This window comes from Burkholderia sp. Bp9015 (assembly GCF_003853505.1).
GTDB lineage: Bacteria > Pseudomonadota > Gammaproteobacteria > Burkholderiales > Burkholderiaceae > Burkholderia.
In genome coordinates this window covers 111,954-167,069 of record NZ_QTPZ01000008.1, presented here as the reverse complement: position 1 = coordinate 167,069, position 55,116 = coordinate 111,954, and the positions used below count along the sequence as shown (strand labels likewise).

The following is a 55,116-nucleotide window of genomic DNA, read 5'->3' as shown; positions in this document are numbered from 1 at the left end:
ACTTTCCTTGCGCTGAAGACCGCCGCGCCGAAGGACGTCGACGTGTACGGCGCCGCCGAGGTGCGCGACGCACTGCAGCGCGGCACGGCCGCGCAGTCGATCGAGGTGTGGCCGGCGTGGATCCCGGCGCTCGACGATCCGAAGCAGTCGCGCGTGGTCGGGCAGATCGCGCTGCAGCCGCCGCCCGGGCAGACGGCCGGCCCGGCGCCGATGCTCGGCATCTGGCAGATGGGCATTCCGAAGGATGCGCCGCACGCGAAGCTCGCGCAGGATTTTCTGGCCTACCTGAGCTCGCGCGACACGCAAACGCGTCTCGCCGGGATCGGCATTCCGCCGACGCGCCGCAGCGTGTTCGCCGATCCGGCGCTGGTGCGCCAGTACCGCTGGTACCCCGATCAGCTGAAGGCGCTCGAGGCCGGCCGTGCGCGGCCGCGCGTGAAGGACTGGCAGCAGGTCGAGAGCATTCTCGGCGACCAGCTGCAGCTCGCGCTGACCGGGCAGGCCACTCCCGACGCCGCGCTGCGCCAGGCGCAGCAGAAGATCGCGCAGGCGATGGCCGCGGCCGGCAAGTGACGGCACGCCGCCACGCATCGTCCGGAATCCGCGCATGAAAGCCCTCGGCCGCAGCCTGCCGTTCGTCGCGCTGCTCGGGCCCGCGCTGCTGGTGCTGGCCGCGCTCGCGCTGTACCCCGTCGCGCAGGTGCTGATCGACTCGTTCTGCCAGGTCGACTACACGGCGGGCCGTCGCGCATTCGCGGGGCTCGCGAACTATCGCGCGGTGCTCGGCGACGACGCGTTCGCGGCCGGTTTCGGCAATACGCTGCGCTTCACGATCGCGGCGTCGCTCGTCGAGGTCGGGCTCGGCTTCGGTCTCGCGCTGCTGTTCGTGCGCGCGTTTCCGGGGCGGCGCATTGCGCTGCCGCTCGCGATCCTGCCGATGATGCTGTCGACGCTCGTGTGCTCGGCGATCTGGCGCAACTGGCTCAACTTCGACGGCTTCCTGAACGCGCTGCTCGCCGCGTTCGGCGTCGAAGGCGTGCGCTGGCTGTCCGATCCGCATCTTGCGTTGTGGTCGCTCGCGCTCGTCGACGTGTGGCAGTGGACGCCGATGGCGTTCCTGATCGTACTGGCCGGGCTGCAATCGATCCCGCAGGAACTGTACGAAGCCGCGCGCACCGATGGCGCGAGCGAATGGCAGTGCCTGCGCGACATCACGCTGCCGCTCGCGGCGCCGCAGATCGGCCTCGCGCTGCTGCTGCGATCGATCGACACGTTCAAGCTGTTCGACAAGGTCTACGCGCTGACGGGCGGCGGCCCCGGCAACGCGACGCAGACGCTGTCGACCTACATCTACGACACGGGCTTCCGCTTCTTCAACGTCGGGCCGGCGAGCGCCGCGTCGGTGCTGATGCTCGCGGCGTCCGCGCTGCTCGTTTCGGGGTACGTATGGCAGACGGTTCGCAAGCGGCGCGCATGACGGCGCGATCCGCGTACCTCGCGCACGCGCGAAAGGGTGCCGCGTTCGCGCATGCCGCGCCGTTGGCGCTGCGCATCATTGCGCTCGCGCTGTTGCTGCTGCCGTGCCTGTGGATGGCCGGCGCGGCGTTCATGCCGACGCTCGAACGCCTCGATCATCCGCTACGGATCTGGCCGGCTGCACCGACGTTCGAGCATTTCGCGTCGGTGTGGTCGAACGGTATCGGCGCGCCGCTCGCCAATTCGCTGCTGGTCGGGTTCGGCACGACGCTGCTCGCGCTGACGCTCGCGTTTCCGGCCGCATACGCGCTCGTGCGGCTGCGGTTTCCGGCGCGGCTGGATGTGCTGTTCCTGATGCTCGTGCTGGCCTTGAAGCTGATGCCGCCGATCACGATCGCGGTGCCGCTGTTCGCGCTCGCGAAGCGGTTGCATCTGCTCGATTCGACGCTCGGGCTGATGCTTGCTTACCAGATCTACGCGCTGCCGATGGCGATCTGGATGCTGCTCGCGTTCGTGCGCGACGTGCCCGTCGAATACGAGGAGGCCGCGTGCATCGACGGCGCGGGGCTCGCGCGGCGGCTCGTGCAGATCGTGTTGCCGCTGTGCGCGCCGGGGCTGATCGCGACCGCGATCTTCGTGTTCATCGCCGCATGGAACGAGTTCCTGATCGCGCTGCTGTTCGTGTCGACGCCGAGCCGCTTTACGCTGCCGCTCGCGATTGCCGGTTACGTGACGGAGAACGGCATCGACTGGGGCGACCTGATGAGCGCGGGGCTGCTGGCGTCGCTGCCGACCCTTGCGGTGGCCGGCTACGTGCAGCGCTACCTGCTGCGCGGCTTCGCCGGCGGACTGAAGTGACACGACGCGTTACGCGCAGCTATGCCGCGCCACGTGCGTAACCGGCACGACCCGCGTGCGCGACGCGCCGTCGAACGTCTGGATCCGGTCGGCGAGCAGGTCGACGGCCGCGTGCGCGAGGCCTTGCGTGTCCTGGCGCAGCGTCGAGAGCCGGTAGGCGTCGTATGCGGCGGCGGGGATGTCGTCGAAGCCGATCACGCGCAGGTCGTCGGGCACGCGCAAGCCGAAGGCGTCGCGCGCGGCGTCGATCATGCCGAGCGCGAGCAGGTCGGACGAGCAGAACACACCGTCCGGCCGCTCGCCCGTCGCGAACAGTTGCCGCGCGGCGTCGAGGCCGCATGCGTGCGTGTCGGAGTCCGTATCGATCACGCGGACGAGCGCCGCATCGTACGCGTCGCCGTGTTGCAGCGCCTGCGCGAACGCCTCCGCGCGCGCGCGTGCGCTGTAGCTCGCGGTACGCGGCCCGACGAACGCGAGCCGGCGCGCGCCGGCCCGCACGAGCCGTTGCGCCGCATGGACGGCGCCCGTCGCGTTGTCGCTGACGACGACGTCCGCGCCCGGCAGGTTCGCTTCGCGGTTGATCATCACGACGGGAATCCGGTGGTCGAGATACTGCTGCGCGACCGACAGCGGCGGCGAAGCGGACGTCATCACCAGGCCCGCGATCCGGTAGCTGAGCAGCCGCTCCAGCGATTGCCGGACCTGATGCGGATCGTCCGCATTGGTCACGAGCGGCGTGAACGCGCGCTGCCCGAGCGCGGCCATCAGGTCCGACAGCAGCCGTGCGCGGAACGGATTCTCGAAACCGGCCGTCACGACGCCGATCATGCTGCTGCGCTGCGTGATCATGTCGCGCGCGATCAGGTTGACCTGGTAGCCGAGCGCACGCGCGGCCGCCATCACGCGTTCGCGCGTCTCGGGCGCGATGCTCGCCGTCGGCGAGAACGCGCGCGACACCGCGGAGCGCGACACGCCGGCCCGCACGGCGACATCCGACGCGGTCACCCACGTCTTTCTTTCCTTGTCAGTCATCGATTCATGATCCCTTCGCGACACGAAGCCTCCACGCCGCTGGCCGACTGGATGTCGGCGCTCGACGACGCGCGGCCGCTGCATACGCTGACCCTACCGGGCAGCCATGACACCTGTGCGTATACGGTCGACGATCCGCTCGTACGCACGCAGCGCGCGCCGCTCGATGCGCAGCTCGCGCATGGCGTGCGGCTGCTCGACATTCGCTGCCGGCACCGGGGCGATACGTTCGACATCCATCACGGCGGCATCGCGCTCGGCCTGTCGTTCGACGACGTGCTCGCGGACTGCACGCGCTTTCTCGATGCGCATCCGCGCGAATGCATCGTGATGTCGGTGAAGGACGAATGGCCCGCGCATGCGTGCACGCGCAGTTTCGACGCGACGTTCGATGCGCATTGCGCGCGGCATCCGCGGCTGCGCTGGCATGCGGGCCGCGCGCTGCCGGCGCTCGGCGATGTGCGCGGCGCGATGGTGCTGTTGCGGCGGTTCCGCAGCAGCCGGCCGCTGGGCATCGACCTGACCGCGTGGCCCGACAATGCGACGTTTACGATCGATCATCCGGATGCGGCGTTCGTGATCCAGGATGAATACCGTGTGCCTGTCGCCGGGTCGATCCACTACAAGTGGCGTGTGATCGATGCGCTGCTGAGCCGCATGCCGTCGCCGGAGAGCGGGCGCTGGGCGATCAATTTCTGCAGCGGCACGGGGATGGGCGCGAATCCGTCGGTGGTCGCGCGCGGCGACGGCAGGGTAGTCGGGATTCAGGCGCGGCTCGCGGCGCGGTTGCGTGAAACGCGCGGTCCGTGTGGCGCGATGCTGCTCGATTTCTGCGACGACGATGACTGGGCGCTGGTGCGGGCGTTGGTCGAGTGTAATGAGGATGGGCCCGTGGTGGGTGGCAGGCGCAGGCTAATGGGTTGTTAGCGCATTCGCATTGAAGACCGCGAACTCGCCGACAGTCAGGACCCAACCTTCCCAACCATAGATCGGAATGCGATGACGCTCGCAATAGTCAATGCATTCGAGCGCGGCGTCGAGCGGAAGCACGATCTCGCGACGAGAAATCGACAGTGCGGCAAGTGCCGCGGGAATTTTCTCGAGTTGCGGCATTGCAGGTCTACGGAGAACGGGATGGTGTGCGATCGACGGACTACCGCGTCGCGATCGCCACCGCCGCACCCGCCATCGCGGTCGCGCTCGTGCGGTTCGCGACCCGCTTCGCGCGTGCCGACGTCAGAAATGCGCGCGCACGCACCGCGAGCAGCGACCAGAAGCAGTCGGCGAGGATCAGGATCGCCAGCATCGTGCCGACCAGCTCGGCCCACGCGAGCACACCGACATGCGTCAGATCGACGATCGTCGGCAGCAGCGCGAGATAGAACAGCATGATCTTCGGGTTGCCGAGCGTGACCAGCGTGCCCGCGACGAACATGCGCCACGGCGACTGCCCGCGCGGCAGGTCGCCGGCCTGCGTGTCGGTCGGCGCGGTCCACATCTTCCACGCGAGGAACAGCAGGTACGCGACGCCGAGCAGCTTCAGCACGAGCAGGCCCGTCTCGAACGTGCGTGCGAACGCCGACAGCCCGGCCACCGCCAGCGTGAGCCACAGCGCCTCGCCGATCCACATCGCGGCGAGGAACGGCAGCACGTCTCGCACGCCGTTCGTCAGCACGCGCGCGACGAGCGCGGCGACGCTCGGGCCGGGCGTGCCGGCGGTGACGAGCAGGGCGATGGCGAACACGGCGAGCGCGGACAGCGTCATGGCGAACCTCGTGGGCAAGGCGTTCGAAAGGTATGAAGTTTCGATTATAGTGACGGCCGTTCCTGCCTGCCTACCTCGTCGTGATGACAGTATCGATCCGGATTCGTCCCGCCACGCGGGAAGACGCGGCCGCGATGGCCGCCGTGGAAGTGGCCGCCGCCCAGCGCTTTCGCGACATCGGCATGTCCGACATCGCCGAAGGCGAGCCGACCGATGCGGCCGACGTGCTCGCACGCATCGACGACGGCCGCGCGTATGTGGCGACGGACGAAGCGGGGGGCTGCGTGGGTTTCGCGTTCTACCGGCTGCTCGATGCGCAGCGGCTTTATCTGGAGGAACTGGACGTCGCGCCGTCGCATGCGGGGCAGCGGATCGGCGCGCGCCTGATTGAACGGATCATGACACGCGCCGCGCAAGACGGCATCGCGCAGGTCGTGCTGTCGACGTTTCGCGACGCGCCGTGGAATGCGCCGTACTACGCGCGCCTGGGCTTCGACATCATCGACGACGCATCGCTCGACGACACGCTGCATGCGGTCCGCGCGCATCACGTCGCGCGTGGGCTCGACGAGACGCAGCGCGTGTTCATGCGCGCGGACGTGTGCGCATGAACGTGCCGCCGGCCGTCATGCCGCGTCGCTGAGCGCCGGGTAGTCGGTGTAACCCGTTTCGCCTTCGGCGTAGAACGTCTCCGGCACCGGCTTGTTCAGCGGTGCGCCGAGTTCGAGTCGACGCGGCAGGTCCGGATTCGCGATGAACAGCTTGCCCCACGCGATCGCGTCGGCGTGGCCGCTCGCGAGCGTGTCCTGCGCCGATTCGAGCGTGAACTGCTCGTTCGCGATCAGCGGGCCGCCGAACGCCTCCTTCAGACGCGGGCTCAGCTGGTCGCCCGAATACGATTCACGCGTGAAGATGAACGCGATCTTGCGGCGGCCGAGTTCGCGTGCGACGTAGCCGAACGTCGCGGCCGGATCGGAATCGCCCATCGTGTGCGCGTCGCCGCGCGGTGCGAGGTGCACGCCGACACGGCCCGCGCCCCACACGTCGATCGCCGCGTCGACCACTTCGAGCAGCAGGCGCGCGCGGTTCTCGATCGGGCCGCCGTACGCGTCGGTGCGCAGGTTGGTGCTGTCCTGCAGGAACTGATCGAGCAGGTAGCCGTTCGCGCCGTGGATCTCGACGCCGTCGAAGCCCGCCTTCTTCGCGTTTTCCGCGCCCCTGCGGTACGCGGCGACGATACCCGGAATTTCATCGATGTCGAGCGCGCGCGGCGTCACGTACGGACGCGGCGGCCGCACGAGGCTCACGTGACCGCCCGCGGCGATCGCGCTCGGCGCGACCGGCAGGTCGCCGTCCAGGAACACCGGATCGGAAATCCGGCCGACGTGCCAGAGCTGCAGCACGATGCGGCCGCCCGCCGCGTGCACGGCCTGCGTCACGCGCTTCCAGCCTTCCACCTGTTCGTCGGACCAGATGCCCGGCGTGTCCGCGTAGCCGACACCCTGCGGCGTGACCGAAGTCGCTTCGCTGATGATCAGGCCGGCCGATGCGCGCTCGGCGTAATAGCGGGCCATCAGGTCGTTGGGCACGCGCGCGCTGCCGGCGCGGGCACGGGTGAGCGGCGCCATCACGACGCGGTTCGGTAGAGTCAGGTCGCCGAGGGTAACGGGATCGAACAGGGTAGGCATGGAGGTAACCTCTTCACGAAAGGCGGGATGGCCGTCGCGTCGTGCGCGACGGGTGGCCCGCATGTCCTGGGTCAGAGTTCGCGACGCAGGGCGTCGAGAAATGCGTCGATGACGGCCTCGTTGCGCTGGAAGAACGCCCACTGGCCGATCCGCGTCGACGTCACGAGCCCCGCGCGCTGCAGCGTCGCGAGGTGCGCGGAAACCGTCGACTGCGACAGCCCGCAGCGCGCGTCGATCTGCCCGGCGCAGACGCCGTGGTCGTACGGCAGCGTCTGCTCCGGGAAATGCGCGCCCGGCGTTTTCAGCCAGACGAGGATTTCCCGGCGCACGGGGTTCGAGAGCGCTTTCAGGATCGCGTCGATGTCGAGTTCGGTCGGCATGGAAGGGCGTGGTGTTCTGGGCATACGGGTATCGTCGATGGGCGAATCATATATCGTAAAATAACGATACGTGTGAAGGCACTGATGGAAGTGGGGTTGTTGGTCGGTCGGACTTCAGCGCGTCACCCGTTCCCGTACTGCGCGAACAGCCACCGCCGCATCGCATCGAGCGCTTCCGAGTGCGCACTGGCCTGCGGAAAGACGACGTAAAACCCGAGCGACATTGGAAACGAAAAATCGAACACGCGCCGCAGTCGGCCATCCGCGATATCGCGTTCGACCAGCGGCTCGCTGGTCAGCGCGATGCCCTGGCCGGCGACCGCGGCGTCGATTGCGAGCAGCGATTGGCTGAACCGCGGCCCTTTCGTCGGATCGGCCCGGCCTTTGCCGCCGAGCTTGTCGATGAACTCGGGCCACAGATCGTGCGCGTCGTGCAACAGCACATGCTTTGCGAGGTCCGCGGGCGTCCGGATCGGCGAGCCGCTGTCGAGCAGTTTCGGGCTGGCGACGGCAAAGATGTCGAGCGGAAACAGCAACTCGGCGACCAGGCCGGCCGGGAACGGCGGCTTGCTCAGTCGAATCGCGATGTCGACGCCGTCGGCCCGGAACGACGCAAGCCTTTCGTCGGCGATCACGCGCACTTCGATGTCGGGATGCAGCCGGCCGAAGTCCGACAGGCGCGGAATCAGCCACTTCGACGCGAACGACGGCGTCGTGCTGACCGCCAGAACCGTCGGGCGCTGCCCGAGCGCGTCCGTGGCGTCGGAGATGATCTGCAGCGCACGCTGGACCGACGAAAAATACTCGAGCCCTTCGCGCGTCAGCGCCAGCCCCCTGGGCAGCCGCCGGAACAGCTGAACCTCCACGACGTCCTCCAGATGCCTGACCTGTTGCGCCACCGCGCCCTGGGTCACGCCGAGTTCGTCGGCGGCCAGCCGGAAATTGAGGTGTCGCGCGGCGGCCTCGAACGCGCGAAGCGCATTGAGCGGCGGGAACCGGCGGATACGCGATAGCGCCTTCATGCAGTAGAAATTCTACAGGGTGGGTGGAGAAATCATGGTTCGACAAGCCGATTATAGAGTCCTACAGTGCTGCCATGGACGATGATCGCGGCGCTGCGCCGACCCATTCAGGAGAACAGCATGACTGTAGAGAAAGTGGCTTTGGTGACGGCGGCGGGCAAGGGCATGGGCGCCGCGATTGCGCGGGATCTCGCGGGCAACGGTTATCGCGTCGCGCTGATGTCGCCGTCCGGCAGCGCGGTCGAACTGGCGAAGGAACTCGGCGGGTTCGGCGTGGCGGGGTCGGTCACCGAAGACGCCGACATCGCGCGCTTCGTGAACGAGACGCTCGCGAAGTACGGCCGTATCGATGCGGTCGTCAACAATACCGGGCATCCGCCGAAGGGCGACCTGCTCTCGATCGACGACGACAAATGGCACGAAGGGCTCGACCTGATCGTGCTCAACGTCGCGCGCGTGCTGCGCCGCGTGACACCGGTCTTCCTGAAGCAGGGCGGCGGCGCGGTGGTCAACATCTCGAGCTTCGCGGCCGACGCGCCCGAGCAGGCGATGCCGGTGTCGTCCGCGCTGCGCGCGGCGCTCAGCGCCTTCACGCGCCTGTACGCCGACCGGTACGCGAAGGACAACATCCGCATCAATTCGGTGCTGCCCGGCTTCATCGACAGCTGGCCGGAGACGCCCGAGATCGTGGCCCGCATTCCGGCCGGCCGTTTCGGCAAGACACAGGAGATCGCGCAGACCGTGACGTTCCTGCTTTCGGAAGGCGCCGGCTACATTACCGGGCAGAACATTCGCGTCGACGGCGGCATCGTCCGCGCGCTTTAAGCCGCTGCCGGGCAGGGCGGTGCGCGCGCGGACGTTGCGCCGGCTGCCTCAGTTGTGCCGTTCGCCGATCCGGTTCTCCTCCGGGCTCCAGACGCTGAGCCCTTCCGTCGGGTCCATCGGCTGATCCCACGGTCTCGCGGCGATCGCCTGCATCGTCGCGTCGAACCCGGCCTGCCGGCGCGCCGCGATGCCGTCCGGCGTGAAATCGATGTCCTTCCACTGATCGTCGCCGTCGAGCCGCGGCGCCGCGAGCTTGATCACGTGCATCGTCGTCTGGCAGCCCCACGCGGCGAGCGCCTGCACGTCGGCCGACGTGCGCTCCGCCTCCGGCAGCCGCATCACCAGTTCCTTGATCACGTGGCGCAGCCGGTGAATCTGCTGTTGCCGCGCGATGTTGCCGTCCGTGCGGCTCGCGTACTGGATGTCCTTCTGCCGCTCCGACACCTGCCAGATGCTTTGCGGCTCGGGCCCGACCGGATTCCACATCTGCACCGAGAAGATGATCGAGCTGCGGCGCGGCGCATCGTCGAGCACGACCTCGACCGGCGTATTCGAATAGATGCCGCCGTCCCAGTAGGGTGCGCCGTCGATCCGCACGGCCGGAAACGCGGGCGGCAGCGCGCCCGAGCTCATCACGTGGTCGAGGTCGAGCGGCCGGTCGCGCGAATCGAAATATCGCATCGTGCCGGTGCACGCGTTGACCGCGCCGACGGTCAGTCGCGGCCGGCACGCATTCAGCAGGTCGAGGTCGATCAGCGACGCGAGCGTGTCGCGCAGCGGCTCGACCACGTAGTACGACGCGTGCTCGACGCCGACCCGCGCGAGCGGCCCGAGCCACGCGGCGGGATTCGGCCGAAAGAATCCCGTGAGGCCCGCGCCGATCACCGCGAGTTCCGAGCCGATCTTGTCCCAGGTCGTCGGGAAGCCCGGCACGGTCACGGCGGGCCGTTCGGTGACGTGGCGCCAGAATTCGGCCATTCGCTGCGCGCGGTGCGCGGGCGCGTTGCCGGCGATCAGCGCCGCGTTGATCGCGCCGATCGACGTGCCGATCACCCAGTCGGGCTGGATGCCCGCCGCGTCCATCGCCTCGAATACGCCGAGCTGGTATGCGCCCAGTGCGCCGCCGCCCTGGAGCACGAGCACGACCTGCCCAGGTAGCTTCGGGTGTGCGGGTTGACTTGCCGTCATCGCTTGCCTCGTGGTCGGTGACGGCCGGCGGGGGCCGGCCGGTTGGAACCAGTGTAGGCGATCGGCGGGCGTCGCTCCGCGGTGCCGGACCTTCGCGCGCGTGGCGCGGCGCGCCGCGTCATTCCACGGTGATGGTCTCCTTCATGTACGGATGAATCCCGCAGAACACCTTGTAGACCCCCGGCTTGTCGAAGCGGAACGAGTAGGTCTCGTCCTGGTCGAGCGCATTCGAATGGAAGATGCCCGCGTCGTTGACGACGGTATGCGGTTCCGCGTCGAGGTTCTTCCACGTGACCGTCGTGCCGGCCTTGATCGTGGTCGACATCGGCGAAAACATGAAGTTGTGGATCGTCACGAGCGGGCCGGCCGGGGGTTGCGCGAATGCGGCGAGCGGCGTGCCGGCGGCGGCCGCGCACAGGGTCAGCGCCGCCAGCAGCGTCGAGGGCTTGAGGATGGTCATGTCGGTCTCCTTGCGTAGCGGAATCGGGCGAGGGATCAGGCCAGCGTCGTGTCGCGCAGCGACGCCGCCACGGGATGGCCGGCGAAGTCGACGGTCGTCACGCCGAGCATCGCGGGCAGCCGGTCGCGCGGCACGGTGAGCGGCACCGGGCCGGGGCCGTTGCCGGCGGTCGGCTGCGGGAACGCGGTGGAGCGCGCGGTGTGGAACGTCACGTTGCCTTCGACCTTCGACACGATCTGGTGAATGTGCCCGTTCAGCACGGTGACCGAGCCGAATCGGCGCAGCAGCGCCATCGTCTGCGGTGCGTCGCCGGTGCCCCAGCCCCACGGCTCGTAGATGGTCCACATCGGCATGTGCGAGAACACGACGATCGGCGTGCTCGACGATTGCCCCTTCAGATCCTGCGCGAGCCACGCGAGCTGCTCGTCGCCGAAGCTGCCGAGCCCGTTCGGCTTGAAGTGCATCACGTTGACGAGCGCGACGAAGTGCACGCCCGCGTGATCGAAGCTGTAGTAGCCGCGGTTGTCCGACGCCTTGCCGAAGCGGCTGAAATATTCGGCACCCGAGCCGTCGGTCACGTCGTGTTCGCCAGGCACCGTATGCAGCTCCGGCACGCGCAGCGCGGACAGCAGCTGCGACGCCTGGTCGAACTCCGCTGCCTTGGACAGGTGCGTGATGTCGCCGGTATGGATCGCGAGCGCGGGCGTGGCAGGCATCGCGTTGACGAGCTCGATGGTCTGCCGCAGCGTGGCCGCGACGTCGGGATTCGCGTCCTTGTTGAAGCCGATGTGCGTGTCGCTGATCTGCACGAACAGCGGCCGGCCCTTGTCCGCGGGGAGTGCGGCGCCGCTTTGCGCGAGCGCGAGGTCGAACGGCGTCAGGATGCCGCCCGACAGTGTAAACAGCGTGCCGAGGCCGCCGAACGCCATGCATTGCAGGGCCTTGCGACGCGACGGGCGGGTGGGATTCGATGAAGACATGTGAGCCTCGCATTCGTGTGACGGAACCGGACGGCCGGATCGTCCTGGAATAAGCCGGCGCCTTCGTATGCCATACCGCTGCGGCGGCGGATTTATTCCCGCGCGTTGCGAGGTTGCTCGCGGCTTGCGGCGCAATGACCGACCACCGGCGGATGACCTGTCAATGTCCTGTAAGTGACACGTCACGTTTGCGTCATGTCCGCCCGATAGCCTGCGACACCGAATCACTTCTCCGGAGCCCCTCATGCCGAATCTCGCGGCAACGGAAACCAGCGGTGCGGGCGGTCATCGCACGCGCACCATCGGCTTCGCGCCGTTCGTGCCGATCGTTGCCTGCGGCATCGTCTACGTCGGCGTTCACCTGAGCGTGGATCCCGGTCCGGTCAAGGAAGGTTCGGTCCTGCCGATTATGCTGCCCGCCGTCGCGCGGGTGCTGGTCTTGCCCGCGTCGATCGCGCGTTCGGCGGTCCTGTGCCGGGCCCGCCACAAGCCGTTCTGAGCCGCGCCGGCTAACGGCGCATCCGGCCGCGCGTCACGCGGCCGATCCCATCGATTTTCAATTCGACCAAGACGCTACCGATGGATATCAGTTTCTTCGATCCGAATCGCACCGCCAACGCGTCCGCGTGGCGCGTGCTCCCCAACCGCTGGGATGCGGTCGCGTTTCCGCTGATCATCGGCATACTCGCAATGGCGATCGTCGGCTTTCATCAGACGATGGCGCCGATCGCCGTGCTGCAGACGCAGAAGATCTCGCTCGATCCGTCGAACCTGCCCGAATACGCGTTGCGCACCACGCTGCGGATGCTCGCCGCGATGGTCGCGTCGCTCGCGTTCACGCTGGTGTACGGCACGCTCGCCGCGAAAAGCCGCCGTGCCGGCATGGTGCTGATCCCGATCCTCGACATCCTGCAGTCGGTGCCGGTGCTCGGCTATATCTCGTTTACGGTCACGTTCTTCCTCGCACTGTTCCCGGGCCGCGTGCTCGGCGCCGAGCTCGCGGCGATCTTCGCGATCTTCACGAGCCAGGCGTGGAACATGACGTTCAGCTTCTACCAGTCGCTGCGCACGGTGCCGCGCGACCTGAGCGAAGTGTCGCGCGGCTTCCACCTGACGCCGTGGCAGCGCTTCTGGAAGCTCGAGGTGCCGTTCTCGATGCCGGGGCTGATCTGGAACATGATGATGTCGATGTCGGGCGGCTGGTTCTTCGTCGTCGCGTCGGAGGCGATCACCGTCGGCAACCAGACGATCACGCTGCCGGGCATCGGCGCGTATCTCGCGCAGGCGATCGCCGACAAGAACCTCGGTGCGGTGGGCTGGGTGATCGTCGCAATGTCGGTCGTGATCCTCGCGTACGACCAGTTCCTGTTCCGCCCGCTCGTCGCGTGGGCCGACAAGTTCCGGATGGAAAACACCGCGTCGGGCGATGCGCCGCAGTCCTGGCTGCTCGACATGCTGCGCCGCACGCACCTGATCCACCAGCTGCTCGTGCCGGCCGGCTGGCTGCTGTCGCAGGCCGCGCGGATTCCGTTGCGCGTGCCGGCGCTCACGGGCAAGCGCTCGCGCGGCACGTCGGCGCGCGGTTCGTCGCGCGTCGGCGACGTCGTGTGGGGCGCGTTCGTGATCCTGCTGACGGTGTACGTCGGGTGGCGCGTCGTCAGCTTCGTGGCGACCGGCGTGACGATGGGCGAGGTCGGCCACGTGGTGGTGCTCGGGCTGATCACGTTGCTGCGCGTGCTGGTGCTGATCGCGATCGCGTCGGTGATCTGGGTGCCGCTCGGCGTGCTGATCGGGCTGCGCCCCGCGCTGGCCGAGAAGATCCAGCCGCTCGCGCAGTTCCTCGCCGCGTTCCCGGCGAACCTGCTGTTCCCGGTGTTCGTGATCGTGATCGTCCATTTCCATCTGAACGCGGACATCTGGCTGTCGCCGCTGATCGTGCTCGGCACGCAGTGGTACATCCTGTTCAACGTGATCGCCGGCGCGATGTCCTATCCGAACGACTACAAGGAAGCGACGAAGAACTTCCGCATTCGCGGCTGGCAGTGGTGGCGCCAGGCGATGCTGCCCGGCATTTTCCCGTACTACGTGACCGGTGCGATCACCGCATCGGGCGGCGCGTGGAACGCGAGCATCGTGTCCGAGTTCGTGCAGTGGGGCGACACCAGGGTCGTCGCGCATGGCCTCGGCTCGTACATCGCACAGATGACTGCCGCCGGCGATTTTCCGAAGATCATCCTGGGCATCGCCGTGATGTCCCTGTTCGTTACCCTGTTCAACCGTCTGCTGTGGCGTCCGATGTACGCCTATGCGGAATCCCGGCTCCGTCTCGATTGAGAGTAAGCGCGATGCAAAACCAGACCGTAATCAACGCCCCTGTCCAGACGTCCCAGCCGCTTCAGCCGCCGCGCCTCGGCGAGGAAATCCTGCGCGTCGAACACGTGAATCGCGGCTTCAACAAGTCGCAGGGCGAGTTGCTCGTGCTCGACGACGCGAACCTGTCGTTGCGCGAAGGCGAGATCGTCGGGCTGCTCGGCCGCTCCGGTTCGGGCAAGTCCACGCTGCTGCGGATCATCGCCGGGCTGATCGAGCCGACCGGCGGTGACGTGACCTATCTGGGCAAGCCGCTGCGCGGCCCGGCCGAAGGCGTCGCGATGGTGTTCCAGACCTTCGCGCTGTTTCCGTGGCTGACCGTGCTGCAGAACGTGGAAGCCGGCCTCGAAGCACTCGGCGTCGGCGCACGCGAGCGGCGCGAACGCGCGCTCGCCGCGATCGACCTGATCGGTCTCGACGGCTTCGAGAACGCGTATCCGCGCGAACTGTCGGGCGGCATGCGCCAGCGCGTGGGCTTCGCGCGCGCGCTCGTGGTCGATCCGACGATCCTGCTGATGGACGAGCCGTTTTCCGCACTCGACGTGCTGACCGCCGAGACGCTGCGTACCGACCTGCTCGACCTGTGGACGCAAGGCCGCATGCCGATCAAGTCGGTGCTGATCGTCACGCACAACATCGAGGAAGCGGTGTTCATGTGCGACCGCATTCTCGTGCTGTCGTCGAATCCGGGCCGCGTGATCGCCGAGATCAAGGTACCGTTCAAGCATCCGCGCAACCGGCTGGATCCGGATTTCCGCAAGCTGGTCGACGACATCTACGCGAAGATGACGGCCCGCCAGACCAACGAGGCGACGAAGAAGGGGCTCGAGCTCGGCAGCTGGATGCCGCGCGTGTCGACCAACCTGATGGCCGGCCTGATCGAGACGCTCGCGATGGCGCCGTATCACGGTCGTGCCGACATGCCGGAAATCGCGCGCACGCTGCATCTGGAAGTGGACGAACTGTTTCCGATCGCCGAAGTGCTGCAGTACCTCGGTTTCGCCGACGTGCGCGAAGGCGACGTGTTCCTGACGCCGCCCGCGCGCGTGTTCGCGGAATTCGGCACGCAGGAACGCAAGCTGATGTTCGCGGATCACCTGCTGAAGCACGTGCCGCTCGCCGCGCGGATCCGGAAGGTGCTGAACGAGCGCCCCGGCCATCGTGCGCCGCGCGTGCGTTTCGAGCAGGAGCTGGAGGATTTCCTGTCGGACGAGGCGGCCGAGGAAACGCTCGACGCGGTGATCGACTGGGGGCGTTACGGCGAAGTCTTTTCGTATAACGACAAGACGGAAGTGTTCAGTCTCGAGGACGTGGAGAGCTGACGTCCGCGCCCGAATGACGCGCGACCGTCATTCGGGCAAATCCCGCTGATTCGCGTCCTGCGCGCTGCCGCCCGTACTGAGCCGCTCGATCTTTTCCATCCTCTGCCGCGCCAGTTCGGGAAGCCGGTTCGTCACGCCGATCACCAGCGCTTCGGCGAGCGCCAGCGCCGGCACGTTGGTCTGCAGCATCGCGAACGGGCGCCCCTGGATCCGCAGCACGATCTCGGCGAACGCGCTGATCGGCGAGCGCCATTCGTCGGTGATCAGCAGCACGCGCACGCCGAGCTGGTGCGCGGCCTGCGCGAACCGGATGCTGTCCTTCTGATAGCGGCGAAAATCGAAAATGACCAGCACGTCGCCGGGCCCCATGTCGGTCAGCGACACCGACGCGAGATTCAGGTTCGGCTCGACGTACTGCACATGCGGGCGTGCATACGCGAGCGTGAACGAAAACAGCGACGCGAGCGGCGCGGTATAACGCCCGCCGCCGCAGAACACGCGGATTTCCGGATCGGCCAGCAGCGTCACCGCTTCGTCGAACGCCGCCGCGTCGAGTCCCTCGATCGTGGTGGCAAGCGATTGCGAGAGCCGCTGGAAGATCGCCGCATGGCTGTCGCGCATCCCCGATTCCGAGTGGAACGCATCCATCCGCGCGAGCGGCGAATTCATCGCGGTATCGATCTCGTCGTGCAGCGCCTGCTGGAACGACGAGTAGTTCGGGAAGCCGATTCGCACGACGAAGCGGAACACGGTCGGGTCGCTGACTTCGGCTTGCTTCGCGAAGCTCGCGATCGGCCCGAGCCCGAGGCTCGGATAGCGATCCAGCAGCGCGTGCGCGACCTTCTGTTCCGACGGCGTGAAGCTATCCATCTGGGATAGCAGCAACGCCCTGATGCTTGTCCCCATCGGGCACTCCGGCTTGTTTTTATCTGAATGAATGACAAACGGCAGGCATGCGTCTGCCGGCGACGCCGTGCATGTTAGCCGATCGCCGCGCCGCGGACCGTGTGAGGCCACAGATTAGAGGGGCGCATCATTCGGGTCGTCAATCGGCTGATTATGTAATGTATTAAACATTATCGATCGGAACGTTTCCATAAATTCATCGAGAATTCAGTAATTACCCTAGGTTTTGACATGAAAATGCCGATGCTATGATCGCGGCCTCGCCGGAATGTATGGTTTATTACATGCCGGATCAGCGGCGTCGTCCGGCCTTCCGAGTCGGTTGCGCATCCCGGTATGGCCCGGTCATTCGTCTGGAGGATTCCGTCATGAGGCGGCTCGTCGTACTTACTCTGTTGTCGGCCATCAGCGCAGGCGCGCTCGCCGCTTCGGAACCCGCGGTGGAAGCGAAGAACGGCATGGTCGTGTCGTCGCAGCACTTCGCGTCGCAGATCGGCGTCGACATCCTCAAGGAAGGCGGCAACGCGGTGGACGCCGCAGTGGCGGTCGGCTACGCGCAAGCGGTGACCAATCCGTGCTGCGGCAACATCGGCGGCGGCGGCTTCATGACCCTGCACCTGGCCGACGGCCGCGACCGCTTCATCAACTTCCGCGAGACCGCGCCGGCCGCGGCGTCGGCGAACATGTATCTCGATGCGAACGGCAACGTCATTCCGGACGACAGCCTGTACGGCTATCGCGCGGTCGGCGTGCCGGGCACGGTCGCGGGTCTCGACCTCGCGCAGCGCAAGTACGGCAAGCTGACGCGCAGGCAGGTGATGGAGCCGGCGATCCGGCTCGCGCGCGACGGCTTCGTGCTGACGCGCGGCGATACGGACATCCTCGACACGACGATCCAGCGCTTCAGGAAGGACCCGGAAGCCGCGCGCATCTTCCTGCGCCCGGACGGCACGCCGCTGCAGCCGGGCGACCGCCTGGTGCAGAAGGACCTGGCACGCACGCTCGAGCGCATCGCGGAGCAGGGCCCCGACGCGTTCTATCACGGCGAGATTCCGAAGATCGTCGAAGCCGCGGCGAAGCGCGGCGGCGGCGTGATCACGGCGGCCGATTTCGCGTCGTATCGTGCGCAGGACATGGCGCCGCTGACCTGCACGTATCGCGGCTACGAGTTCGTGTCGGCGCCGCCGCCGAGCTCGGGCGGCGTGACCATGTGCGAGACGCTGAACGTGCTCGAAGGGTATGACCTGCGCAAGTTCGGCTACCAGTCGGCGTCGGTGGTCCACTACATGACCGAGGCGATGCGCCACGCGTATGAGGATCGCAACACGCTGCTGGGCGACCCGAACTTCATCGACAATCCGGTCGCCAAGCTGACGAGCAAGCAGTATGCGGCCGAGATCCGCAAGCAGATCAGCGGCGACATGGCGACGGCATCGGTCGACGTGCAGCCGGGTGTCGGCGTGCACGAGAAGCCGGAGACGACCCACTACTCGATCATCGACCGCGACGGCAACGCGGTGTCGACCACGTACACCGTCAACGGCCGCTTCGGCGCCGTGGTGATCGCGCCGGGAACGGGCTTCTTCCTGAACGACGAGATGGACGACTTCACGGTCAAGGTCGGCGCGCAGAACCTGTTCGGCCTCGTGCAGGGCACGCGCAACTCGATCGCGCCGGGCAAGCGTCCGCTGTCGTCGATGGCGCCGACGATCGTGAAGAAGGACGGCAAGGTGTTCATGGTGGTCGGCTCGCCGGGCGGCTCGCGCATCATCACGATCACGCTGCAGACCGTGCTGAACGTGATCGACTACGGGATGACGCCGCAGGATGCGGTCGGTGCGCCGCGCATCCATCATCAATGGCTGCCGGATCAGGTCTATTACGAGACCCGCGGCCTGTCGCCCGACACGCTCGCGATCCTGCGCAACATGGGCTACAAGATGGTCGAGCAGACGCCGTGGGGCGCCGCCGAGCTGATCATGGTCGGCCTGCCCGGCACCGAGGCGGTGAGCCATCAGAGTTCCGGCAACGATTCGTCGGTGTCGGGCAACGTGCGCGTCGGCTACATCTACGGCGTCAACGATCCGCGCCGACCGGCCGGTTCGGCGATCGGCTACTGACCTGAGCTGATTTGATTTGATCTGATTGCACCAGGCTGAACGGTTGCCCCGGCGTTCGCCATCGCGCGAGCGCCGGGGCAGCGACAGCGCGTCCGTTCGCGGACGTCCGCAGTATCGGGCGGGGCGGGTGCCCGGAATGCCGGGCCCGACCGACCCGCAATGCGCGCCGTGGCACGGCACTGACGCGCGCATTTTTTTCATTCCTGCTCCGTGCATCGAGTTCCGTTATGAACAAACGAATGTCTGCGGCAGTCTGGATCCTGCTCGCGATGGCGGCCGGCATCTTCATCGGCTACATGATCTATACGCAGTTTCCGGACAAGCAGTCCGCGACCGAGATCGCCGGCTACATCTCCCTCGTGTCCGACGTGTTCCTGCGGTTGATCAAGATGGTGATCGGCCCGCTGGTGTTCTCGACGCTCGTCGTCGGCATCGCGCACATGGGCGACGCTTCGTCGGTGGGACGCGTGTTCGTGAAGGCGTTCGGCTGGTTCGTCACCGCGTCGCTGATCTCGCTGCTGCTCGGGCTGCTGATGGCGAACCTGCTGCGCCCGGGCGAGAACCTCGGCCTGCCGCTGCCGGACATCGGCGCATCCGCGCATCTCGCGACCTCCAAGTTCACGCTGAAGGATTTCGTCAGCCACATGGTGCCGAAGTCGATCGCCGAGGCGATGGCGAACAACGAGATCCTGCAGATCGTCGTGTTCTCGATGTTCTTCGGCGTCGCGCTGTCGGCGCTCGGCGAGCGCGGCAAGATCCTCGTCGCCGCGATCGACCAGCTGGCGCACGTGATGCTGAAGATCACCGGTTACGTGATGAAGCTCGCGCCGCTCGCGGTGCTGGCGGCGATGGCCGCGACCGTCGCGGTCAACGGGCTGTCGGTGTTGTTGAAGTTTGCGGTGTTCATGGGCGACTTCTACGTGAGCCTGTTCCTGCTGTGGAGCACGCTCGTGATCGCCGGCCTGCTGTTCCTCGGGCCGCGCGTATTCAAGCTGCTGGTGCTGATCAAGGAAGCGTTCATGCTGTCGTTCGCGACGGCGAGCTCCGAAGCCGCGTATCCGAAGATCCTCGACGCGCTCGACCGCTTCGGCGTGAAGCGCAAGATCTCGAGCTTCGTGATGCCGATGGGCTATTCGTTCAACCTCGACGGCTCGATGATGTACTGCACGTTCGCGTCGCTGTTCATCGCGCAGGCGTACAACATCCACCTGTCGCTCGGCACGCAGGTCACGATGCTGCTGGTCCTGATGCTGACGTCGAAGGGGATGGCCGGCGTGCCGCGCGCATCGCTCGTCGTGATCGCGGCGACACTGCACCAGTTCGACATCCCGGAAGCAGGACTGCTGCTGATTCTCGGCGTCGACACGTTCCTCGACATGGGGCGCTCGGCCACCAATGCGGTCGGCAATTCGATCGCCAGCGCGGTGGTCGCGAAGTGGGAGGGCGAGCTGATGTCGGAGTCCGAAGCGCAAGCACATGCCGCGCATCTCGACGCGGAACTGGAACGGCAGAACCGCGATCCGGCCTATGGTGCCGGTCAGGCGACGTCCGTTTAAGCGGCACACGCCTCGTCGATGCACGCCGCCAGCACCATCGCGGCGGCGTTGCCCGGCGCCGAGCCGAGCAGTTGCGGCGCGTAGACGCTGTCGCCGCGCGCGATCGGCCGCCCCGACAGCGCGCAGACGCCGCGCTTGCGCGTCGTGAACAACCGCCGCTTCTGGTAGCCGTAGTGGCCGGTGCACGCGTCGCACCACGAAATCATCACGGTGTCGGCCGTGGGCCGCTCGAGCACGCTGATCGACGGCTGGCTCGTCGCATCCCACGACGGCAGGCGATCGCGCGTGATGCTGCGCCGTCGCGGGGCGGCCCATGAAACGGACGGCATGTCGAAGCTGCCGATCGCGGCGACGGTCCTGAGCCAGGCAACTGCACTGTTGCTCATCTTTGCTTTCCTCGAAACGTTGGGCGACGCCGCGAAACGCGGCGTCACGACAGGCGGATGCGCGGTTGCACGCAGCCGTTGATCCGTTCGGCGAGCCACAGCAGCGTCGCCTTGGAGAATCCGTGCAGCGCCTGCTGGTGGCGCCGGTACAGCATCAGGTGGCTGAATTGCGCGAAACGCCCCTGGATGAAGCCGCCGCGGAAGAACCCGAATTGGCCGAGCGTGCCGAACGCGTCGTAGTCGCTGATCGACACGAGCGCGCCGAAATCGTGGAACGCGAACGGCGGCATCGGCTTGCCGTCGAGCCAGGCGGGCAGGTGTTTCGCGAGATGTTCGGCCTGCTGGGTCGCCACCTGCGCGGTGGGCGGCAGCGGCCGTTCGTGGCCGTCGGGCTGCAGGCTGGCGCAATCGCCGATCGCGAACACGTGCTCGTCGGCCGTGGCCTGCAGCGTGGGCCCGACCAGGATCTGGTTCGCGCGGTTCGTGTCGAGCCCGCCCAGTGCCTGCATGAAATCGGGCGCCTTCACACCCGCCGCCCACACCATCAGATCTGCTTCGGCGAACGAACCGTCGCCGTAGTGGAAGCCGTTCGCATCGGCCGCCGTCACGCGCGTGGACGTCAGCACGTGAAAGCCGATCTGCTCGAGCCGCCGCTGCGCCGACGCGGAAATCCGCGGCGGAAATGCGGCGAGAATGCGCGGGCCACTCTCGAGCAGCGTGAGCCGCAGCCGCTCGCGCACCGTCGCGTCGCCATACGCCTGCGCCACTTCCAGCAGCCGGCTCAGTTCCGCCGCCAGCTCCACGCCCGTCGCGCCCGCGCCGACGATCGCGACGCGAAACGGCTCGTCGCGCGCGATGCTGCGGAACACGCGCATCCGCAGCGCTTCATTGAAGGTTTCGGCCTGCCGCTGGCTGTCGATGAAGTAGCAGTGCTCGCGCACGCCCGGCACGCCGAAATCGTTGGCCTGGCTGCCGAGCGCGAGGATCAGCACGTCGTATTCGAGTTCGCGCGCGTCGACCACGCGTTCGCCGTCCTGCGAGCGAATCTCGCCGAGCTGCACGCGACGGCGCGCGCGATCGAGCCCCGTCAATTCGCCGGGCTGGTACGTGTAGCCATGATCGCGCGCATGGGCGAGAAAGATCACCTGCTGTTGCTGCACGTCGCGCGTACCGGCCGCGATCGTGTGCAGCATCGGCTTCCAGACATGGGTCGGGCTGCGGTCGACCACGGTGACCTGGGCACGCCCGGTGCGGCCGAGACGTTCGCCGAGGCGGGTTGCGAGCTGCAATCCGGCGATGCCGCCGCCGACGATCACGATGCGAGTAGGGGTTGTCATGAATAAATCATCACGTGATGAATAAGGTATGATCCTAGCGCTTCCCGGCTTCGCGTGTCAACGGAGCCGGGCAGGCGACCCGGTTCCGCGGACGCGAACCGGGGCCCGGACACGGGCATTCGATTCATTCAACGGGAGCAGGAAAACGTGGCTGAAGTCACTGAGCGCGCGCCGTCGAAGCGGCGTACGCGCGGGCGGCCGCTGGCGGAGGCGTCCGTCGGACCGGACGTGATATTGCGGGCCGCGCGCCGCACGTTCGCGAAGCGCGGCTATGACGCGACGAGCGTGCGCGAGGTCGCGCGCGAGCTGGGCATCGACGCGGCGCTGATCGCCCATCATTTCGGCGCGAAGGAGACGCTGTGGCTGGCTGTCGTCGGGCAGATCGTCGACCTGGCCGAGCCGCTGTTCGACGCGTTGCGCGCGCTGCGCACGTCGTCATTGCCGCATCGCGAGCGCGTGCGGCGCGCGATCGAGCTGTGCGTCGATCACGAGTTCGCGGAGCCGGACATCGGCATGTTCTTCTCGACGGCAGCGACCGAGGAGGGCGGGCGGCTCGACTGCCTGCAGCAGCGGATCGTGCGCCCGTATCACGACGCGATGTTTCCGCTGCTGGCCGACGCGGTCGAGGCCGGCGAGATCCGCCCGGTCGATCCGAACGTGCTGTTCTTCATGATCGCGAGCGCGGTCGGCACGACGGTGTCGTACAGCCACATGATGCTGGAGTTCACGTCGCTGCCCACGCGGCAGGAGGCGTTCCGGCAGGCCGTGCTCGACGTCGCGCTCGGCATCCTGAGCGTCTGAGCGCCGCGCGCGACGCGAAGCCGGCTGGCGCGCCGGCGCGATTGACCTTACGCCGGGCAGGGCCCGGACTGCCATTGCTGCCAACCGGCAACGTCTGCGCAGACTGGCGCCCTCACGGGCACGGCGATCGCGGTGAGCGGCGGGGCGGGCGGGTCGGGTGACGCGGGACGCCGGCGCGGCATCGTGCATCGCGCCGGCCGCCGCGCATGCGTCAGTCGAGATCGGGCGGCGTATCACCGAGCCAGCGCCGTGCGCCCGGCCCGTTGCGTCCCGCGCGGTCCTCGGGATTGGTCAGCTTGCAGCGCTTCAGCGACAGGCAGCCGCAACCGATGCATTCGTCGAGATTGATGTAGAGCCGCTGCAGTTCCTCGATCCGGTTCGCGACGCGCTGTTTCCAGCCGCGCGACAGCCGCTGCCAGTCCTTGTTGGTCGGCGCGGTGTCTTCCGGCAGGCTCACGAGCTGTTCGGCGATCTCGTCGAGCGAATAGCCGATCTTCTGCGCGAACACGATGAACGCGATCAGCCGCAGCACCGCGCGCGAATAGTGGCGATGGCTCGAGCCGTTGCGGTGCGACTTGATGAGCCCGCGCGTCTCGTAGAAACGCAGCGTCGATGCCGGCACGCCGCTGCGCGCGGCCACTTCGCGGATCGACATCAGCGGCCATTGCGGGATTTCGTCGATACCCATGACGCCCTCCGGGAAAGCTTGACTTGAAGTTAACTTCAACTTTTATGCTACGCGGCAGTTTAACCCGTCGCGAGGCATCATGCTCTCCTTATCCCTACGCAGGACCTCGCCTTTGGGCGCGGCCTGCGCACTGCTGCTGGCGTTGTCGGGCTGTCACGACGGCAAAGGCGAAACGGCGGCCCAGCCGCTTCCCGAAGTCGGCGTGACGACCGTCGCGCCGCGCACGATTCGCCTCGCGGACGAGTTCAACGGACGCGTCGAAGCAGTCGACGCGGTCGAGCTGCGGCCGCGCGTGAGCGGCTATCTGCAGCGCATCGCGTACAAGGAGGGCGACCTCGTCGCACAGGGCGCGGTGCTGTTCGAGATCGATCCGCGTCCGTACCGGATCGCGCTCGACCGCGCGAACGCACAGCAGCAGCGGGCGCGCGCGGCCGCGAGCCTCGCCGATGTGCAGCTCAAGCGCGTGCGGACACTGATCGATGCGCATGCAACTTCCGAGGAGGAACTCGACAACGCGCGCGCGACCGCCGAGCAGGCGCGCGCCGACCTGCGGGCGGCCGACGCGGCCGTCGCCGACGCGAAGCTCAATCTCGGTTTCACCGAGGTGCGTGCGCCGATCGCGGGGCGCGTCGGCCGCGCGATCGCGACCGCCGGCAACCTCGCGCGCGCCGACGACACGCTGCTCACGACCGTCGTGTCGCAAGACCCCGTCTACGTGTATTTCGACTGCGACGAGCAGAGCTACCTGCGCTACAACGCGCGGCGCGCCGACCCGAAGCATCGCGCGATCGGCGCCGATCCGGTGCGCGTGGGGCTCGCGAACGAGACGGGTTTCCCGCACGCGGGCACCGTCGATTTTCTCGACAACCGGCTCGATCCGCAAACCGGCACGATTCGTGCGCGCGTGCGGCTGCCGAACGCGGACCACACGTTCACGCCGGGCCTCTATGCGCGCGTCCAGCTCGTCAGCGGTCGCGACCAGGATGCGCTGCTCGTCGACGACAAGGCGGTGCTCACCGACCAGGACCGCAAGTACGTGTACGTGATCGGCGCCGGCGACAAGGCGCTGCGTCGCGACGTCACGATCGGCCGTGCGCTGGACGGCGAGCGGATCGTCGAGAAGGGGCTGGAGCCGGGCGATCGCGTGGTCGTCGACGGCGTGCAGCGGATCTACTATCCGGGCGCGCAGGTGAAGCCGAAGGTGCTGCCTGCACGCGCGGATGCGGACACCGGCACCGGCCCGGGCAGCGGCACGCAGGCCGCAGCGGTGGCGGTGGCCGACGCCGGCGCGCCGGCCGCGCGGTAACGGGAGGCCCGCAATGGATTTCTCCCGCTTCTTCATCGACCGGCCGATTTTCGCGGTCGTGTTGTCGATCGTCATCTTCGCGATCGGCCTGATCTCGATCCCGATGCTGCCGGCCGGCGAATATCCGGAAGTCGTGCCGCCGAGCGTCGTCGTGCGCGCGACGTACCCGGGCGCGAACCCGAAGGAAATCGCCGAATCGGTCGCCGAACCGCTGGAAGAGGCGATCAACGGCGTCGAAGGCATCATGTACATGAAGTCGGTCGCCGGTTCGGACGGCAGCCTGCAGGTCGTCGTCACGTTCCTGCAGGGCGTCGACCCCGACACGGCTGCCGTGCGCGTGCAGAACCGCGTGAGCCAGGCGTTGTCGCGCCTGCCGGACGAGGTGCGCCAGTACGGCGTGACCACGCAGAAGCAGTCGCCGACGCCGCTGATGTACGTGAGTCTCTATTCGCCGGACAACAGCCGCGATTCGCTGTATCTGCGCAACTACCTGACGCTGCACGTGAAGGACGAGCTGTCGCGCCTGACCGGCATCGGCGACGTCGGCGTGTACGGCTCCGGCGACTACGCGATGCGGCTCTGGCTCGACCCGAACCGGCTGGCGTCGCGCGGGCTGACCGCGAGCGACGTGATCGCCGCGGTGCGCGAGCAGAACGTGCAGGTGTCGGCCGGCCAGCTCGGCGCGGAGCCGACGCCGAAGAAAAACGACTTCCTCGTGTCGATCAACGTGCGCGGCCGGCTGCGCACCGCGCAGGAATTCGGCGACATCGTGCTGCGCAACGGCGACGACGGCCAGGTCGTGAAGCTGTCCGACGTCGCGCGCATCGAGCTCGGCGCGGGCGACTATACGCTGCGCTCGTACTTCAACGACAGGCACTCGGCCGTGGTCGGCATTTTCCTGTCGCCTGGCGCGAACGCGCTCGACGTCGCGAAGGCGGTGTATGCGAAGCTCGACGAACTGTCGAAACGTTTCCCGCCGGGCGTCGCCTATCGTCCCGTGTGGGACCCGACCGTGTTCGTGCGCGAATCGATCCGCGCGGTGCAGCACACGCTGATCGAGGCCGTCGTGCTGGTCGTGCTCGTCGTGATCCTGTTCCTGCAGACCTGGCGCGCGTCGATCATTCCGCTCGTCGCGGTGCCCGTGTCGGTGGTCGGCACGTTCGCGTGGCTCTACCTGCTCGGCTATTCGATCAACACGCTGACGCTGTTCGGGCTCGTGCTCGCGATCGGGATCGTCGTCGACGATGCGATCGTGGTGGTCGAGAACGTCGAGCGCAACATCGCACAGGGTTTGAGCCCGCGCGACGCCGCGCACCAGGCGATGCGCGAGGTGTCGGGGCCGATCGTCGCGATCGCGCTCGTGCTGTGCGCGGTGTTCGTGCCGATGGCGTTCATGTCGGGTGTGACGGGCCAGTTCTACAGGCAGTTCGCGGTGACGATCGCGATCTCGACGGTGATCTCCGCGGTGAACTCGCTGACGCTGTCACCCGCCCTCGCCGCGAAACTGCTGCGTCCGCACGGTGCGCCGAAGGATGCGTTGACCCGCGTGCTCGACCGCGCATTCGGCTGGCTGTTCCATCCGTTCAACCGCTTCTTCGAGCGCAGCTCCGATCGCTATCACGGCGTGGTCGCGCGCACGCTGAAGCGGCGCGGCGCGGTGTTCGCGGTCTATGCGACCTTGCTCGCCGCGACCGCGCTGCTGTTCAACGCGGTGCCGGGCGGCTTCATCCCCGTGCAGGACAAGCTGTACCTGTTCGCCGGCGCGAAGCTGCCGGAGGGCGCGTCGCTCGCCCGCACCAGCGCGGTCACCGAGCAGATGACGAAGATCGCGCTCGGCACCGACGGCGTCGAGATGGTGCCGGCGTTTGCCGGGCTGAACGCGCTGCAGGGCGTGAACACGCCGAACATCACGAACTCGTACGTGATCCTGAAGCCGTTCGACCAGCGTCACCGCAGCGCCGCGCAGATCAACGCGGACCTGAACGCACGCTTCGCGGCGATCGGCGGCGGCATCACCTATGCGCTGATGCCGCCGCCGATCCAGGGCCTCGGCAACGGTTCGGGCTACTCGCTGTACCTCGAGGATCGCGGCGGGCTCGGCTACGGTGAATTGCAGAAGGCACTGACGGCGTTCCAGGCCGCGGTCGCGAAGACGCCTGGGATGAGTTACCCCGTCAGCTCGTACCAGGCGAACATCCCGCAGCTCGAGGTGAAGGTCGACCGGCTGAAGGCGAAGGCGCAAGGCGTCGCGCTCACCGACCTGTTCAACACGCTGCAGGTCTATCTCGGCTCGATGTACGTGAACGACTTCAACGCGTTCGGCCGCGTGTACCGCGTGATGGCGCAGGCCGATGCCGGTCACCGGCAGACGGCCGCGGACATCGCGAACCTGCGCACGCGCAACGCGAAAGGCGAGATGGTGCCGATCGGCTCGATGGTGACGGTCGCGCCCGCGTATGGGCCGGACCCGGTCGTCCGCTACAACGGCTATCCGGCCGCGGACCTGATCGGCGACGCCGATCCGAAGGCGATGTCGTCGTCGCAGGCGATCGCGAAGCTGCAGCAGATCGCGAAGGACGTGCTGCCGCCGGGCATCACGCTCGAATGGACCGATCTCAGCTACCAGCAGGTCACGCAGAGCAACGCGGCGATCGTCGTGTTCCCGCTCGCGGTGATGCTCGTGTTCCTGGTGCTCGCGTCGCTGTACGAGAGCTGGACGCTGCCGCTTGCGGTGATCCTGATCGTGCCGGTGTGCATGTGCGCGGCGCTGTTCGGCGTGTGGCTGTCCGGCGGCGACAACAACGTGTTCGTGCAGGTCGGTCTCGTCGTGCTGATGGGGCTCGCGTGCAAGAACGCGATCCTGATCGTCGAGTTCGCGCGCGAACTCGAAATCCAGGGCAAGGGTGCGATCGCAGCGGCGCTCGAGGCATGCAGGCTGCGGCTGCGCCCGATCGTGATGACGTCGGTCGCGTTCATCGCGGGCTCGGTGCCGCTCCTGATCGGCGGCGGCGCGGGCAGCGAAGTGCGCGCCGCCACCGGCGTCACCGTATTCGCGGGGATGCTCGGCGTCACGTTGTTCGGGCTGTTCCTGACGCCCGTGTTCTACGTGGCGATCCGCAAGCTCGCGCGCGGCACGCCGGCCGTGTGGAGCGAACAGCACGGCACCCTCGAAGGAGAAAACCGATGAGCGCCGCATTCCGTCTTTCCGCGCTCGCGCTGTCGGTGATGCTCGCCGCGTGCGCGGTCGGCCCCGATTTCAAGCGGCCCGATACGGCGAGCGCCGCGCGCTTCGCGCGCGACGCGCATGCGACCACGCCCGATGCGTCGCCGCCCGTTGCGTCGGCCGCTGCCGATGCCGCGTTCTGGCGCGGCTTCGGCGACCCGGCGCTCACGCAGCTGATCGATGCGGCGCTCGCCGCGAACCAGGACCTGCAGGTCGCCGTATCGCGCTACGACGCATCGAACGCGCTGCTGTCGCAGGCCGCGTTCGACCGCTATCCGACGATTACCGCGAGCGGCCGGATCGGCCATCAGCTGACGAGCAGGGACCAGGCGTTCGGCGCGCCGCGCAGCCAGCGCGATACGCCGATCTCCAGTGTCGGGATCAATGCGGCGTGGGAACTCGACCTGTTCGGCCGCGTGCGCCGCTCGATCGAGTCGCAGTGGGCGGAAACGGCTGCGAGTGCGGCCGACGTACGCGCGGTGCGTGTCGCGATCGCGGGCGAGGTCGCGAGCACGTACGTGGATCTGCGCGGCTCGCAGGAGCGGCTGCGGATCGCACGCGAGAACGCCGACAACCAGAAGCAGACGCTCGCGCTGATCAATGCGCGCGTCGGCGCGGGACGTGGCTCCGAACTCGATGCGGCGCGAGCGCGCGCGCAGTACGAATCGACGACGTCGCGGATCGCCGTGTACGAAGCGGCGATCGGCGTCGACGAGCATCGGCTCGCGGTGTTGACCGGGCAGACGCCGGATGCGCTGATCGGCCGGTTCGACATCCCGAACGCTGCCGCATCGAAAGGCGCGCCGGTACCGCTGCCGGCGCTTGCAGCCGACATCGATCCCGGCACGCCGGGCGACCTGCTGCGCCGCCGCCCCGATGTCGCTGCCGCCGAAGCACGGCTGCACGCGGCGACCGCGCGCGTCGGCGTCGCGACAGCCGACCTGTTTCCGCGCTTCACGCTGTCGGGGCTGCTCGGCAGCGCGACGAGCAGCTACGGATTCTTCCGTGCGGGCAGCGATACGAACCTGATCGCGCTCGGCATCGACTGGTCGTTCCTCGACGTCGGCCGCGTGCGCGCGCGGATCGCGGCGAGCGACGCGGACGCGGCCGGCCAGCTCGCGCAGTACCGGCAGACCGTGCTCGGCGCGCTGGAGGAAACGGAGAACGCGCTGCTGCGTGTCGCCCGCACGCAGGAGGAGACCGCGCACCTCGTGCGCGCGGCGGACGACAGCGCTCGCGCGGCACAGCTTGCACAGACGCGCTTCTCGGCCGGTGCGATCGACTACTACGAAGTGCTCGACGCGCAACGGACGCTGCTGCAGGCGCAGGACGCGGCGGCCGACGGGCGGATGCGCAGCGCGGCATCGACGGTCGCGCTGTACAAGGCGCTCGCGGGCGGCTGGCCGTCGGAAACGGCGCAGCAGGCACCCGGTCCGCTCGCGCGATCGGGGGAGTAGGGCGAGGGTCGCACGGCGGGCAGGGACGTTGGGTCCGCCCGCCGGGCGATCGACTTCGCATCGCCGGGTTGGCGCCTGCGTCCCCGTTGCCGGCGCGTAACGGCGTCGCATGGACTGACGACGTTCGATGCGGCGCCGGTCCCGTGGATCGGCATGGCGCTCCGTGTGCCTGCCTTACAGCGATGCCGGCCGTTCGGCGGGGCCGGATCGCCGGTCGGCTCGCGCGCCGGCGGCGGCCCGGCGCATCGGTCGGCGCACCTTGCATCGCCCGGGCCGCCCGCGCGGCGCGCCAACCGGTCGATTCCCCGTCGCGAAACATTGTTCTGCCTCGTCGTAAACGTCTCGAATGCGTGATATTTGCGCTGCCCGATCCGGTTTAGAGTGGCCGCAAATCGATGACGATGTGTCGTATGGCCGCAGTCGCGGGCCGTACCGATGCACCAGAGGAGCTGGAGACAAATGACTGAAGGCAGGATTACCCAAGTCGAATCGTTCGGTTTCGAGCGTATTCCCGACGTATCGCGCTATGCGCGTCCGATCGATCTGTTCCGGTTGCTGTTCGGCGGCTGCAACACGTTTTCCACGTCGGTGCTCGGCAGTTTTCCCGTGCTGGTCGGGCTGTCGTTCAAGGCCGGCATGTGCGCGATCGTGCTGGGCGTGCTCGCCGGCACCTGCATCCTCGCGCCGATGAGCCTGTTCGGCCCGCGCAACGGCACGAGCGACCCCGTGTCGTCCGGCGCGCATTTCGGCATTCATGGCCGGATCGTCGGGTCGTTCCTTGCGCTGCTCACGTCGATCGCGTTCTTCTCGCTCGCGGTGTGGAGCTCGGGCGATGCGCTCGTCGGCGGCGCGCACGACATGGTCGGCGTGCCGGTCAACGGCTTCACGCTCGGCGCCGCGTACATGGTGTTCGCGGTGCTCGTGCTGATCGTCTGCATCTACGGCTTTCGCTTCATGCTGTGGGTCAACAAGATCGCCGTGTGGGCGGCGAGCCTGCTGTTCGTCGCCGGCCTGTTCGCGTTCGCGGGGATGTTCGACCTGAACTACGCGGGCACGCTGAACCAGGGCAGCGCAGGCTTCTGGGCCGCGTTCGTCGGCGCCGTGCTGGTTGCATTGAGCAACCCGGTGTCGTTCGCGTCGACGCTCGGCGACTGGGCGCGCTACATTCCGCAGCAGACGCCGAAGCGGCGCGTGATGGCCGCCGTGTTCGCCGCGCAGATCGCGACCTTCGTGCCGTTCTTCTTCGGGCTCGCGACCGCGACCATCATCGCGTCGAAGGCGCCCGCGTTCATCGCGTCGAACGACTACGTCGGCGGGCTGCTCGCCGTGTCGCCGCGCTGGTTCCTGCTGCCGATGTGCCTGATCGCGATCATCGGCGGGATGTCGACCGGCACGACCGCGCTGTACGGCACGGGCCTCGACGTGTCGAGCATGTTCCCGCGCTTCCTGAACCGTGTGCGCGCGACGCTGCTGATCGGCACGATCGCGATCGCGTTCATCTTCGTCGGCCGCTTCTGGTTCAACCTCGTCGAAAGCGTCGCGACGTTCTCGACGCTGATCGACACGTTCAGCTGCCCGTGGATGGCGATCATGGTGATCGGCTACGTGACGCGTCGCGGTTACTATCTCGCGGACGACCTGCAGGTGTTCAACCGCGGGCTGCGCGGCGGCCACTACTGGTTCACGCACGGCTGGAACCTGCGCGCGATGGGCGCGTGGCTGCCGGCGGCCTTCATCGGACTGTCGTTCGTGAACCTGCCGGGCCAGTTCGTCGGGCCGCTCGGCAACCTCGCGGGTGGACTCGATCTCAGCGTGCCGGTGTCGCTGGCGGTCGGCGGGCTGCTGTATTTGGTGCTGCTGACGGTGTATCCGGAAGCGGAAGGCGTGTACGGCGCGCGCGGACGTTTCCTCGTGCGCGGCGGCAGGCAAGCGGCGCGCGGTGTCGGCGCCCCGGCAATTCAGCCGAAGGGGTATTGAGCGCAGCATCGCGCGTCGCTGCGCGCTGGAAATACCGGTGCCGCCGCGCGGGAGATCCGCCGGCGGCATGGTTGTTTCGGGATGCCGGGTTGTATGCGCGTATGGGATGCCGCCCCTGACTTCTCCCTCGCTCGGCCGAAAACGACAGCACCCGCCGGGCAGGCGGGCGTGTGTCGACTCCGCTGCGGATCAGTGGAACGTGCTGCCCGCGAGCATCCCGCCGTCGACGATGAATTCCGAACCCGTGCAATACGCGGATTCGTCGGACGCGAGGAACAGTACGAGGCTCGCCACCTCGTCGGGTTTGCCGATACGCGCGATCGGCAGCCCGCTGTAGATCGATGACGAATCGAAATCCGCGTATTCCGGCGGGCGTGCCATCACGGTGTCGATGCCGCCCGGATGGACCGAGTTCACGCGGATCCCGTAGCGGCCGAACTCGAGCGCGGCGGCCTTCGTCATCCCGCGCACCGCGAACTTGCTCGATACATACGCGCTGCCGCCGGCCACGCCTTCCATCCCGGCCGTCGACGACACGTTGACGATCGAGCCGCCACCCGCATCCTTCAGCGCGGCCAATGCCGATTTCATGCCGAGCCAGCAGCCGACCTGGTTCACGTCGATCACCTTGCGATAGTCGTCGAGCGAACAGGACTCGATCGGCACGAGCTTCAGGATCGCCGCGTTGTTCACGAGGATGTCCAGCCGCCCGAAATGCGCGAGCGTCGCATTGACGGCGGTGTGCCAGTCGCCTTCGTTCGTCACGTCGAGATGCTGGTAGCGCGCGGCGTCGCCGAGTTCGGCCGCGACGCGCCGGCCCGCGTCGTCCAGCACGTCGGCGATCACCACGCGTGCGCCCTCGGCGACGAACCGGCGTGCCTCCGCCTCGCCCTGGCCGCGGGCGCCGCCCGTGATCAGCGCTACCTTGCCTTCGAGTCGTTTCATCCTGTTTGCTCCTGTGAGTGAAGGGGGACGCGCGCGGGCCCGCTCAGGCGGCGGCCGACGCGTCGATGATGCGGACCGGATCGGCGCCGTCCCAGGTATGCGCTTCGGCGATGCCGTGCGCGATCATCGCGCGCATGCCTGCACCTTCGATTACTTCGACGCGCACGCCTGGATCGTCGGCGTCGTCGAGATAGGCGACGCGCGTGGCCGGGTTGTGCGCGTCGAACACCACGCGCAGCCCGCGTGCCGTAAGTTGCGCGACGGCGGCATCGAGATCGTCGACCACCCATGCGACGTGATGCAGGCCCGTGAGCAGTTGTCCGTGCGCATCGCGGTACGGCGACGGCGCGTCGTTCGTCACGTGGATCAGTTCGATCTGCAGATCGGCGCGATACGCGAGCCCGACGTCCATCGTGACCGTCGTCGCTTCGCCGAAGCAGCGGCCGTCGAGCCGCACGTTGCGGAACACGGTCCATGGGCCGACATCGTGGCGGGCGCGCCAGCGCGCGATGCTGCGGTCGAGATCGGCGACCACATAGCCGATCTGGTCGATGGGGCCGAGGATAGGGGCGTTCATGGTGTCTCCGTGGCGGGCGCGAGCGGGCGCGGCGCCGTTTCGTGCGGCAATCGGCGCGCGATGAATGACGGTCATGATGGCAACAAAGGCGGTGCGGCGTGCCGTCCAAACGGACTAGCTGCACGCTATGCGGACGGCCCTGGGCGCTGCATCGCTGACGACGGATTTGCGTACAGGGCAGGACGAGCGAGGAAGGCGAGGAAAGCGAGGAAGGCGAGGAAGGCGAGGAAGGCGAGGAAGGCGAGGAAGGCGAGGAAGGCGCGGAAAGCGCGGAAAGCGCGGAAGCAGGAAAGCGGCAAGCGGCAAGCGGAGAAGCAGGGAAGCAGGGAAGCAGGGAAGCAGCAAAGCAGGGCGGAGCCGAAGCTGACGAAGCGCGTAAACCGGACGAGATCGACCGGCGTCGCGCTCGCGTACAACGTTGCCGTGATGGTGTTCGGCGGTTTCGCGCCGTTCATCGTCACATGGCCGACGCGTGCGAGCGGGTCGCCCGTCGCGCCCGCGTGGTACGTGCTGTTCGCCGCGTCGTTCGGGCTGGCCGCGAGCGTGTTCATGCACGACGGCGCGCCGTGCGTGCTCGCGCGCCGGCAGTTCTCGGGCGAGCCGCTGAGCGCCAAATAGTCGTTCGCCATTCGGGGCGATCAGCCATCGGCCCGGGCGGCATGCGGCGTATCGGCGCCGCCGATGGTTAGCATCGCGGACAGCGGCCTACCGGGGCCGCCGCCCGCTCGTTACGCTTGCGCAATCATCCACTCTGTCCGGAAGGTCGCCATGTCCCGGCTCGACTACACGCTGCTCGGCCCCTGCCTGCTCGCCATCGCGATCGACGCGATGGGGTTCGGGCTCGTCTACCCGATGATGTCCGCGATCTTCAGCGATCCGCACGCGGGCATCCTGCCGGCCGACGCCGGCGAACACGCGCGCAATTTCTACCTCGGTGTCGGCTACGGGATCTATCCGCTCTGCATGTTCTTCGGCTCGTCGCTGATGGGCGAGTTGTCGGACCGTTACGGCCGCCGCCGGATCCTGCTGCTGTGCGTGCTCGGCCTTGCTGCCGGCTACGCGCTGATGGCCGCCGGCGCGTGGCACGGGAGCGTCGCGCTGTTGCTGGCCGGCCGCGGGCTCACCGGTTTGATGGCAGGCTGCCAGGGCATCGCGCAGGCGGCCATCACCGACCTGAGCACGCCCGGGAACAAGGCGTACAACATGAGCATCATGTCGCTCGCGTTCAGCGCCGGCGTGATCGTCGGCCCCGTGCTCGGCGGCGTCACGTCCGACCGGACGATCTCGCCGCTGTTCGACTACGGCACGCCGTTCGTGCTCGTCGCCGCGCTGTCGCTCGTGTGCGCGTTCTGGACCTCGGCGTCGTATCGCGACACGGCCGCGCCGCGCAGCGACACGCGCATCGATCCGCTGCTGCCGCTGCGGATCATCGGGGAAGCCGCACGTCAGCGCAACGTCGCGTTCCTGTCGGTGGTGTTCTTCCTGATGCAGGTCGGCTATGGACTCTACCTGCAGACCATCATGCTGCTGCTGCAGGCGAAGTTCGGCTATACGAGCGCGCGGCTCGGGCTGTTCAGCGGCGTGATCGGCATCTGCTTCGTGTTCGGCCTGCTGTTCGTCGTGCGGCTGATGCTGCGCGTGTGGCGTGTGGTCGACATCGCGAAGACGGGCCTGCTCGTCGCGGGCCTCGGCCAGATCGCGTCGGCACTGTTTCCGCACGAGCCGGTGCTGTGGGTGCTCGCGATGGTGGTCGGCTGTTTCGACATGGTCGCCTACACGACCATGTATACGGCGTTTTCCGATGCCGTCAGCGAGGACCGGCAGGGCTGGGTGCTCGGCGTCGCGGGCTCGGTGATGGCCGTCGCATGGGTCGTGACGGGCGCGCTGACGAACCTGCTGCCGGTATTCGGCGAGAGCGGGCTGCTGCTGATCGGCGGCGCGGGCTTCCTGCTCAGCTTCGTGATGATGGTGGGCTACGGGCGCAAGCAGGCCGGCGGGCGCACGGCCGCGCTATCGTAGACGGTTGCGCGCAGGTTGGCCCGATCCTGTCGGACGTTGTCCTGCGGGCCGCTGTCGCGCGTGACCGCGCGGCCCGGCACTGGCGCCTCGCGGTCACGACGGGTCAGCCCACGGCGGCAATCTGGCGCGGGGCCGCGTGCGGCGACGTGCTGACGACCGGGCAGGTGCTCGCGCTCGATGTCGCACGACGCATGCGTGGCCGGTGCGCTGGCCGCGTTCAAGCGTGCGAAGCGGTCGGCCGCGCATCGGCGCGCGGCCCGCCCGGTCAGAACATCGTGTTCCCGTTCGCGGCTTTTTCGGGCACCGGCTGGATCACGTCCCAGTGCTCGACGATCTTGCCATCCTTCACGCGGAAGATGTCGACCACCGCTTCGCCGCGATCGCCCGGGCGCTCGGTCGCATGCACGTGCAGATAGACGAGGTCGCCGTCGGTCGCGCTGCGGACGATCTGCGCGCGCGATTGGGGGGTCTTCTGGAACGCGCCGACGAAGTACGACACGAACGGCTTCTTGCCGTCGGGCACGTGCGGGTTGTGCTGCTTGTAGTCGTCGGCGACGACGGCGGCAGCCTCGAGCGCTTCGTGCTTGTTGAAGAAGCGGTCGTAGAACGTCAGCACGAGCTGGCGGTTGGCTTCCTCGGCGGCCAGGTCGCGCGCGGCCGGGCCGGCGGCCGGCGCGGCGGTCGATGCGGCAAGCAGGACGAACGCGGCAACGGTGCGGACGGGCGAGCGGAGCGATGACATGCGGCAGGTTCCTTGTCTGGAGATGCGTGGACGGACGCGCGGTGCGTGGTGTGCGACTGCGGATGACGCCGATCGTCGTCATCGGCGGCGACGGGGTGCCGGTGGTGCGCGTGCGCATGCTTCGTAGAACTGGCAAGTCCGCTCGGCCATCGAGTCGATCGAATGGTACAGTTGCCGCGAACCCGTCACAAGAAGTCACCGCGGTGTGAACAGGTCACACCGCGGTGACCGTGCATTGCCCGTGAAAGAGAATCCCGTCATGTCGTTTCCGTCCGCCGACGAATCCGTCGAACTCGATCAGCCGTGCCCGATCCGCGATGTGCTCGACCGCATCGGCGACCAGTGGAGCCTGCTCGTGCTCGAGGCGCTGTCCGGCGGCACGATGCGTTTCAACGAACTCGCCCGTGCGATCGGCGACGTGTCGAAGCAGATGCTGTCGCGCACGCTCAAGCGGCTCGAGCAGGACGGCTTCGTCAGCCGCACGCTGTATGCGGAGGTGCCGCCGCGCGTCGAATATGCGTTGACGGACCTCGGGCGTTCGTTCCTGACGCCGATGCACGCGGTGATCCGCTGGGCCGACGAACATCATCGTGCGATTTGCGCGGCCCGTCGCCGCGCGCGCGAGCAGGAAAGCAGCGGGCGTTGAGCAGCGTGCGTCGTGTGGTCGCGTGACGACCGGCGACAGGATGCGTGCGTTGCGGCAGCAACAGATGATTTCGTTATCCGAACGTTTCGAGGGCGCTGCTTTCGCGTGCGGTGTCGCGAAGGGCGCAACGCACGCGTGGCGATCGGCGTTTGAGGGGGGCCGACGACCGTCGTGACCGGGGCGAGCGCGATCGGCATCCGCCCGGTCGGTCAGCTCGAATGCAGACAGGGCGGCGTGTCGATCGGCAAGGGCGCGGAAGCGGCGGCTTCGCGCCGAGCCACGGCCGCCGCGGACGACTTAACGCCAGGTGCCGTCGACGTAGACCCACACTTGACCCTGGCGCCGCCAGTATCCAGGTACCCACCTGCGCCCGGGGCGGCGGGCGACCCAGCGTCCGGACACCCATATATAGTGGCCGCGCTGCCAGCGCCAGTAGCCGTCGGTCCAGACATAGCCGTGCGGCCGTGGAGGCGGCGGCCGGCGATCATGCCGCGGTGCAGGCGGCGCGAAGCCCGGGCGATCGGAATAAGGCGGCCTGCCGTGGCCGGGAGGCGGTCCCGGCCGCCGGTACCCGGGTGGGGCGGGCTGGGCCGAGGCGGTACGCAGCCAGCCGCCGGTGGCGGCGAAGGCGGCGGTCAGTCCGACGGCGCGCAGCAACGAGCGTCGATTCATGGCGGGTCCTCTATATATGTTGTCAGAGCCGCCTTACATTAGCCTGCCGGTCCCGGAGCCGGGTTACGCGGGCCGTTAAGGCTGTTACCGCATGTCACGGCGGCCCGGCGGCACCCGGGGTGCCGCCGCCGATCTCCCCGTTGCAGTTGGCGCCGACGGCCAATGGGGTCGGCTACGGCCGCGCGGCCGAATGTTTACCGTTCAGTCGCTGCGTTTTAGGCGGCCAGGCCCAACATTTGAGATTGTTTTGGGTAAAAATTACCGTTTTCGTGTGGTTCCATCGATTCCGTTTGTTGTTTCTATGCAACCGTCAAGACGATGACACGAAAGAATGGTGGGATGAAAGCCTCCAAAAAACATCCGTCAATAGGTCAAAAAAAGACGTTAAAACAAATACTTATAACGCGTCCCCACTTTCATTATTTCTAGTTCTGGAAAAGCTTATTTCTTTATTTGCAGATCGCGCCCCTAGGGTACACCCCTAAACTCACGGTTCCCAAACGGGCAACTATCCGGGCGCGGCCAGAAGGACCGATGGCGCTCCCGGGCGGTTGCAGACCGTTTATGAACAAGGTCGCGAGACCTGCCTCTTTTTAGAAGGGAGCTCCACGAATGAACAAGACTCTGATCGTTGCAGCAGCTGCAGCATCGTTCGCTACCGTCGCTCACGCGCAAAGCAGCGTCACGCTGTACGGCGTGCTGGACGCAGGCATCACCTACCAAAGCAACGTCCAGAACGCAGCTGGCCAAGGCAAGTCGCTGTGGTCGATGGGTTCGGGCATTGACCAGAGCCGCTTCGGTCTGCGTGGTTCGGAAGACCTCGGTGGCGGCCTGAAGGCAATCTTCACGTTGGAAAGCGGCTTCAACATCGGCAACGGCAAGTTCGCGAACAACAACGGCATGTTCAACCGCCAGGCTTTCGTCGGCCTGTCGAGCCAGTACGGCACGGTTACGCTGGGTAAGCAGTACGACTCCGTCCAGGACTACCTGGCACCGCTGACCGCAACGGGCTCGTGGGGCGGTACGTACTTCGCTCACCCGTTCAACAACGACAACCTGAGCACGAACGGCGGCTACTCGGCTAACAACACGATCAAGTTCGCAAGCGCGAACTACGCTGGCCTGCAATTCGGCGGCACGTACTCGTTCTCGAACAGCACGAACTTCGGCAACAACCGTGCTTACAGCGGCGGCGTGTCGTACCAGTACCAAGGCCTGAAGCTGGGTGCAGCTTACTCGCAAGCGAACAACCCGAACAACAACGGCACGGGCGCAGTTGACTCGTCGTCGGCTCTGTTCAACGGCCAAGGCCGCCTGCGCACGTACGGCGCGGCTGCTGCATACGCATTCGGCCCGGCGCAAGTTGGCGCAGCATGGACGCAATCGCGTGTCGACAACCAAGCTAACGGCGCGGCTACGTTCCACGCTGACAACTACGAAGTCAACGCGAAGTACAACCTGACGCCGGCTCTGGGCCTGGGCGCAGCGTACACGTACACGAACGCGAAGGTTGCTGGCGAAAGCACGCACTGGAACCAGTTCGGCCTGCAAGCTGACTACTCGCTGTCGAAGCGCACCGACGTCTACGCACAAGCTGTGTACCAGCGCGCTGCGAAGAACGGCGTTGGCGCATCGATCTACAACGGCGACGTCAACACGCTGCCGAGCTCGTCGATCAACCAAACCGCAGCAACGGTTGGTCTGCGTCACCGCTTCTAAGCGTGACGGCTGGGTAACCAGCTTCGCAGTATCGAAAAAGGCGCCTTCGGGCGCCTTTTTTTTCGCCCGCCGCATCGGCGATGCGGGCTGCGATGGCGCTGCGTATCGTCCGGCCGCAAAAAAAGCGAGGCGCTGAGCCTCGCTTTTTGCTCGGTGTGCCGACGTGTGCGCTGCCGGCCGGCAGCATCAGCGCGTGTATTCGCCGTTGGCTTCCGGCTGGAACACGATCGCGGCGACCTTCATCAGCCTTTCGGCGCCGCTCGGCTGCAGCACTTTCACCAGCTGACCGCGTTGCGTGCCGAGCAGCGCCATGCCGACCGGCGAGAACACGTTCAGGCGGCCGAGCTCGAGATTGGCGGCGTCCGGATAAACAATCGTCCAGGTGGCCTGTTCCTGGGTCGCTTCGTCGAGCAGTGTGATCTGCGAGTTCATCGTGACGACGTTTGCCTTGATGGCGTCCGGTTGCACGATGTCTGCGCGCTCGAGCAGCGTGTCGAGCATCGTCTGGAAGCGCGGGTTGTGTTCGGCGTGCTTCTCGAGGCGAGCAACGTCGAGTTCGGTCAACTGGTAAAGGCGTTGTTTCATGGCAGTTCTCCAAATGATCGGCATGGGGCAGGCGGGGCGTGCCTATGGGGATCGCCCGGAGCCTGTCTGACCTGGCTCCGGGAAGGAGACCGAGCCGTCAGATCAGGCGCCGGGCAGGCGCGAGCGGCGCCTGGGCCGTGCGTCGAGCGAGGGGGTGCGCCGGCTGGCCGGCGCGCACGCGCACGCCGACCAGGCCAGGCGGCGAAACCGGAACGAGCATGGGCGCGTGCATGGTGAATGGGGTATCGGAAGGTGAATAAAACCTTACGATTCTACAACACAACCTTCCGGATCGGTGCTTCGGCTGTCGGCCTTTCGTCAGGCATTGTTGTGAAAATGATTTAAGTAATAGCGATCGCGCACGGTGACAGCGGTCGATTTTTTCCGAAAATGCAACGCTGTATGTTCAAACCAAGGGTTTCCCCTTGGTATCGCCAGCACTACACTTGATCCATCGCTTCAGACAGTCCCGCCGGGAGCGACGTCAAAAGAGAACACATTTCGGAGGTCCACCATGAAGTCGATCATCTACGCAGCGATCGCTGCATCCGTTCTTGCCGCCCCGATCGCATCGTTCGCACAGTCCGAGCAGGGCTTGACTCGCGACCAGGTTCGGGCCGAGCTCGTGCAACTCGAACAGAACGGCTACAAGCCGCTCGCGAGCGATTCGCAATATCCGGACAACGTCCAGGCCGCGGAACAACGGATCCAGCCGAACCAGCCGATGCTCGCCCAAGCCGATACGAGCGGTTATGGTGCGGTGGCGACGGGCGCAGGCCAGTCGGGCCGCCGCATGACGCATGAAGCCGCGAATCCCGTGAACTCCGTCTACTTCGGCAACTGAACATTCCCGGGTCTGCCCGAGCACAGCATGTGACCGACGGGACGCGCGCCGCTTGCGCGCGTCTGCGTCAGCAGAGCAGAACCTCCGTCGCCGCATTCCGGCGGCTTTTCCGCCCAGACGCTCGCGCGTTTGGGCCTTTTTCGCTGGGACGGATCAGGCGGACGTGACCGTCGGGGTGCCGTGGATATAGTGTTCCAGTTGGCTGATCGTGAATTGCTGGTCGGCAATCACGCTCTTCACGAGGTCGCCGATCGAGATCAGGCCGATCAGCTTGCCGTCCTGGATGACGGGCAGGTGGCGCATCCGGTGCTCGGTCATCAGTGCCATGCACTCGTCGGTGGATTGCGACGGTTCGACGTAGCGCACCTTGGCCGTCATGATTTCCTCGACGCGGGTGGCTTTCGACGAACGGTCCTGCAGCACGACCTTGCGCGCGTAGTCGCGCTCGGTGACGATGCCCGCGATGTCGTCGCCGTCCATGACCAGCAATGCGCCGATTCCCTTTTCCGCCATCAGCTTGATGGCGTCATAGACGAAATCGGCTTTCTTGACGGTGTAGATCGTGCGGCCGGAATCCGGCTTGGCTTTGAGAATTTGCGCGACAGTCGTGCTCATTTGCTTTCTCCGTGTGCGGGACGATGCAGGGAAGGCAGGGCGTGATGCGCGGCACCCGACGGGCCCAGTATAGCCGGGCCTGCTGCGGCAGTCGCGTGACGTTTCCAGATTAGCGGTAAACTCCGGTCACGCACTATCCACACAACTCCTACATTCCAGATCGTTTCGATTGAATTCATGATGTCTTCGCGTCCCCAATCGCCCACGCAGGGCAATGGCCAGGCAGACGAGTGCGTGACGCTCGTCGCCACCGCGTCGCTGCCCACGCGCTACGGTACGTTCACGTCGTACGCTTTCCGCGTATCGGGCAGCGATGCCGAACATCTTGCGCTCGTGATGGGCGACGTCACCGGCGAGCAGTCCGTGCTCACGCGGCTGCATTCCGAATGCCTGACCGGCGACGTGTTCGGCTCCTTCCGCTGCGATTGCGGCGAGCAGCTCGATCTCGCGCTGCGCTACATCGCGGCGGAAGATCGCGGTGTGCTGCTGTATCTGCGCGGCCACGAGGGGCGCGGCATCGGCCTGAGCAACAAGATTCGCGCATATGCGCTGCAGGAGCAGGGGCGCGACACCGTCGAGGCGAATCTCGACCTCGGCCTGCCCGACGACGCTCGCGAATACGATTCGGCCGCCGCGATCCTGCGGATCCTCGGCGTGACGTCGGTGCGGCTGATGAGCAATAACCCGAAGAAGTTCGACACGCTCGTGAAGCACGGCATTCCCGTGTGTGAACGCGTGGCGCTCGCAGTGCCCGTGCGCGAGGAAAACGAGCGTTACATCCGGACCAAGCAGGTCAAGTTCGGGCATTACTTCGAAGAGAACGAATAGTCGAAATTTCGGCTTTGTCCGTGGTGGTCCGAGTTGATCCGGTGAGGTATTTAAGTCATTGAATATTAACGATGATTGAAGACTTCTCCTTGCTTCCGTCGTTGCATCAACGCGTGTCTCCGCTTGGCTAAACTTGCTGGGTCGGCGTAGGTTTCTGGGGCGTTGTGCGGGAAACCTACGCCGCGTATGCTTCTCTCAGGAAAAACCTACGCCGAGGGAAGAATGCGCTTTGACGCACGCGTCGCGGCCGCGCTGCCAAGCGGCGAGCACATGACCTTTGAGGGGTTTCCGGGACTTCGTCTCCAGGCTTCGATGAGTCGCAAGTCATGGACATATCGCTACAAGTCGCCGGTTGATGGCCGTATGCGGCAAGTGAAGCTCGGCGAGTGGCCCGCGATGGCATTTGCTGCCGCGATCTCCGCTTGGGAAAGGAGCCGCGTTGAGCGTGATTCTGGCGCTGAGCTTTCTTCACTCCGTCGAAACAGAGAAGCGACGACTCCCAGTCCATCACCAACTGCCTACACCGTCAGGGAGCTGTGCCGTGACTACCTGGAAGGGCATGTAGAAGTAAATCGGAAGACGAAGGGCGCGGTCGAGGTCGCCCGAATATTCAAGGCAATGTTGGGGCCTATCGCGGACGCTAGCGCGGCGACTGTCACGCGCGCCCAGGCATTCGATTTCCTCGATTCATATAAGTCGACACCGGTTCTCGCAGCGCGCCTTCGAATGGAGCTTGGTGGTGCTTGGAACTATGCCCTCGATGCCGGGCGCCTTCCCGAAAACACTGCGAATTGGTGGAAGGATGTTCTAAGAGGGCGATTGAAGAGCAAAGGGCGCAAGGTCGAGGGGAAATACACCGGGACGCAGAAACGAGTACTTTCGGTAGATGAACTCGGCACGTTGATCCGGTGGTTGCCGAATTTTAGTTTGACTGTTGCTGATGCGTTGACGCTCTACCTTTGGACCGGCACGAGGGGCGGCGAGATCGTCTCAATGGAATGCACCGAAGTGGCAGAGGAAGCCGACGGCCTCTGGTGGACTATCCCGAAATACAAGACCAAGGGGTTGCAAAACGAGAGGGCAACGGATTTGCGTGTGCCGCTCATAGGTCGTGCTGAGGTTGTTGTGCGACGGCGCCTCGATCAGGCCAAGGGAATCGTTATGTTTCCCTCGTCGAGCGGAATGTCGATGGACCAGACCGTGGTCCAGCACGGCGTCTATTATCATCAACCATATTGCAAGATCGCACCGAAACACGACCGGCCGCGTTTGCCGGTCACGCACTGGTCGGCCCACGATCTTCGACGCACAACCCGGACGTTGCTTGCAATGATGGGATGTCCCAATGATATTGCCGAAGCAGTCCTCGGCCATGTGCAACCAGGAATCATCGGCGTCTACAACAGACACACCTATGATAGGGAGAGGCGCGAGTGGCTCACGCAGCTATCCCTTCGGTTGGAATCAATCGCCGCGACGTATCCCGCGAAGAAGTAGGCGGGCGATGCCGATCGTAGTGGCCGGTATTTGAGGGTGGTTGGACGCTGACTTCAGAGAGTAATCTCGACGGTCGGCTAGGAACTGTATCCAGAGATATCGCGACAGGTAGCGCGCGAAACGGTATTTGCCCCCTGATATGCCGTGCATACAGGGCTTCCATCGTCCTTGAATCGAAAAGAATTAATGCAAAAGACCAGGGCTGCTAGAAGGTTTGGCTCAACGTCTCTTGGTAGCGGACCACAACGGAACTTCGGGGAAACTAATCGTCAATGAAAGGGCGGCCAAGCAGAATTTTGTTCCTGTGAGTGCATTTGCCGCGCGCGATATTACCAATTAAATTCGAATGTGCGTGGTCAATCGTAAGTGTGACAGGTTTGCCGTACATCATCGACACCACTGTGGTCCGTGTTGACAACATCTCGGCGCAGACAAGGAATCGAGGACATCAAGCTAAAGGTGACGTCGCGATGAAAATCTGTATCTCGTTGAAAGAGGTGGCACAGGCACTCTCGCTATCCCCGGCGACGGTGCAGAAGCTCGTACGTGAGAAGACCTTTCCCGAACCGCGGCTGCTTTCGGGCCGCAGGGTAGGATGGTTGGTACATGAAGTTCAGGCATGGGCGGAGACTCGCCCGGTTGCGGACCTGCCGCCCCCAGAAAATACAGGGGCTAGAAAGCAGCAAGTCCGCCGAGATGCCTAGACTAATCAAAAACTCTAAACGGCGATATATCTGCGGCAGCGAGTACAACGCCGGCGACATCGTAGAACTCGATCGTGAGAACTGAAGGGGAACATATTAAGGGCGATGTTACCCTTCATTTCGGGACAGCTTCATTTTCGACGGGCGCTCATCCAACTGAAGTTGTGTCTAAGCCACCGCTGCCCGTGGCGGGCACGATGGGAGGCGGCAGGACGCGGCACGAACAGATGCCGTAGTCCGTGCGGGTCGGCCTCGGCCGGGGAGCGGACAATTGTGTGATACCAGAAGCCCGATAGTTGTGTGAGCGTCGGCCAGGCTGCGAACTTTCACAATGGCTATCGGCGAGCGTATCTGCGACAGGGGTGAAGTAAGGCAGAGTTCATTGGTGCGCCGCCCGTCAGTGAGGGGGACAGAGGCCAGCGAGTTGGAGGGTATTGCTGCACTGGTCGCCAGCGATTTGCGTGTGTGCAGCGGGATGAGGTAGGGTGCAGCTTTGACTTTGTTGCCGAGGCTGTTCATGAACAAGCAGGAACTTATTGACGCAGTCGCAGCGGGCGCGGGCGTCAGCAAAACCGACGCGAGCAAAACCGTCCAGGCGGTCCTGGACGCGATCACGGATGCGGTGAGTCGCGGCGAATCGGTACAGCTGATCGGTTTCGGCGTGTTTTCGCAGGGGCAGCGAGCCGCCCGCACGGGACGTAATCCGACGACGGGCGCGGAGATTGCCATCCCGGCCGCGAATACCGTGAAGTTCACCGCCGGCAAGGCGTTCAAGGACGCGGTGAACGCACTGTGACACAGCGTGATGTCGGGCAGGCCGCTTATGCGGGACTGCACCGTGAAATTGCTGATGTAGTCGCGTCGGCGCGCGAAGCGACGGCGCGCACGGTGAACGCCCTGATGACGGCGACATATTGGGAGATCGGGCGACGAATCGTTGAGTTCGAGCAGGGCGGGGAGGAACGGGCCGCTTATGGCGAGGCGGTGATCCGCCGTTTGGGCGCCGATCTGTCAGAGCGATTCGGTCGCGGCTTCGGATGGCGCAATCTCGCACAGATGCGCACCTTTTACTTGACGTGGCCTGCGGATCGGATTGTGCAGACACTGTCTGCACAATCCGCGCCCGCCCGGATTGTCCGGACAGCGTCTGCAAAATCAACCAAGGCAGGTGTGAAGGCGTCGATGGGCGTGGCGTTTGAGCTAACTTCTATCGCTCAGGCTTTTCCGTTGCCCTGGTCCGCTTACGTTCGCCTCCTCGCGGTGAAAGCGCAAGCTGCTCGCGACTTTTACGAGGCTGAAGCGTTGCGTGAGGGCTGGTCTGTGCGACAGCTTGACCGTCAGATCAGTAGTCAGCTCTATGAGCGGCTGGTGCTGTCACGCAACAAGGCGTCCTTGCTCGGAAAGGCGGCTGTAGCGCAACCCGGCGATCTTCTATCGCCTGAGGAAGCGATCCGCGATCCGTTTGTCCTCGAATTTCTTGACATGAAGGACGAATATTCGGAGTCGGATCTCGAAGCTGCTTTGATCCAGCACTTGGCGGATTTTCTACTCGAGCTCGGCGATGACTTTGCGTTCATAGGTCGGCAGCGGCGTCTACGGATCGATGACACCTGGTTTCGAGTCGATCTCGTGTTTTTTCACCGGCGCTTGCGATGCCTGCTCATTATCGATTTGAAGGTCGGGCGCTTCAGCTATGCGGACGCGGGGCAGATGCATCTCTACCTCAACTACGCGCGTGAACATTGGATGAAGCCCGGCGAAAACCCCCCGGTTGGCTTGATTCTGTGTGCTGAAAAAGGCGCGGCCGAGGCGCATTATGCACTCGACAACTTACCGAACAAGATACTCGCAGCGGAGTATCAGACGGTCCTCCCGGATGAGGCCACGTTCGCGCGAGAATTGGAACGTACCAGGATCGAACTGGAGCGCCGGGGCCGCAAGGCGTGACTTTCCGTGCGAGGCTCGGAGATGCTTGGGCATGCGTGGAGTCAGCGAATCCGATGCAGGGACGGGCGTCCGGTAAATTTTGATGTTGGTGGCACTGGCAATCAAGCTATGAGAAAACACTCTACCTCGGGCCGACGGCCACTGACGAAGACGCAGCGAAGGGCTGTTTGTCTATGCCCCGCGGCAGCTGACAATCGGCGAGTTGAGGTAGGGTAACTGAACGCTGGCGAGAAGAGAAAACAATGACCAACACTTCTCCCTGCGTTGCCGACGCAGATCGCGTCTGCGTTAACTGCATCGGCGACTACTACGCGTGGACTTGTCCAATACCATACTCCTTTGGTGAGTTGATGGACCGTCGTGCGCCAGTGGTGCCTTATTACGGGGGGGCGCGCGTTCAGGTCAGTTGTTGGAGCGTTTGTTCGCCCTTCATGCGCCGGACTTCGATGACATAGCGTGCGATGTCCGGTATTTGACCATCCACCACGATCTCGACGACCGGCTTGGCGGGACCTCCGCGGGCATTGACCGGATAATCCTGGATTCGCTTGAACACATCGATCCCCCTCGCATGAGGCATCGGAAATGTGTTCCCGGAATTCATGTGGCACAACCAGAGGCTCGGAGCGTACGCACGGATGAATGGGCCGCTGTCAATGGTCAATACATCATGTTCGAGATGTCGGTAATCCCGCGCCCCGAGCAGGCCATGCAAGCGATGTTCTTCCGCCCAGAAGAAGACCTTGCCATTAATGAGCCTGTACCAGGCTTCCGGCGTGGTTCCGTCTATCAGTGCCCGTGCCAAGCGTTCGGGAGGCATCGGCTTTTGATCCCGCAGCACGATTCCGCCAGGCGCTTGAGGAAGCACAGCCATCTTGCTGGTCCGTTGAGCGGTCTCGTATTGGCCGCGAGCCTGGCCGGTGACGCCGAAGTGGTCCAGTACAGCTGAGGCCGACATCAGGCCGCGGTCTCGGATGCTGGGCCACGTATCGGCCTCGGCCATATGAAAAATTCTTGGATAAGCGTCAATCAGTTTTTCGATTTCCACGAGGTATCCGACGTGTTGAGCGGGCGGTCCAATTCCGACGGTCGATGACGGAGCGAAGATCGTTCGTTCCGTCAGGCTCTCGCGGGAACCGGGTGTTGATGAGTGAAACCGGGGCTTGTGCGACGCGCTCCAGTTCTTCGACGAACTTGATGGTGTCTTCAGTGAGCTGCTCGAAGCGGCGGGCCTTGCTGTTACGCGCGTCGATATAGTCTGCGAAAGTGAGGACGATGTCGGTGGGCGCATTGAGTGCACAAGCCTTGCGGAACTGGTCCCATTCGAACCAGCCCACACGCCGTTTGCGCTTGGTGGTGGAGGTCTTCTCCGCCTTATTCAGAGCTTCACGGTCCAGGCCTGCTTTTTCAGCAATAGCATCAAAGGTTGTGCCGTGCTTGAGCGGCCCCGATGTGTGCCCCTGATCCCCATCGGGATCACCCACGCGGATCGGCATGGGGCGAATGACCACCAGGATCTTCCGCACCCGACTCGGTGAGATGCCTGCCTCGGCCAAGCAGCCCGCTACATTGGTGTCGCGCGAGGTTACGAACGGGTAGGTGCCGTGGAACAAACTGAGGCCGCTGCCTTGTGTTCCCTCAAGCAAGATAGATTGTCCGTTGCGGTAGGCCTCTTCGAGGCGATCGGCTGTGCAGCCATGGTAATGACCCTCTGTTCCCACATAGGGTCGAAGCTCAGGGATATCGCGTGCCAGACGAACGCTTGGCTTACCGCGCTCCAGAATCCGCCTCGCGGTTGCCGCTCCGCTGCCGCTACCCGTCGAAGCAATTGTGCCCACCAGATGTTTGCCTTCAGCTTCTCGGTCGGCCGGTTCGATGATGGTGGCGTGAGGGTCGATGAATAAACGATCTGCCGTGAGCCCGCAATCGGCGATCTCCTTGAGCAATCCAGGCAGCCAGATGGTCATCCCCGGTCCGAGTAGGAGCTTCGCTTTGACGTCACGGGCGCCGGACGGGATGTGGTGGTAGGTATAGGCGCCATCAGCACTGGCGACGGTATGGCCGGCATTGGGGCCACCGACCCGCACCATGACATCGTACTCACGAGCTAGATAGGAAACGACGTTGCCTTTGCCTTCGCTGCCATATTGGCCACCCACGATGACGTCGACACAGCGCACGTCGGGCGGGGTGTAGAGGTGTAGACGGGCCGCAACGCGTACCAGCGTATCTTGAGCGTCAGTGCGGGTTGTTGAAATTCGCACGTCCGCGTCATTCCTCAGCGCAAGGATGTCCGATTGCTCTTTGAGATGGTCAATTGCCTCATAGGGCGGCGCGGCAACACCCGCTGTCGCGAACTCGACTTCGAGGGCAGTTCGCATTGGCGAGCCCATCGACGGCATGATCCACGGCCAGGCGGCCGCGTCGCGCCACGTGATACGGCTGCGCCGATGCAGCGGATGATCCTTGGGCGCGACGACCAGTATCTCGTCGCTATAGAGCTCGGTCACAGTCAAGCCCGAGGTCAGCGCGGGCGATTCAAGGCGGCACACGACCATGTCGAGTTCGCGACGCTGCATCAGCGGCAGCAGGTTGTCGAGGGTGTTCTCAGAGAAGTTGATCTGCTGGGTGGGCGCGTGTTGCGCCAGATACTCGATCACGCCCGGCAGCACGCGCATGGAGATGTACGGCAGCATGCCGATCTTCAGCGGCAGGCTCGTGCCGCGCTTTAATGCATCGAGCGCTGGCTGGACAGTATGCAGATCAGTCAGGATGCGCGCGACGCACTCGAGCATCGCTTCGCCGTACGCCGTTGGCGCAACCCGCCGCGATGTGCGTTCGAACAGCGGCAAGCCCAGCGTGTCCTCGAGTTCACGCAGCCATTTCGACAACGCCGGCTGCGTGATCGACGCTTCCTCGGCCGTGCGCGCGAAGCTGCGATAACGCCCGAGCCAGTCGAGCGTCTCCAGATCGCGAATGCGCAGCTTGCGCAACACGTTCGGCAAATGCTCGATGCGGCTGCGATCCGCGCCCGGTGGCGTCACGGCAGGAAGCCAGGCGGACGGTCTTTTGGTGGAAGCCATCGGGAGGATGAATTGATTGCCGTCAAGTTATCGATCGGGGTCTATCCTTCACCGAATCGTAGCGCATCTTGCTATGGAATGAACCAGGTATCAGGTGGGGCCGATGCGGATCGCCGACAGGAAATGGGGAGACAATCGTATGAGCGTTCGAAAGAATCCCGGCACCCGGCACGCGGGCGTGTCTGCGGCCGACGGCCGGCGGCATTTCCTCCAGTTGGCGAGTGCGCGCGCGGCCATTGCAGATACGTTGAATCCGTCGAGTGCCGCGCGACTCGCTGGTCGGCGTCGAATCGGCAGACCCTGAATCGAGCGCTCTGGGTCAGGCGCTCTCGCCGGCCGCGAACTTCAAGCCGATGACGCCACACAGAATGAGCGCAATGCACGCAATTCTGGCGGGTGACGTAGACTCTCCGAGGAACAGCATCCCCACGACCGCGGTGCCCGCGGCTCCAATCCCCGTCCATACCGCGTAGGCGGTACCCACCGGCAATGCCCGCAACGAAACGGTCAGCAGCACGATGCTGGACACGCCGGTCACAACTGCATAAACGCTTGGCCAGAGGCGGCTGAAGCCGGCGGACCATTTCATGCCGAATGCAAAAGCAATCTCAAGGAAGCCGGCGATGGTGAGTAGTGCCCAGGACAAAATCTATCTCCAGTAAATACAGGCAGCTATTGCGTGTTCGGTCACAGGGCATGGCGCATGGCCGATTTCCCTGATGAAACCTGGACCGTCTTATCGTTGGCTCGGGTAATACTCGTCAGCCAGCAGGAGATCCTCGTAGAAGGCGCCGAAGGGCTTCTCGGGGTGACGGAGGTGGATTTCGAGAATCCAGCGCATCGGAGAGGGCGTGAAATCTGCATCGGCCAAGGCGCCGGTGTGGATCGCTGCGTGCGGAAAATCGGAGACGCGATGGCCCGGAAGGTCAAAATTCAGTACCCGTCCCATCTCACGCGCTTGCTGTTCCGCATAGGCGTACAGCGCGCGGCCCGTCGCCCTTGCCGTTTCCCAGTAGCGGCGGACGTCGTGGAAGAGGATCTCGGCGTCTCTTGCACAGCGCGCGTGCTCTTCGTTGTTGCCGACCGTGAAGGTTGCTCCACCGTCGCCTTCCCACGACTCGAAGCGCGGCGCCATGTCGATGAAGAAAATGTCGTTTTCGGCGAGAACGATCCCGGCTTCCGACGGTTGTTTCATCGCCCGGGTCGTGTTCGTTCCGAAGCGAACGCGAGTCGGGTGCCAGGTCAACGAGAGGCCCGAATCGACGAGCACCTGCTTGGCCATGGCCACTGCGTCCTCTTCGATCATGCCTGGTCGAATTCGTGCGGCGATCTCTGCTATTGCCTGTCGCGCCTTTGCCCGTGCTTGCAGCATTCCGTCGACCGAGAACGAAGGGCCGACTCGTTCCGCTTCAATTGCCTGTACTGCCGTCATCTGTATTCTCCTGGTACGGTGCGAGGCCCCACGGCAACGCATTCATGGCAGGAAATTATGGGAGGACGATGCCGTTCGTTCCAGCCGCGATTGCGGCCAATTCCTGCCAAGATAAGCGCGAATGCTGCCAGCCATGCTCTGGCAGCTGCGTTACATGACACTATTCGAGTGAAGCAGCAGGTGAATCGAACGAGATTGGTGACACGGTCATGAGAGAGGTAGCCTTAGTCGTCTTCCAGGGTGTGCAGTCGCTTGATGTTTTCGGGCCGCTTGATGTCTTCGCCGAGGCGAATCGTTTCCTGATGCCGTCGGAGCATTACAGCCTGAAGCTCGTCGGTGCGGATCCCGGTCCGGTGCGGTGCTCCAATGGGGCAACCATCGTTCCGGATCTCTACTACGCCGAGTCATCGGAATGCTTCGTCCTCCTTCTGGTTGCCGGCGGGCCTTCCTTGCCACGGCGGGCGAAGGACCAGGCGTTCTCGAGGTGGCTTGCCGAGGCGTCGGAGCGTTCGAAGAAATTCGGCTCCATCTGTAACGGTGCGTTCTTGCTCGGGCACGCGGGTTTGCTGAGGGAGAGGCGGGTCACGACGCACTGGAATGACGCAAGCCGGCTATCGGAGTGCTTTCCGGAGGCAACGGTCGAATCCGACAGGATTTATCTCAGCGATGGAAAGCTCTACACGTCGGCACGTGTCACCGCTGGCATCGACTTGTCGCTCTTCCTCCTGAGCGAGGACGTGGGCGCCGAGGTTTCCCTGAACGTTGCCAAACGCCTCGTGGTGTATACGCAGCGCAGCGGCGGGCAATCCCAGTTCAGCCCATACCTGACGCATTATGTGATGGAGGAATCGCCGGTCAGCATTGCGCAGCGTTTCGTATTGGAAAACCTGACACACAACCTGTCGGTAGAGGCGCTTGCTGCCGTGGTCTCCATGAGCCCCCGGAACTTTGCTCGCGTGTTCGTTCGCGATGCTCGCATTACGCCGGCGAATTTTATGGAGGGTGCCAGGCTGGATGCCGCACGCGTGCTGCTCGAAGGCTCCGACGAGCCCATGAAGGCTGTCGCATTCAGGTGTGGATTCGCCAGCCCGAATCAGATGAGGCTGGTGTTCCAGCGACGGCTCGGGGTCAGCGCGCAGCAGTATCGTGAAAACTTCAGGCGAGTCCAGCGCAGGGATGTCCCGGCTGGATAGAGGCTGCGGTCAATGACGAAGTGCGCCTCGCGGGTATGGATCTCCAGCAGGCAAGGCCGACGGTGTTTTCCGTTGGTTCGGTATGCGATGTACTTACACATGGCAAGGAAGCAAGATGAAAAGTGCAAGAATCGCGTACGTGCAATGGCCCGACGGTCTGCTACCGGAGGGGGGCGCTTGGGAGCAGATCCGTCGCGTGGTCTCCGCTGCGAACGCGGATCTCCTGGCCACCAACGAAATGCCATTCGGGACATGGCAGCCGGAACTGCCCGAGTACGACGCGGCCGCCGCGCAGCGCTGGGTTGAATTGCACGAGCGGGCCCTCGATGAACTCAGCCGGCTGGAGGTGGGTGCGGCGATTTCGTCGCGCCCTGTGTCATTCGGTGACCGGCTTGCGAACGAGGCGTTCGTGCTCGAGCGCGATTGCTACCGCCCCGTGCATCACAAGAAATTTTTCCCGCAGGAGCCCGGTTTCTTCGAGGAAAGCTGGTTCGTGCGCGGCATGGACGGTTTCCAGTGCGTCGACGTGGGTGCGATCAGGGTCGGGGTGCTGCTTTGCACGGAACTGTTCTTCAACGAGCACGCGCGCGCATACGGCAAGGCACGTGCAGACGTGATCGTCGCACCTCGCGCAAGCGGCACATCGATGTACCGCTGGAAAGCGGCCGGCGCGCTGGCCGCCATCGTGTCCGGGGCTTGCTTCGTCAGCTCGAACCGCCACGGCCCTGCGCCACATGGGCAGGTATTCGGCGGCGGTGGCTTCGCCGTGTCGGCTGACGGCCAGCCAATCGGCGAAACATCTGAGGAGACGACGCTCTGCGTCGCCACGGTGGATCTTGATGCGACGCGCATGCAGAAGCAGGAATACCCGTGCTATGTGCGGGAGCTGTCGCAATCCTCCTGATACGTGGACCAGCGCATGGACCAAGGAGCAGCCGCGCCGGCAGCGCGAAGCGTTGAAGCCGGCGGGAGGACGAATCGATTACCGTCAGGTTATTGATCGGTGTCCATCTTTCATCGAATCGTATCGTGTCTTGCTACAGAATGAATCAGGCGTCCGGTAAAGCCGATACGGATAGCCGACAAGAAAACATGGAGACATTCGTATGAGCGATCGAAAGCACTCAGGCAGCCCGGACGCGGACTTGCCTGCGAACGACGGCCGGCGGCATTTCCTCAAGGTGGCGGGGGCGAGCGCGGCCATGGCGGCAACGGGCATGGCCCGGGCCGCGGAGACCGCAACGCAGGAGCCAGATGGCGCGGCCACGCCGCGCAATCTGTCGAACGCGTCGAATGCAGCGCGGGTCGCGCCGGACAGCGCACCGCCTGGCTACAACATTCTGTTCATCCTGACGGATCAGGAACGCTACTTCGACACGTGGCCGTTCCCGGTGCCCGGCCGCGAAGCGTTGCGCCGCGATGGCACCACGTTCACGCAACATCAGATCGCGTCCTGCGTGTGCTCTCCATCGCGCTCGACGATCTACACAGGCCAACATACGCAACACACGGGTGTGCTTGATAACGCGGGCGTGCCATGGCAGACCGACATGTCCACGGACATTCGCACGGTTGGCCACATGATGCACGACGCCGGCTACCATGCCGCGTATCTCGGGAAATGGCATCTGAGCGGCAGCCTGCACGAAACGAACAGTCCGTACAGCGCCCCTGTTTCGGACTATCACAAGAAGATCAAGGAATACGGCTTCGACGACTACTTCGGCGTCGGCGACCTGATCGGCGAAGTGCGTGGCGGGTACAACTACGACGGCATCACGACCGAGTCCGCGGTGAGCTGGATGCGCACGCGCGCGCCGCAACTCGCGAAGGAGGGCAAGCCGTGGTTCCTCGCGGTCAATCTCGTCAATCCTCACGACGTGATGTTCGTGAACACCGATCCGCACGGATCGGATCTGCAGCGCGCCAACACGATGATCCTCGGCAACGCGCCGCCGCCCGACGACGCGCTGTACCAGCGGACCTGGAACAACGTGCCGCTCGCCGCTTCGCGGCGTCAGCCGTATGACGAGCCGGGCCGTCCGCCCGCGCACGGCATGTACAACAATGCGCACGTGCACCTGGTCGGGCGCTTTCCGTTCACGGACGAGCGCGTCCGCGTCTACCAGAACACCTACTTCAACTGCATTCGCGATTGCGACACGCATGTCGTGCGGCTCATGCAGACGCTTCAGTCGCTCGGTCTCGACGAAAAGACGATCATTGTCATGACGGCCGATCATGGCGACCACGCCGGTGCGCACCAGCTCGTCGACAAGGGCGCGACGACCTACGCGCAACAGAATCACGTTCCGCTCGTGATCCGCCATCCGGCGTACCCCGGCGGTAAGCGTTGCGATGCGCTGACCTCGCACGTCGACATCACGCCGACGTTGCTCGGTCTCACCGGCCTGGATGCGCACCGTCTGCGGGCGATCGGCGGCAACGCGCTGAAGGGACACGACCTCACGCAATTGCTTGCGAGGCCGCAGCAGGCTCGTGTCGACGCGGTGCGTTCGACGGCGCTCTTCAACTACGCGATGCTGCTCTACTACGACAGCGAGTGGATGATCAAGGAGTTCAAGACGCTCCACGAAAAGGGCGTGCCGGAGGAGGAAATTCTCCGCCGCGCGCTTGCGCAACAGCCCGACTTTCGGCTGCGCGGCACGATTCGCAGCGTGTTCGATGGACGGTATCGTTTCAGCCGCTATTTCTCGCCACTCGAGTTCAATCGACCGACCACGCTGGAAACGCTGTTCGCGAAGAACGATGTCGAGGTCTACGACCTTGCGAGCGATCCCGGTGAAATGCGCAACCTGGCTGTCGACCGCAAGCGAAACGGCGAACTGATTCTGTCGCTGAACGAAAAGCTCAATGAGACGATGGAACGCGAAGTGGGCGAAGACAGTCCCGACATGATGCCGATTCGTAACGGCAAGGTCCAGTTGCAACTGCGGGAGTCGATCTGACGCGGCCGGGAGATTCGCGGATCGCGTCGCCGTGCACGGAGCCTGCGTATCTCTGATCGCTTCGAGCACGGTGCGGTGCAGAAAGGCAGCGCCCGGGCGGACAGCGCCAGCGCAAGCCGCGAACCGCGATCTGGAATGAACGTCGACGTGGCAACCGGCTCAACAATTCCCGGCCTGCGAGGGCCGCCAATCGGCGGTCCTCGGCGTTCCAATCGGGCCACGCTAGCCGATTCACCGAACCGAGTGCACCTGATTGGGCCGACTTGCTTCCAGAACCTTTGTCCAGGCGGGATCGCGAACCTGTCGGCCAATTTCGCGCGCGTGCGATTCCACCTCTTCGATCATCCGTTTCGACAGTTTGGCGTCTGCCGCCGCGCTTGGGTACGAAAGGGAAAAACCGATCACCTCGCCGTTTCCGGGGTCGCTGACCGACGTAACGATCGAGGAAATACCCGGCGTGGCGAAGTCTTTCACGTATACGACCGGAAGGCCTCGTACAGCGGCGATATTTTCGAGCAATACGTCGCCGCGAACGCCATTGCACGTGTCGTCGATCGACCGGTATCCGAGCTGCTCCAGGACCTCTGCGTCGGTTTTGCGCGCGAGAATGACGCGCCCGACGACCGAGTCGTTCGCGGGCTTGTGCAGCTTGACGCCCCCGGCATGCTGCAGCGGGTACGTGCCGTATTTCGACGCCACAAGCACCCGGTCTGCGCCGGAAACAATTCCCGCGTGCCCCGTGAAGCCAAATGTATCGGTGAGTTCGCCGATCAACCTTGTCCACAGCGGTCTTCATGTTGTCGTAGATGCCGCGCCGGGGCACGCCGCCGAACGCGGCGAATGCGCGGGCGTGTGCGTCGAACAGCATCTCGTGACTCTGGGTGGGATAGGCGACCAGCCAGAAGGCGCGGCTGGCGTTCAGCTTGACGTGGGCGACCTCCAGGCGTCGCCGCAGGCCGCCGATGAAGGCGTATTC

At 65.3% G+C, this 55,116-nt stretch carries 52 protein-coding genes and 2 pseudogenes (2 of these 54 running past the window's edge); 29 read left to right on the top strand and 25 right to left on the bottom strand.

Annotation, left to right across the window (positions count from 1 at the left end; translation table 11 throughout):
• The 3 genes in view from DIE12_RS11665 to DIE12_RS11655 are tightly spaced (at most 34 nt apart) and all read left to right on the top strand, a layout consistent with a single transcriptional unit that may run on beyond the window.
• Window positions 1-573: the 3' end of an ABC transporter substrate-binding protein gene (locus tag DIE12_RS11665; protein WP_124523715.1), read on the top strand. The gene continues 666 nt to the left of window position 1, outside the view; 573 of the gene's 1,239 nt are visible here — the last part of the coding sequence; its start codon lies beyond the left edge, outside the window; it ends in the stop codon at window positions 571-573.
• A gap of 34 nt (window positions 574-607) precedes the next feature.
• Entirely contained in the window at window positions 608-1,477 is an 870-nt protein-coding gene (locus tag DIE12_RS11660) for a carbohydrate ABC transporter permease (protein ID WP_124523717.1), read from the top strand.
• The gene (locus tag DIE12_RS11655; RefSeq protein ID WP_124523719.1) at window positions 1,474-2,334 is read left to right on the top strand and encodes a carbohydrate ABC transporter permease; all 861 of its coding nucleotides are present in this window, start codon (window positions 1,474-1,476) and stop codon (window positions 2,332-2,334) included. The genes DIE12_RS11660 and DIE12_RS11655 overlap by 4 nt, the downstream gene beginning before the upstream one ends.
• Window positions 2,335-2,343: 9 nt before the next feature.
• Here DIE12_RS11655 and DIE12_RS11650 read toward each other — a convergent pair whose 3' ends face one another.
• A complete protein-coding gene (locus DIE12_RS11650) occupies window positions 2,344-3,366 on the bottom strand; it encodes a LacI family DNA-binding transcriptional regulator (protein WP_124523721.1) in 1,023 nt (340 codons plus the stop codon).
• A gap of 6 nt (window positions 3,367-3,372) precedes the next feature.
• On the opposite strand from DIE12_RS11650, the gene DIE12_RS11645 reads away from it, so the two are divergent.
• Window positions 3,373-4,293, top strand: coding sequence for a phosphatidylinositol-specific phospholipase C (locus DIE12_RS11645; protein WP_185500297.1), 921 nt, complete (start codon window positions 3,373-3,375; stop codon window positions 4,291-4,293).
• Here DIE12_RS11645 and DIE12_RS11640 read toward each other — a convergent pair.
• Window positions 4,279-4,479, bottom strand: coding sequence for a hypothetical protein (locus DIE12_RS11640; protein WP_124523723.1), 201 nt, complete (start codon window positions 4,477-4,479; stop codon window positions 4,279-4,281). The genes DIE12_RS11645 and DIE12_RS11640 overlap by 15 nt on opposite strands.
• 40 nt (window positions 4,480-4,519) lie before the next feature.
• The gene (locus tag DIE12_RS11635) at window positions 4,520-5,131 is read right to left on the bottom strand and encodes a LysE family translocator (RefSeq protein WP_044846680.1); all 612 of its coding nucleotides are present in this window, start codon (window positions 5,129-5,131) and stop codon (window positions 4,520-4,522) included.
• Window positions 5,132-5,214: 83 nt separating this feature from the next.
• On the opposite strand from DIE12_RS11635, the gene DIE12_RS11630 reads away from it, so the two are divergent.
• Window positions 5,215-5,742 carry a GNAT family N-acetyltransferase gene (locus DIE12_RS11630; protein WP_124523725.1) on the top strand — a complete coding sequence of 176 codons (528 nt, stop codon included), beginning with the start codon at window positions 5,215-5,217 and terminating at the stop codon, window positions 5,740-5,742.
• 15 nt (window positions 5,743-5,757) lie between these two features.
• On the opposite strand, the gene DIE12_RS11625 is transcribed toward DIE12_RS11630, so the two are convergent.
• The 3 genes from DIE12_RS11625 to gcvA all read right to left on the bottom strand — a co-directional run bounded on the left by DIE12_RS11625 (window position 5,758) and on the right by gcvA (window position 8,221).
• Complete coding sequence (locus tag DIE12_RS11625; protein WP_044846682.1) at window positions 5,758-6,819, bottom strand: alkene reductase; 1,062 nt, start codon at window positions 6,817-6,819, stop codon at window positions 5,758-5,760.
• A 71-nt stretch (window positions 6,820-6,890) separates the two neighbouring features.
• Entirely contained in the window at window positions 6,891-7,199 is a 309-nt protein-coding gene (locus tag DIE12_RS11620; protein ID WP_044846683.1) for a helix-turn-helix transcriptional regulator, read from the bottom strand.
• Window positions 7,200-7,321: 122 nt separating this feature from the next.
• On the bottom strand, window positions 7,322-8,221 hold the full coding sequence (gene gcvA / locus DIE12_RS11615; RefSeq protein WP_124489037.1) for a transcriptional regulator GcvA: 900 nt from the start codon (window positions 8,219-8,221) through the stop codon (window positions 7,322-7,324).
• A 120-nt stretch (window positions 8,222-8,341) separates the two neighbouring features.
• Here gcvA and DIE12_RS11610 point away from each other — a divergent pair, with 120 nt between their 5' ends.
• Window positions 8,342-9,046 (top strand): SDR family oxidoreductase, encoded by a 705-nt coding sequence (locus DIE12_RS11610; protein ID WP_124523727.1) that lies wholly within the window; start codon window positions 8,342-8,344, stop codon window positions 9,044-9,046.
• Between the two features lie 48 nt (window positions 9,047-9,094).
• Here the strand turns inward: DIE12_RS11610 and DIE12_RS11605 are convergent, their stop codons facing one another.
• The 3 genes from DIE12_RS11605 to DIE12_RS11595 all read right to left on the bottom strand — a co-directional run bounded on the left by DIE12_RS11605 (window position 9,095) and on the right by DIE12_RS11595 (window position 11,674).
• Window positions 9,095-10,234 (bottom strand): patatin-like phospholipase family protein, encoded by a 1,140-nt coding sequence (locus DIE12_RS11605; RefSeq protein ID WP_124523729.1) that lies wholly within the window; start codon window positions 10,232-10,234, stop codon window positions 9,095-9,097.
• A 118-nt stretch (window positions 10,235-10,352) separates the two neighbouring features.
• Window positions 10,353-10,694 (bottom strand): cupredoxin domain-containing protein, encoded by a 342-nt coding sequence (locus DIE12_RS11600; protein WP_124489034.1) that lies wholly within the window; start codon window positions 10,692-10,694, stop codon window positions 10,353-10,355.
• 35 nt (window positions 10,695-10,729) lie between these two features.
• Complete coding sequence (locus tag DIE12_RS11595; RefSeq protein WP_044846687.1) at window positions 10,730-11,674, bottom strand: metallophosphoesterase; 945 nt, start codon at window positions 11,672-11,674, stop codon at window positions 10,730-10,732.
• A gap of 244 nt (window positions 11,675-11,918) precedes the next feature.
• Between DIE12_RS11595 and DIE12_RS38605 the strand changes: the two genes are divergently transcribed.
• The 3 genes from DIE12_RS38605 (at window position 11,919) to DIE12_RS11580 (ending at window position 15,366) form a co-directional block, all read left to right on the top strand.
• Window positions 11,919-12,173, top strand: a complete 255-nt coding sequence (locus DIE12_RS38605; protein ID WP_260426322.1) for a phosphate transporter — start codon at window positions 11,919-11,921, stop codon at window positions 12,171-12,173.
• An 80-nt stretch (window positions 12,174-12,253) separates the two neighbouring features.
• On the top strand, window positions 12,254-14,008 hold the full coding sequence (locus DIE12_RS11585; protein WP_124551245.1) for an ABC transporter permease subunit: 1,755 nt from the start codon (window positions 12,254-12,256) through the stop codon (window positions 14,006-14,008).
• Between the two features lie 11 nt (window positions 14,009-14,019).
• Window positions 14,020-15,366, top strand: a complete 1,347-nt coding sequence (locus DIE12_RS11580) for an AAA-associated domain-containing protein (protein ID WP_124521867.1) — start codon at window positions 14,020-14,022, stop codon at window positions 15,364-15,366.
• A gap of 27 nt (window positions 15,367-15,393) precedes the next feature.
• Here the strand turns inward: DIE12_RS11580 and DIE12_RS11575 are convergent, their stop codons facing one another.
• A complete protein-coding gene (locus DIE12_RS11575) occupies window positions 15,394-16,272 on the bottom strand; it encodes a MurR/RpiR family transcriptional regulator (RefSeq protein WP_124521865.1) in 879 nt (292 codons plus the stop codon).
• Window positions 16,273-16,640: 368 nt separating this feature from the next.
• On the opposite strand from DIE12_RS11575, the gene ggt reads away from it, so the two are divergent.
• Complete coding sequence (gene ggt, locus DIE12_RS11570) at window positions 16,641-18,392, top strand: gamma-glutamyltransferase (protein ID WP_124521863.1); 1,752 nt, start codon at window positions 16,641-16,643, stop codon at window positions 18,390-18,392.
• Window positions 18,393-18,619: 227 nt separating this feature from the next.
• Window positions 18,620-19,948 carry a dicarboxylate/amino acid:cation symporter gene (locus tag DIE12_RS11565; protein WP_044846692.1) on the top strand — a complete coding sequence of 443 codons (1,329 nt, stop codon included), beginning with the start codon at window positions 18,620-18,622 and terminating at the stop codon, window positions 19,946-19,948.
• Here DIE12_RS11565 and DIE12_RS11560 read toward each other — a convergent pair.
• Window positions 19,945-20,334, bottom strand: coding sequence for a DUF3331 domain-containing protein (locus DIE12_RS11560; RefSeq protein WP_124521861.1), 390 nt, complete (start codon window positions 20,332-20,334; stop codon window positions 19,945-19,947). The genes DIE12_RS11565 and DIE12_RS11560 overlap by 4 nt on opposite strands.
• A gap of 44 nt (window positions 20,335-20,378) precedes the next feature.
• Window positions 20,379-21,671, bottom strand: coding sequence for an NAD(P)/FAD-dependent oxidoreductase (locus tag DIE12_RS11555; RefSeq protein ID WP_124521859.1), 1,293 nt, complete (start codon window positions 21,669-21,671; stop codon window positions 20,379-20,381).
• 147 nt (window positions 21,672-21,818) lie between these two features.
• Here DIE12_RS11555 and DIE12_RS11550 point away from each other — a divergent pair, with 147 nt between their 5' ends.
• Window positions 21,819-22,472 carry a TetR/AcrR family transcriptional regulator gene (locus DIE12_RS11550; RefSeq protein WP_124521857.1) on the top strand — a complete coding sequence of 218 codons (654 nt, stop codon included), beginning with the start codon at window positions 21,819-21,821 and terminating at the stop codon, window positions 22,470-22,472.
• A 211-nt stretch (window positions 22,473-22,683) separates the two neighbouring features.
• On the opposite strand, the gene soxR is transcribed toward DIE12_RS11550, so the two are convergent.
• The gene (gene soxR, locus DIE12_RS11545) at window positions 22,684-23,160 is read right to left on the bottom strand and encodes a redox-sensitive transcriptional activator SoxR (RefSeq protein WP_044846696.1); all 477 of its coding nucleotides are present in this window, start codon (window positions 23,158-23,160) and stop codon (window positions 22,684-22,686) included.
• Window positions 23,161-23,239: 79 nt separating this feature from the next.
• On the opposite strand from soxR, the gene DIE12_RS11540 reads away from it, so the two are divergent.
• The 4 genes from DIE12_RS11540 to DIE12_RS11520 all read left to right on the top strand — a co-directional run bounded on the left by DIE12_RS11540 (window position 23,240) and on the right by DIE12_RS11520 (window position 31,123).
• Window positions 23,240-24,466 carry an efflux RND transporter periplasmic adaptor subunit gene (locus tag DIE12_RS11540; RefSeq protein WP_124521855.1) on the top strand — a complete coding sequence of 409 codons (1,227 nt, stop codon included), beginning with the start codon at window positions 23,240-23,242 and terminating at the stop codon, window positions 24,464-24,466.
• Window positions 24,467-24,479: 13 nt separating this feature from the next.
• On the top strand, window positions 24,480-27,653 hold the full coding sequence (locus DIE12_RS11535) for an efflux RND transporter permease subunit (RefSeq protein WP_124488204.1): 3,174 nt from the start codon (window positions 24,480-24,482) through the stop codon (window positions 27,651-27,653).
• A complete protein-coding gene (locus DIE12_RS11530; protein ID WP_124521853.1) occupies window positions 27,650-29,146 on the top strand; it encodes an efflux transporter outer membrane subunit in 1,497 nt (498 codons plus the stop codon). The genes DIE12_RS11535 and DIE12_RS11530 overlap by 4 nt, the downstream gene beginning before the upstream one ends.
• A gap of 459 nt (window positions 29,147-29,605) precedes the next feature.
• Window positions 29,606-31,123, top strand: a complete 1,518-nt coding sequence (locus tag DIE12_RS11520) for a cytosine permease (RefSeq protein ID WP_260426256.1) — start codon at window positions 29,606-29,608, stop codon at window positions 31,121-31,123.
• Between the two features lie 189 nt (window positions 31,124-31,312).
• Here DIE12_RS11520 and DIE12_RS11515 read toward each other — a convergent pair whose 3' ends face one another.
• Both DIE12_RS11515 and DIE12_RS11510 read right to left on the bottom strand, forming a co-directional pair.
• Window positions 31,313-32,068: a glucose 1-dehydrogenase gene (locus DIE12_RS11515; protein WP_124488201.1), complete on the bottom strand. Its 756-nt coding sequence runs from the start codon at window positions 32,066-32,068 to the stop codon at window positions 31,313-31,315.
• Between the two features lie 43 nt (window positions 32,069-32,111).
• Window positions 32,112-32,645, bottom strand: a complete 534-nt coding sequence (locus DIE12_RS11510) for a VOC family protein (RefSeq protein WP_124521849.1) — start codon at window positions 32,643-32,645, stop codon at window positions 32,112-32,114.
• A 381-nt stretch (window positions 32,646-33,026) separates the two neighbouring features.
• On the opposite strand from DIE12_RS11510, the pseudogene DIE12_RS38600 reads away from it, so the two are divergent.
• Window positions 33,027-33,263: pseudogene (locus DIE12_RS38600) on the top strand (MFS transporter); the annotation flags it as partial.
• Window positions 33,264-33,413: 150 nt separating this feature from the next.
• A complete protein-coding gene (locus DIE12_RS11500) occupies window positions 33,414-34,664 on the top strand; it encodes an MFS transporter (RefSeq protein WP_124521848.1) in 1,251 nt (416 codons plus the stop codon).
• 265 nt (window positions 34,665-34,929) lie between these two features.
• On the opposite strand, the gene DIE12_RS11495 is transcribed toward DIE12_RS11500, so the two are convergent.
• Complete coding sequence (locus tag DIE12_RS11495) at window positions 34,930-35,406, bottom strand: nuclear transport factor 2 family protein (protein ID WP_124521846.1); 477 nt, start codon at window positions 35,404-35,406, stop codon at window positions 34,930-34,932.
• A 259-nt stretch (window positions 35,407-35,665) separates the two neighbouring features.
• On the opposite strand from DIE12_RS11495, the gene DIE12_RS11490 reads away from it, so the two are divergent.
• The gene (locus DIE12_RS11490; protein ID WP_124521845.1) at window positions 35,666-36,052 is read left to right on the top strand and encodes a helix-turn-helix domain-containing protein; all 387 of its coding nucleotides are present in this window, start codon (window positions 35,666-35,668) and stop codon (window positions 36,050-36,052) included.
• A gap of 297 nt (window positions 36,053-36,349) precedes the next feature.
• On the opposite strand, the gene DIE12_RS11485 is transcribed toward DIE12_RS11490, so the two are convergent.
• The gene (locus tag DIE12_RS11485) at window positions 36,350-36,724 is read right to left on the bottom strand and encodes a YXWGXW repeat-containing protein (protein WP_124521844.1); all 375 of its coding nucleotides are present in this window, start codon (window positions 36,722-36,724) and stop codon (window positions 36,350-36,352) included.
• 612 nt (window positions 36,725-37,336) lie between these two features.
• On the opposite strand from DIE12_RS11485, the gene DIE12_RS11475 reads away from it, so the two are divergent.
• Window positions 37,337-38,443, top strand: coding sequence for a porin (locus DIE12_RS11475; protein ID WP_044846708.1), 1,107 nt, complete (start codon window positions 37,337-37,339; stop codon window positions 38,441-38,443).
• A gap of 186 nt (window positions 38,444-38,629) precedes the next feature.
• On the opposite strand, the gene DIE12_RS11470 is transcribed toward DIE12_RS11475, so the two are convergent.
• Complete coding sequence (locus DIE12_RS11470; RefSeq protein ID WP_044846709.1) at window positions 38,630-39,028, bottom strand: GreA/GreB family elongation factor; 399 nt, start codon at window positions 39,026-39,028, stop codon at window positions 38,630-38,632.
• Window positions 39,029-39,542: 514 nt separating this feature from the next.
• On the opposite strand from DIE12_RS11470, the gene DIE12_RS11465 reads away from it, so the two are divergent.
• Complete coding sequence (locus DIE12_RS11465; RefSeq protein WP_124521840.1) at window positions 39,543-39,872, top strand: DUF4148 domain-containing protein; 330 nt, start codon at window positions 39,543-39,545, stop codon at window positions 39,870-39,872.
• A gap of 153 nt (window positions 39,873-40,025) precedes the next feature.
• Here the strand turns inward: DIE12_RS11465 and DIE12_RS11460 are convergent, their stop codons facing one another.
• Complete coding sequence (locus DIE12_RS11460; RefSeq protein WP_044846711.1) at window positions 40,026-40,487, bottom strand: CBS domain-containing protein; 462 nt, start codon at window positions 40,485-40,487, stop codon at window positions 40,026-40,028.
• A gap of 177 nt (window positions 40,488-40,664) precedes the next feature.
• Between DIE12_RS11460 and ribA the strand changes: the two genes are divergently transcribed.
• The 5 genes from ribA (at window position 40,665) to DIE12_RS11435 (ending at window position 45,463) form a co-directional block, all read left to right on the top strand.
• Window positions 40,665-41,315, top strand: coding sequence for a GTP cyclohydrolase II (ribA, locus tag DIE12_RS11455; RefSeq protein ID WP_044846712.1), 651 nt, complete (start codon window positions 40,665-40,667; stop codon window positions 41,313-41,315).
• Between the two features lie 222 nt (window positions 41,316-41,537).
• Window positions 41,538-42,812 (top strand): tyrosine-type recombinase/integrase, encoded by a 1,275-nt coding sequence (locus DIE12_RS11450; RefSeq protein WP_124551258.1) that lies wholly within the window; start codon window positions 41,538-41,540, stop codon window positions 42,810-42,812.
• Window positions 42,813-43,282: 470 nt separating this feature from the next.
• Window positions 43,283-43,516 carry an AlpA family transcriptional regulator gene (locus DIE12_RS11445; RefSeq protein WP_124551244.1) on the top strand — a complete coding sequence of 78 codons (234 nt, stop codon included), beginning with the start codon at window positions 43,283-43,285 and terminating at the stop codon, window positions 43,514-43,516.
• A 517-nt stretch (window positions 43,517-44,033) separates the two neighbouring features.
• Window positions 44,034-44,312, top strand: a complete 279-nt coding sequence (locus tag DIE12_RS11440) for an HU family DNA-binding protein (RefSeq protein ID WP_124551243.1) — start codon at window positions 44,034-44,036, stop codon at window positions 44,310-44,312.
• Window positions 44,309-45,463: a YhcG family protein gene (locus DIE12_RS11435; RefSeq protein WP_124551242.1), complete on the top strand. Its 1,155-nt coding sequence runs from the start codon at window positions 44,309-44,311 to the stop codon at window positions 45,461-45,463. Before DIE12_RS11440 ends, DIE12_RS11435 begins: the two co-directional genes overlap by 4 nt.
• Before the next feature lie 397 nt (window positions 45,464-45,860).
• Here DIE12_RS11435 and DIE12_RS11430 read toward each other — a convergent pair whose 3' ends face one another.
• The 4 genes from DIE12_RS11430 to DIE12_RS11415 form a co-directional block, all read right to left on the bottom strand.
• The gene (locus tag DIE12_RS11430; protein WP_260429019.1) at window positions 45,861-46,511 is read right to left on the bottom strand and encodes a DUF7002 family protein; all 651 of its coding nucleotides are present in this window, start codon (window positions 46,509-46,511) and stop codon (window positions 45,861-45,863) included.
• A complete protein-coding gene (locus DIE12_RS11425) occupies window positions 46,489-48,546 on the bottom strand; it encodes an adenylosuccinate synthetase (protein ID WP_124551241.1) in 2,058 nt (685 codons plus the stop codon). Before DIE12_RS11425 ends, DIE12_RS11430 begins: the two co-directional genes overlap by 23 nt.
• Window positions 48,547-48,865: 319 nt before the next feature.
• Entirely contained in the window at window positions 48,866-49,192 is a 327-nt protein-coding gene (locus DIE12_RS11420; protein ID WP_124551240.1) for a multidrug efflux SMR transporter, read from the bottom strand.
• Window positions 49,193-49,282: 90 nt separating this feature from the next.
• Window positions 49,283-49,978, bottom strand: coding sequence for a M24 family metallopeptidase (locus DIE12_RS11415; RefSeq protein ID WP_124551239.1), 696 nt, complete (start codon window positions 49,976-49,978; stop codon window positions 49,283-49,285).
• Between the two features lie 209 nt (window positions 49,979-50,187).
• Here DIE12_RS11415 and DIE12_RS11410 point away from each other — a divergent pair, with 209 nt between their 5' ends.
• The 3 genes from DIE12_RS11410 (at window position 50,188) to DIE12_RS11400 (ending at window position 54,140) form a co-directional block, all read left to right on the top strand.
• Window positions 50,188-51,171 carry a GlxA family transcriptional regulator gene (locus tag DIE12_RS11410; protein ID WP_124551238.1) on the top strand — a complete coding sequence of 328 codons (984 nt, stop codon included), beginning with the start codon at window positions 50,188-50,190 and terminating at the stop codon, window positions 51,169-51,171.
• A 115-nt stretch (window positions 51,172-51,286) separates the two neighbouring features.
• A complete protein-coding gene (locus tag DIE12_RS11405; RefSeq protein WP_124551237.1) occupies window positions 51,287-52,075 on the top strand; it encodes a carbon-nitrogen hydrolase family protein in 789 nt (262 codons plus the stop codon).
• Between the two features lie 202 nt (window positions 52,076-52,277).
• A complete protein-coding gene (locus DIE12_RS11400; protein WP_124551236.1) occupies window positions 52,278-54,140 on the top strand; it encodes a sulfatase-like hydrolase/transferase in 1,863 nt (620 codons plus the stop codon).
• Window positions 54,141-54,371: 231 nt separating this feature from the next.
• Here DIE12_RS11400 and DIE12_RS11395 read toward each other — a convergent pair whose 3' ends face one another.
• Complete coding sequence (locus tag DIE12_RS11395; protein WP_185641240.1) at window positions 54,372-54,914, bottom strand: IclR family transcriptional regulator C-terminal domain-containing protein; 543 nt, start codon at window positions 54,912-54,914, stop codon at window positions 54,372-54,374.
• Window positions 54,889-55,116, bottom strand: a pseudogene (gene istA / locus DIE12_RS11390) (IS21 family transposase); its annotated part runs 408 nt beyond the window's last position; the annotation flags it as partial. The pseudogene istA and the gene DIE12_RS11395, both read right to left, overlap by 26 nt.

What these genes read in the sequence shown, in the direction of transcription:
- DIE12_RS11530 (WP_124521853.1), top strand. Translation starts at nt 27,650, where the DNA reads ATGAGCGCCGCATTCCGTCTTTCCGCGCTCGCGCTGTCGGTGATGCTC.
- DIE12_RS11440 (WP_124551243.1), top strand. Translation starts at nt 44,034, where the DNA reads ATGAACAAGCAGGAACTTATTGACGCAGTCGCAGCGGGCGCGGGCGTC.
- DIE12_RS11515 (WP_124488201.1), bottom strand. Translation starts at nt 32,068, where the DNA reads ATGAAACGACTCGAAGGCAAGGTAGCGCTGATCACGGGCGGCGCCCGC.
- DIE12_RS11600 (WP_124489034.1), bottom strand. Translation starts at nt 10,694, where the DNA reads ATGACCATCCTCAAGCCCTCGACGCTGCTGGCGGCGCTGACCCTGTGC.
- DIE12_RS11630 (WP_124523725.1), top strand. Translation starts at nt 5,215, where the DNA reads ATGACAGTATCGATCCGGATTCGTCCCGCCACGCGGGAAGACGCGGCC.
- DIE12_RS11495 (WP_124521846.1), bottom strand. Translation starts at nt 35,406, where the DNA reads ATGTCATCGCTCCGCTCGCCCGTCCGCACCGTTGCCGCGTTCGTCCTG.
- soxR (WP_044846696.1), bottom strand. Translation starts at nt 23,160, where the DNA reads ATGGGTATCGACGAAATCCCGCAATGGCCGCTGATGTCGATCCGCGAA.
- DIE12_RS11650 (WP_124523721.1), bottom strand. Translation starts at nt 3,366, where the DNA reads ATGACTGACAAGGAAAGAAAGACGTGGGTGACCGCGTCGGATGTCGCC.
- DIE12_RS11595 (WP_044846687.1), bottom strand. Translation starts at nt 11,674, where the DNA reads ATGTCTTCATCGAATCCCACCCGCCCGTCGCGTCGCAAGGCCCTGCAA.
- DIE12_RS11585 (WP_124551245.1), top strand. Translation starts at nt 12,254, where the DNA reads ATGGATATCAGTTTCTTCGATCCGAATCGCACCGCCAACGCGTCCGCG.
- gcvA (WP_124489037.1), bottom strand. Translation starts at nt 8,221, where the DNA reads ATGAAGGCGCTATCGCGTATCCGCCGGTTCCCGCCGCTCAATGCGCTT.
- DIE12_RS11660 (WP_124523717.1), top strand. Translation starts at nt 608, where the DNA reads ATGAAAGCCCTCGGCCGCAGCCTGCCGTTCGTCGCGCTGCTCGGGCCC.
- DIE12_RS11490 (WP_124521845.1), top strand. Translation starts at nt 35,666, where the DNA reads ATGTCGTTTCCGTCCGCCGACGAATCCGTCGAACTCGATCAGCCGTGC.
- DIE12_RS11485 (WP_124521844.1), bottom strand. Translation starts at nt 36,724, where the DNA reads ATGAATCGACGCTCGTTGCTGCGCGCCGTCGGACTGACCGCCGCCTTC.
- ribA (WP_044846712.1), top strand. Translation starts at nt 40,665, where the DNA reads ATGATGTCTTCGCGTCCCCAATCGCCCACGCAGGGCAATGGCCAGGCA.
- DIE12_RS11510 (WP_124521849.1), bottom strand. Translation starts at nt 32,645, where the DNA reads ATGAACGCCCCTATCCTCGGCCCCATCGACCAGATCGGCTATGTGGTC.
- DIE12_RS11410 (WP_124551238.1), top strand. Translation starts at nt 50,188, where the DNA reads ATGAGAGAGGTAGCCTTAGTCGTCTTCCAGGGTGTGCAGTCGCTTGAT.
- DIE12_RS11565 (WP_044846692.1), top strand. Translation starts at nt 18,620, where the DNA reads ATGAACAAACGAATGTCTGCGGCAGTCTGGATCCTGCTCGCGATGGCG.
- DIE12_RS11405 (WP_124551237.1), top strand. Translation starts at nt 51,287, where the DNA reads ATGAAAAGTGCAAGAATCGCGTACGTGCAATGGCCCGACGGTCTGCTA.
- DIE12_RS11465 (WP_124521840.1), top strand. Translation starts at nt 39,543, where the DNA reads ATGAAGTCGATCATCTACGCAGCGATCGCTGCATCCGTTCTTGCCGCC.
- DIE12_RS11460 (WP_044846711.1), bottom strand. Translation starts at nt 40,487, where the DNA reads ATGAGCACGACTGTCGCGCAAATTCTCAAAGCCAAGCCGGATTCCGGC.
- DIE12_RS11475 (WP_044846708.1), top strand. Translation starts at nt 37,337, where the DNA reads ATGAACAAGACTCTGATCGTTGCAGCAGCTGCAGCATCGTTCGCTACC.
- DIE12_RS11425 (WP_124551241.1), bottom strand. Translation starts at nt 48,546, where the DNA reads ATGGCTTCCACCAAAAGACCGTCCGCCTGGCTTCCTGCCGTGACGCCA.
- DIE12_RS11450 (WP_124551258.1), top strand. Translation starts at nt 41,538, where the DNA reads ATGCGCTTTGACGCACGCGTCGCGGCCGCGCTGCCAAGCGGCGAGCAC.
- DIE12_RS11575 (WP_124521865.1), bottom strand. Translation starts at nt 16,272, where the DNA reads ATGGGGACAAGCATCAGGGCGTTGCTGCTATCCCAGATGGATAGCTTC.
- DIE12_RS11640 (WP_124523723.1), bottom strand. Translation starts at nt 4,479, where the DNA reads ATGCCGCAACTCGAGAAAATTCCCGCGGCACTTGCCGCACTGTCGATT.
- DIE12_RS11555 (WP_124521859.1), bottom strand. Translation starts at nt 21,671, where the DNA reads ATGACAACCCCTACTCGCATCGTGATCGTCGGCGGCGGCATCGCCGGA.
- DIE12_RS11400 (WP_124551236.1), top strand. Translation starts at nt 52,278, where the DNA reads ATGAGCGATCGAAAGCACTCAGGCAGCCCGGACGCGGACTTGCCTGCG.
- DIE12_RS11580 (WP_124521867.1), top strand. Translation starts at nt 14,020, where the DNA reads ATGCAAAACCAGACCGTAATCAACGCCCCTGTCCAGACGTCCCAGCCG.
- ggt (WP_124521863.1), top strand. Translation starts at nt 16,641, where the DNA reads ATGAGGCGGCTCGTCGTACTTACTCTGTTGTCGGCCATCAGCGCAGGC.
- DIE12_RS11560 (WP_124521861.1), bottom strand. Translation starts at nt 20,334, where the DNA reads ATGAGCAACAGTGCAGTTGCCTGGCTCAGGACCGTCGCCGCGATCGGC.
- DIE12_RS11470 (WP_044846709.1), bottom strand. Translation starts at nt 39,028, where the DNA reads ATGAAACAACGCCTTTACCAGTTGACCGAACTCGACGTTGCTCGCCTC.
- DIE12_RS11535 (WP_124488204.1), top strand. Translation starts at nt 24,480, where the DNA reads ATGGATTTCTCCCGCTTCTTCATCGACCGGCCGATTTTCGCGGTCGTG.
- DIE12_RS11635 (WP_044846680.1), bottom strand. Translation starts at nt 5,131, where the DNA reads ATGACGCTGTCCGCGCTCGCCGTGTTCGCCATCGCCCTGCTCGTCACC.
- DIE12_RS11620 (WP_044846683.1), bottom strand. Translation starts at nt 7,199, where the DNA reads ATGCCGACCGAACTCGACATCGACGCGATCCTGAAAGCGCTCTCGAAC.
- DIE12_RS11415 (WP_124551239.1), bottom strand. Translation starts at nt 49,978, where the DNA reads ATGACGGCAGTACAGGCAATTGAAGCGGAACGAGTCGGCCCTTCGTTC.
- DIE12_RS11625 (WP_044846682.1), bottom strand. Translation starts at nt 6,819, where the DNA reads ATGCCTACCCTGTTCGATCCCGTTACCCTCGGCGACCTGACTCTACCG.
- DIE12_RS11610 (WP_124523727.1), top strand. Translation starts at nt 8,342, where the DNA reads ATGACTGTAGAGAAAGTGGCTTTGGTGACGGCGGCGGGCAAGGGCATG.
- DIE12_RS11520 (WP_260426256.1), top strand. Translation starts at nt 29,606, where the DNA reads ATGACTGAAGGCAGGATTACCCAAGTCGAATCGTTCGGTTTCGAGCGT.
- DIE12_RS11655 (WP_124523719.1), top strand. Translation starts at nt 1,474, where the DNA reads ATGACGGCGCGATCCGCGTACCTCGCGCACGCGCGAAAGGGTGCCGCG.
- DIE12_RS11645 (WP_185500297.1), top strand. Translation starts at nt 3,373, where the DNA reads ATGATCCCTTCGCGACACGAAGCCTCCACGCCGCTGGCCGACTGGATG.
- DIE12_RS38605 (WP_260426322.1), top strand. Translation starts at nt 11,919, where the DNA reads ATGCCGAATCTCGCGGCAACGGAAACCAGCGGTGCGGGCGGTCATCGC.
- DIE12_RS11605 (WP_124523729.1), bottom strand. Translation starts at nt 10,234, where the DNA reads ATGACGGCAAGTCAACCCGCACACCCGAAGCTACCTGGGCAGGTCGTG.
- DIE12_RS11445 (WP_124551244.1), top strand. Translation starts at nt 43,283, where the DNA reads ATGAAAATCTGTATCTCGTTGAAAGAGGTGGCACAGGCACTCTCGCTA.
- DIE12_RS11540 (WP_124521855.1), top strand. Translation starts at nt 23,240, where the DNA reads ATGCTCTCCTTATCCCTACGCAGGACCTCGCCTTTGGGCGCGGCCTGC.
- DIE12_RS11500 (WP_124521848.1), top strand. Translation starts at nt 33,414, where the DNA reads ATGTCCCGGCTCGACTACACGCTGCTCGGCCCCTGCCTGCTCGCCATC.